The organism is Streptomyces sp. NPDC002787 (genome assembly GCF_053592095.1).
Genome location: NZ_JBSFVC010000002.1, coordinates 112,691 through 170,361 on the forward strand (window position 1 = coordinate 112,691; position 57,671 = coordinate 170,361).

A 57,671-nucleotide genomic window follows, 5' to 3' on the forward strand; every position below is an offset into this window, starting at 1 on the left:
CACACTGCGCTACCTGCCGACGCGGGTGGACGACGCGTCCAGCTACCTCACGACGGGCGCGTGGCGCCAGTCGACCCGTACGGGCGCGGTGACGCGGTACGCCGACGACCCGCAGCTCGCGGGCGCGGTGCGCGCGGAGGAACGGCTGCTCGCGTCGGCCCGCCGGGACGGGTTCCGGGTGCTGACCGTGCGGCAGCAGTTGGTGCGGGACGCGGTGCGGGAGCTGGGGGCCGAGCGGCTGGGCGCGGGCGCGGTGTCGGTGACGGAGCTGTTCCTGGAGGTCCTGCACGCGCAGGTCACGCCGGGTACGAAGCCGACCTGGGAGACCTTGCTCAAGGCGGACGCCGCCGAGCCGGGTTCGAAGGGTGCCGTGAAGTTCGCGGAGTACGTGCGGACGGCGTGGGGCGCGGTGGAGCCCCGGGTGGCGGAGCTGCTGGGCGACGGTGGCGGGGCCGATCCTGTTGGCCCTGCGGGTCCTGTGCTGCTGACGGAGGCCGGGGTGTTCGCGCGGTACGACGCGATGGGCGTCCTGGACCGGCTGGCGTCGGCGGCCCGGCGGGGCGGGCGGGGGCTGTGGCTCCTGGTCCCGCAGAGCGACCCGTCGCGTGAGCCCCGGCTCGGGCAGGTGGCCGTGCCGTACCAGGCCGGCCTGGGGGAGTGGATTCAGCTTCCGGACACATGGGTGGGCAACGCCCATCGCGGGTCCGGCGAGGGCGAGGGCATGGCGAGTGCCAATGCCAGTGGTGTCGAGGGAGACGTCAAGTGATCGACCGCAAGGCTCTGTTGAACGACCTGAAGCAGCAGGTCAAGGCGGTCGAGACCGACCTCGGGCGACAGGTGAAGGCGCTGGGGGATGTCGGTGCGCGGCTGAGGGCCGAGTACGACCAGGCGCGCAAGCTGGGGCGTACGGCGGCGACGTGGACCTCGTGGCTGGACGAGCGGGTCACGCAGGTCGCGGTGGCGTGGGTGCTGGGGACGGTCTTCGTGCGGTTCTGCGAGGACAACCGGCTGATCCCGGAGCCGTACCTGACGGGGCCGGACGGCGACCGGCGGGAGCTGGCGGAGTCTCGGTACGACGCGTACGTGGAGTCGGACGAGGACCCGACGTACCGGGGGTGGCTGGAGAAGGCGTTCGAGGAACTGGGGCAGGGGCAGGCGGGACGGCTCCTTTTCGACAAGCGGCACAACCCGCTGTACCAGGTTCCGCTTTCGCATGACGGTGCGCGGGAGCTGGTCGAGTTCTGGCGGGGGAGGGATGAGGCGGGCGTCCTCGTCCACGACTTCACCGACCCGCTGAACGAGGACGGTACGGAGGGGTGGGACACGCGGTTCCTGGGGGACCTGTATCAGGACCTGAGTGAGGCCGCGCGGAAGACGTATGCGCTGCTCCAGACGCCGGAGTTCGTGGAGGAGTTCATCCTCGACCGCACGATGAACCCTGCGGTGCGGGAGTTCGGGTACGAGGAACTGAAGATGATCGACCCTACGTGTGGGTCGGGGCACTTTGTGTTGGGGGCGTTTCGGCGGCTCGTTCGGTTGTGGGCTGAGGGGCAGCCCGGGCGTGATGTGCACGAGCGGGTGCGGGCTGCGCTGGACTCGGTGCACGGCGTGGACATCAATCCGTTTGCGGTGGCTGTTGCTCGATTCCGGTTGCTCGTTGCGGCTATGGCGGCGAGTGGGGTGCGGACGCTGGCGGAGGCGGCCAAGTATGAGTGGCCGGTTCATCTCGCGGTGGGGGACTCGCTGATCAAGGCCCGCCGATCTCAGCAGGGCAACCTGTTCGGCGGGGTGGACGAGGACTTCGCGGACGAACTGGCCGAGTTCAAATACGCCACGGAGGATGTGCACCAGTACCCGGAGATCCTGCGGCCGGGGCGGTATCACGTGGTGGTGGGGAACCCGCCTTACATCACGGTGGAGGACAGGAAACTTAACGAGCTGTACCGAGAGCTGTATTCGGCGTGCGCGGGTACATACGCGCTGTCAGTTCCGTTCGCCCAGCGGTTCTTCGAGCTGGCTAAGCGTGGGAACGCCGAGGGGGGCGGCTACGGCACGGTTGGGCAGATCACCGCCAACTCCTTCATGAAGCGGGAGTTCGGAGCGAAGCTCATCGAAGGATACTTTGGGCACGCGGTGGAGCTGACCGAGGTGATCGACACCTCAGGCGCCTATATTCCAGGCCACGGAACGCCGACCGTCATCTTGATTGGCAAGCAGCGGGGTGGGGACGGGCGGGCACCCGTGATCCGAACCGTCCGCAGCGTTCAGGGCGAGCCCGGTGCGCCAGAGGATGCCGAGGATGGCCTGGTCTGGCGGGCGATCGTTGAACAGATCGAAAGGCCGGGCTCCGTTAGTCAATGGGTATCCGTCGATGACCTGGACCGGAAGAGATACTTCGGGCAGCAGCCTTGGATTTTGGCCGATGGTGGATTGGAGATGGTAGGGCAACTGCAGCGCGTCTCCGATGTGTCTTTGGGGCAAGTGGTGGAGACGATTGGACGTACGACGAAGTCTGGTGCCGACGATATCTACTTCCTGCCTAACTCTGCGACGGCACGACGTCTGCGTTTGGACAATAATGTCCGCTCGCTAGTCGTGGGCGCGAGTGTTCGTGACTTTCAGATCGCCGACGCGATTACCCTCTGCGCTCCCTATCAAGACCGCGAGAACGAACAACCGATTGACGAGGCGAGCTATGTAGTCTCACGTTACTTGTGGGTAGCTCGTTCTCTTCTTCGCGGACGCATGCTTTTCGGTAAGACGATGGTCGAGCATGGGCGACCGTGGTACGCCCATTTGGAGAATTATTCGAAGAGGCTTCGGACCAGAAATGGCTTGACTTTTCCCTTCGTTGCAACGCACAACCACGTTGTGTTCGATCGTGACGGGGCTCTTTTTGGGAGCACTGCTCCGGTGATCAAGTTGCGGGAGGGGGCGAGTGATGAGGAGCACCTACGGCTGCTTGGGTTGCTCAACAGCTCTACGGCTGGGTTCTGGCTCAAGCAGGTGAGTCAGGGCAAGGGCGGCAGTGGCCTGGGGCGCGGAATTCAGAGCGAAGCGTGGGAAGAACGCTATGAGTTCACTGGCACCAACCTTGAAGAATTCCCCATTCCGCCCTCTTATCCCACCGCCCTTGCTGCTGCCCTTGACGCCCTCGCCCAGCAACTCGCCTCCACCAGCCCCGAAGCAGTGGCGGCCAAGTCCACTGCCACAGCCCTCCGTGAAGCCAAGGCTCGCTGGGAGTCCACTCGCTCTCGCATGATCGCCCTCCAAGAGGAACTGGATTGGCAGGTCTACTCCCTCTACAACCTTCACTCTGAAGACCTTCGCGTCTCTGAGGATCCCGACGACCCCAGCCTCCCCGAGCTCGCACACGGTGAGCGCGCCTTCGAAATCGTCCTGGCCCGTCGCGTCGCCGCAGGCGAGGCCAGCGACGAGTGGTTCAAGCGGCACAACTCCACACCCATCACGGAGATCCCCGCTCACTGGGCCGCCCCCTACCGCGAGATCGTCCAGAAGCGCATCGACGCCATCGAGTCGAACCGTGCCATCGGAATGGTCGAGCGCCCCGAGTACAAGCGTCGCTGGGCCACCGAAGGCTGGGACGCCCTCCAGGAGAAGGCCCTCCGCTCCTGGCTGCTCGACCGTATGGAGAACCGCGACCACTGGTTCGACGAAAACGATCAGCCCACCATCCTCACCCTGGCCCGCCTCACAGACGCCCTCTCCCGTGACGAGGACTTCGTTTCCGTCGCCAAGCTCTACGCGCCCCGCAAGGAACTCGCGAAGGTCGTCGCTGAGCTGATCACCGACGAGCACGTGCCGTTCCTCTCCGCCCTGCGTTACAAGCCCTCCGGGCTGAAGAAGCGCGCGGACTGGGAAGAGGTATGGGACCTCCAGCGCAAGGAGGACGCCGCGCCTGACGAGCCCGCCAAGCGGAAGATCCGGGACTCCATCCCCGTGCCGCCGAAGTACACCTCGGCCGACTTCCTCCGCCCGTCCTACTGGAGGGCGCGTGGCAAGCTCGACGTGCCCAAGGAGCGGTTCATCTCCTACGGGCAGACCAACGCCGCCACTCCCGAGTTGTACGGGTGGGCGGGCTGGGACCACCGGGAGCAGGCGCAGGCCCTCGCCACGTACTTCACCAACACCGCCCTGTCCACCGAGGAGATCACGCCGTTCCTCGCCGGCCTGCTCGAACTCCAGCCGTGGCTGTCCCAGTGGCACAACGAGTTCGACATGAACTACAGCGGCTCCCCGGCGGACTTCTTTGCTGGTTACCGCCAGCAGAAGCAGGGCGAGCACGGACTCACCGACGACGACCTCCGTGCCTGGCGTCCTCCGGCGACCCGAGGTCGTCGCGCAGCAGCGAAGCCGTAGTCAGGAGTAGTTCGACGTCCGTCGGTTCAGGGGTCACCCGGTGCGTGCGCGGGTGGCCCTGTTGCTGCACGCGCAGTTCCGCCCACACGGTTTTGCCCGGGGCGGCATGGCGAGGGGTGACGCCCCAGTCGTCCGAAAGGGCGGCGACGAGGAGCAGGCCCCGGCCCGACTCGGATAGCGAGTCGGTCACCGCAGGGCTGGACGGAGGCTGCTTCTCGGCGCGGGTGTCGGTCACCTCGACCCGGACGACGCCATCGCCCAGGACGAGATGAAGGTGGAAATCCCGGCCGGGGACATGCCCGTGGCGTACGGCGTTGGCGGCGAGTTCCGCCGTGATGAGGGTGAGCGTTTCGTTGACGTGGGTGGTGTAGGGGTTGCCCCAGTCGTCCAGGCGGTGCGAGACGAGCCGGCGGGCGAGACGGGCACCGCGCGGCGTTGAGGTGAAGCGCATGGTGAACTCGCGTTCGGGTGCGAGGCGTCGTGGCATATGCCCGTTCGGGGGAGTTGCTGACTTCATGGGGTAAACGGTCGCGGACTCTGCGTAGCTTTGACCAGGAGCGATGCGCTGACGAGTACGGGCTGTACACGCGGGCGGTGCGCTTGTACGTGGTGGTGGGCGTGACCGGTTCCCGGGCCCCGAGTTGGCCGACCGGGCGGTTGTACGAGGGGAGCTGTGGCGTGGACGACGAGGTTCAGCAGCCGGAGTACGAGGTCGGAACGGGCATGCTGTGCATGTTCGGGCGGCAGTTGAAGCTGTTCCGGGAGCGGGCGGGGATGGACCGCGCGGCGCTCGGGTCGCTGACCGGGTACTCGGCCTCGACGATCGCGTCGTTCGAGCAGGCGAGACGTATCCCGCCGCCGAAGTTCATCGACCGAGTTGATGAAGTGCTGGATGCGGGTGGGGTGTTGAGCGCTAGCAAAGAGGAGGTGGCTCGGGCTCAGTACCCGGCGTTCTTTCGGGACGCCGCCAAGTTGGAGGCCGAGGCGGTTGTGCTGCACGTGTACGCCACCCAGGCTGTGCCAGGGCTCTTGCAGACCGGGGAGTACGCGCGGGGGGTGTTCGCCATGTGGCGCCCGCAGTTGGACGAGGGAGTCATCGAACAGCGGCTGGCCGCCCGACTGGCGCGACAGGAAATCTTCGACCGGCGGCCCGCTCCACACCTGTGCTTTGTGGTCGAGGAGGCCGTAATCCTGCGTCCGCTTGGCGGTGAGGCGGTATGGCGAGGGCAGTTGGAGCAGCTCCTACTCATTGAGGAGAAGCGGAACGTGGAGATCCAGGTGATGCCGCTCTGCCGTCAGGAGCATGCGGGATTGGCTGGTCCGTTCACCTTGATGGAGATGAAGGATGGGCGCAGGATCGCCTATGCGGAGGTACAAGGAGACAGCCGGGTCCACACCGAGCGTCAGAAGATCCGAGAGCTTGAGCGTACGTACGGGTCCTTGCGCGCGCAGGCCCACACTCCGGCAGAATCGCGCTTGTTGATCGAGAAGCTGTTGGGAGAGAGATGAGCGGGGAAAAGGCCAGGCTCAGCCTGGACGGACTGGCCTGGTTCAAGAGCAGTTACAGCGCTGGTGACGGCGGCGAATGCGTCGAGGTCGCCGCCCTCCCCGGCACCGTCCACGTCCGCGACTCGAAGGACACAACCCGCGCCGCCCTGGCCGTAGACCCCACGGCATGGACCGCGTTCGTCGAGTTCGCGGCACTCTGACAGGCGCAGGGGCAGGGCCCCTCGGCGGACGGGACGGGCCCGCCTCTGTGTGGGGGCCGGACGGATAGGCCGACTTCACCCATGGCGTGAACGACGGGCGACCCCGCGAGCAGGTCCGTCACACGTCGGCGCCCTGCTCCAACTCCTGAGCTGGGCGCCAACAGGGAGCGGGTTCGTAAGGCCCTCGGGCCCGGCAGAGCACGTCGAGCCGTGAGCATGCGGCGTAGGCCGTAGGCGGGGTGCTCGACGCCCTTCAGTGCACCGAGGAACGACGCGAGGGAGCGCTGACGTGCGCATAAGTGCGCTGCCGGACTGGATCAAGGTGTCCTGGACGGGTCCGAAGGCGGGTAGTAAGCGGCCAGGTTTTCCGCTATGGAGCACAGGACGCGCAGGTCGTTGAGGAAGTGCCCCATGGCCGCCACGGCGTCCTGTGCGTCGAAGGCTTCCCGTCCCATCCAGGGGTTGCGCTTGTTCTCGCTCAAGAGCCGCCGTACTGCCTGTTCGGCTGCCGCAGCCGGAGACTTAGAAAGCCAGCGCAGGCCGCATTCGGTGACCTTGGGGCGTACCTCATCGCTCAGGACCCTCCACTGGGTCTCAACCCGGATATGCCACGTCTCGAGTCTCCTCCACTGCCAGCGGTCGGCAGCCAAAGCTTCCCAGCTGGTCGGTTGCCGGTACGACTGTGATGGCCCCCGGCCGAGGTCTAGCAGAGCGTTGAAGCCGCGGAGAAACTCCGTGGCTGCTGATCCGTCACTGTCTCTCAGTTGACGCAGACGGTGCAGGTCACTGAGCAAGGCCTGGGTCTCGGAGGCCAGGGCCGCAGGTGTGGTGACGCTGAAGATTCTGGTCAGGGCTATGTGGAACTCGTGGATCTCGGCCCGCGCGAAGTCCTTGGTCCGCTGGGTTCGGCGGGCATCTGCCTGGGCGTTCCCGAGGTGGCTGAGGATAAGCAGGGCGGTGGGAACGCCGAAGCACAGCGATGTGAGGCTTGAGACAAGGTTGACGAAGAAGCTATGCCCCTCCCACCAGTCTGTGTGGTCAAGCCAGAGACCTGTGCCAGCGAGAAAGGCACCGAGGGCAAGCAGCACGATGCTGATGCTCCGAATCAACGGTGGGGTGCTGCGCCACCATCGCCGTGCTCTGGCTATCCGCCCCTGCTGTGCCATGGTCTCCCTCTTCGGATTGGAGCAAGGACAGTAGCGCAGGCTCTCTACAACTCGACGCTCCGCCCGCGAATTGCGCGAACGCTCCGCTTGGGCAGGGGGGCCGCAGGAGGCTGCTGCCGTTGTAGTGGCGATTAGCCATCCGGGAGGCCAACGGGATTGGCCGCGACGGGCGCCGCATCCGTAGACCGGTATTCGTCAAGGTCCACATAGTTCAGAGAAGGAACAGGCCATCGAAGGGGTGACCGACACGGCGGACGACGACGCCTCTGCGATGCCTGGGCGCGGGCTTCGACGTCTTGCCTGTGCCGTTCCGGGAGGTCGTCGACGAGGTGCCCCCGGCAACCCATGGCCCGCGACCCGGCGATCAACCGCGAGAGGTCTACGCTTCGGAGTCGCGCGCACCATGACGTTCGTCAGCGCTGATTCAGAGCCCGGCGGGCCGAGTTGATGACGTGATGAGCCTCGGCCCCGTACACCGCCGATTCGCTGAGCGTGCTCCAGACCTTCTGGTACAGGGCGACGCTGTCGGCGTCGTCCAGCCACAGCTCCGCATGCCAGTCCTCGGCGATGACGAGCCTGTCGTCGAGGATCCAGAAGCCGTTGGCCGTCGGGATCTTGAGCGAGGCGCGGAGCGGAATGACCCCCAGTTCCACTGTGTCCATGCCGATGACGCCCGCGAGGCGGTCGAGCTGGCCGGCGAGGACGGACGGAGGACCGATCAGGGCGTGCAGGGCGGCCTCCCACACCAGGGCGTGGAACGTCCGGCCCGCTTCGTACAGCCAGTCCTGGCGCCGCATGCGTGCTCGGACCGCAGCGTCCGTGTCGCGGACCGAACCCTGAAGATCCGCGTACCGCAGGAAGATGTGCCGCGCGTAGTCGGCTGTCTGCAGCATGCCGGGAACGACGGCCTCCTCCCAGGCGTGGATGACCTGGGAACGTTCGACCTCAAGGTTCCACCTGTCCTGCACGGGCCGGTGCCCGGCGGCCAGTTGCCGACGCCAGGAGCGGATGTGGGACTCGAAGCCCTTGAGCCGGGCGTCCAGTTCGTCGAAGACGTCCGGCCGGCCGACACCTTGGGCCCAGGCGCGCAGGTCTTCGCCGGTGGCGGTCTGCCGGCCGTTCTCCAGCTTGTAGATCTTGGAGTGTGGCCAGCCGAGTCGCCGAGCGAGTTGCGTGCCGGTGAGCCGACCTCCAGGGGCTGACAGCCGGAGTTCCCTCAGCCGCAGCCCGAGGGCCTCCCTCGCCTGCTGGAAGTCTGTGCTCACTGGTTCCGCTCGCTAGTGGTCGGCACCGAGTCGCGCGGCGAACTCGTCGTACGGCGCGGACCCGTGCACGGCGGCGTCGCGGACCTGGCAGTACCGCAGGACCTCGGCGGGTTCCGTGATGACCTCGACGTCGTGGAAGGCGTCCTCGTCGTCGAAGCGCAACACGGCCACCAACCGGCTGTCGAAGATCCAGAAGTCCTCAGCGGGCAGCCCAAGCCGGTCGGCGTCCTCGCGCCACAGGTTTCGCACGTCCTCGCCCGTGGCCGCGTTGCACCTCGCATAGTCCAGCAGGAACAACTGTCCCTCGGTCGGCGGGTCGTCGACCACGCGCACCCGCCCCACGTACTTGCCGTCGGCCGTCTGACGGTGGATGTTCGTGCACCACTCGCTGTCGAGATCGCACGGAGCCGTGCCGGTTGCAAGGAACTCCGCGTACCCGGGGTCCTCCCGGTCCGACGCGTAGCCCCGCCGTGTCTCCAGATGCCAGGCCGAGTGCTCGAAAGTCTCGAAGAGCCGCCTGAACTCCTCCAGGCCGATCAGCTTGGGCACGCGGGTGACCTCCTTGGGCCCGTGATGGACGAGGAGTTCACGCGGCACGACCACTGCGGCATCTCCAGGGCCGAGGTGTTGAAGCTGGGCGACGTCCTCGGGGTCGGTGAGCGGTGTTCCCTGGACGATGATCTCACCGGAGTCGAGGTCCTCATGTACGGCGGGGCAGGCGCCGTTCTTGCTGTCGGTGCCGTTGAAACGCAGTCGTCGCGTCAAGGTCGCCTCCCATGGTGTAGGGCCTGTCGCCATCAGCATGACCAGCCTTGATGCGCCCGCACCACAGCGTCCACCCCCTCGTGTGAGACCACACGAGAACATTCAGCCATGTTCGAAGAACATCGGAGAACATCGCATCGCGGCCGGTGACTCCGTGTTCGTACCTTCCTGTCCATGGTCACAGCACGCGACGATGTTGATCCCTTCGCCATCGTGGAGTCCCTGAGGGCGGCCCTCGATCATGCACGCATCGTGCTTCCGTCGCCCGGAGCCGATGCCGACCGTCCGCTTTCGGGCCCGTGGAACCGGGGGTGCGTACGCCCCGACGTGGCCATGCGACAGGCGGAGGCGCTACGGAAAGGCGGCGGCGCATGAGCGTTGCCGACACAACCCACGAGGACGGGGACCTCCCGCCCCGGATGACGCTCAGGGTCTACACCGTGGACCGTACGGGCCGTGTCACGAGCGACTCGGGCACGCATGGCTTCGAGGGCGGCGAGGCCAGGGCGGTGATCGGTCTCGGGCAGGAGTTCCCCGCCTGCGCGTGCCCGCACCACCGGGTCGTGAGGGCAGCACGATGAGCGCCGCGAACGCCGAGAGCGCCTTCATGGGCCAGTAAAGGTCCGAGACCTGCCCAGGCGGGTCCTACCGCGTCACCAAGGAGAGAGACATGTTCGTCCATTCCGACCGTCTGCCCACGAGCACGGCGGTCCCGCAGGGAACCATCACCCCGACGCCGTGGGGAGTCGGCCGCATGGCGCCGTACCCCACCATGGCCCCCGAGTACGCCACCGCCCGGCTGGACCCGGCCTCCCAGACGGCCGTGTTCTTCGACGCGGCTGGCCAGGTCATGGAGATTCCGGGCCACGGCACCAGCACCGGCACCAGCCCCTCCACCGGCACCAGCCTCGACGGGCAGAACCAGGGCGCCGCGGACACCGACACAGGCAGTGACGGCGACCAGTGAACGACCCGCGTCCGGTGCTGGTCGTCACCAGCCTGCACGACCCCACCGCCGACGTGGTGATCCGCGAGCTGCACGACCGGGACATTCCGGTCGTGCGGTTCGACTCCGGGGACTTCCCCGCATCACTGACGGTGGAGGCGGAGATCACCCCGCACGGCATCCGGGGACGCCTCCTCACCCCGTCCCGCACCGTCGACCTGGCCGACGTCCGCGCCCTCTACTACCGGCGGCCGACCGGGTTCGCCTTCCCGCACCTCGACGAGCGGGACGCGCGGTTCGCCATCACCCAGGCCCGGTACGGGCTCGGCGGAGTGCTGGCGTCACTGCCAGGCTGCCTCTACGTCAACCACCCGCACCGCATCGGAGACGCGGAGTTCAAACCCTCCGGTCTGGCCGCAGCCGTGGAGGCAGGCTTCCTGGTGCCGCCCACTCTGATCACCTCCGACCCCGACGCCGCACGGGCCTTCGTCAAGCGGCACGGCTCGGTCATCTACAAGCCGCTGCACAACCCCGTCTACCGGGTCGACGGCGTCTCGAACGTCGTGAAGGTCGCCGAGGTCTCCGCAGTGGACATCGACGACGGCGTGGCGGGCACCGCCCACCTGTTCCAGCGGCGCATCCTCAAATCCGCCGACGTACGGGTGACCGTCATCGGCGACCAGGTGTACTGCGTCCGGATCGACTCCGACCTCCTGGACTGGCGCACCGACTACGACCGACTGACCTACACGCCTGTGGAGCCGCCGCCCGGCATCGTGCCGGCCCTCCGCCACTACATGGACCACTTCCGGCTTGTCTTCGGGGCTTTCGACTTCTGCGTGGCCGAAGACGGGCCATGGTGGTTCCTGGAGTGCAACCCCTCGGGCCAGTGGTACTGGCTGGAAACTGAGACGGGCCTGCCCCTGTGCGCGGCCCTGGCAGACCTCTTGGAGAGGAAGACCACGACGTGACAGACGACAAGGGCCTCCGTCTCGCCCTCGCCGAACGCCTGGCCGCCGACGGCCGGCTGCGCACCGAACCGTGGCGAGCCGCCGTCGAAGCCGTGCCCCGGCACGAGTTCCTGCGCGGCGGCTTCTTCGAACGGGCCGACAGCCCCGGACAGACCGCGTGGCAGCCCGTCCTTCCCGACGCCCCCCCATGGCTGGGCCGCTGCTACGACGACGACTCCCTCGTCACCCAGATCGCCGGAACGATCGCACCTCGCGACATCCGCGGCGAGATCCTGCGCGAGCCCACCTCATCCAGCACCCTGCCCGGCCTCGTCGTCCGGATGCTCGAAGACCTCCAGGTCGAAGACGGGCACCGTGTGCTGGAGATCGGCACCGGCACCGGCTACTCCACCGGCCTCCTCTGCCACCGGATCGGCGACGACTTCGTGACGTCCATGGAGATCGACCCGGAAGTCTCCACCCGTGCTCGTGCCGCACTCGGGCACGCCGGGTACGCGCCGCTCCTGGTCGTCGGTGACGGTCTCGCCGGTCACCCGGACGGCGCCCCGTACGACCGGCTGATCGCCACGTGCGGCGTCACCGAGCTGCCTCATGCGTGGGTGGAGCAGACCCGGCCCGGCGGGATCATCCTCGCCACCCTGTCCGGCTGGCTTCACTCCTCCGAACTCGCCCGCCTCACCGTGGGCGAGGACGGCACCGCCCGAGGCCGACTCCTCGACGGCCACATCTCCTTCATGATCGCCCGCCCCCAGCTCCCGCCCCCGCTCGGCCTGCTGCCCGATCCGGACGACAGCGACGACGAACGCGTCACCTCTCTCGCCGCCGACTCCCTCGACGACTGGAACACCCGCTTCGTCGCCCAGCTCGCGGCCCCCCACGCGCAGCGCCTCAGCATCAACCGGGACGGCCGAACCGAACACCTTCTGGTCGACGTCCACGCCGGCGCCTGGGCCGCCCTCGCCCAGGACGGCGACAGCTGGACCGTACGCCAGGGCGGCCCCGTGCGCCTGTGGGACGACATCGAGGAGAACGTGAACCGATGGCGTGCAGACGGCGCCCCCCGGCCCGACCGCTTCGAGGTGACCGTCACACCTGCCGGGCAGACCGTGACCTGGTCCAAGGTCTGACGGCAACGAGCACCAAGAGGACGTGAGATGGCAGAAGAGGAGCCCTTGCACGAGTGGGCCGCCCGACGCGACCGGCGACGGGCGGCGGAACGGGAGATGCTCGGCACACGCCGCGCCGTCCCCCTCGCCGACGGTGCCCGCGCCTCCCACGTGGCCCCCAACGCCCCGCGCTCTCTGCTGGCATGGGACGGGCACGCGTGGGTGCCCGTCGGGGTCGCCCCGAACGCGCATGCTGCCCGGGAGTTCCTCGGTCACGTACCTGCCCCCGAGCCCGAGAACGGGCCCGCCGACCGGCCCGCCCACCCCGGCCTAGGGCCCGGCCGAGGACGCACCGCAAGCCCTGACGGCGCACGCCTGGCGTGGCCTTGGAACGACCAGCCCCAGCACGGCGGTGAGTACATGCACCTGTCCGGGGGACGCCGAGACACCGGAAGAGCGCGAGCTGCGCGAGGAAGCCGGCGTCACCGCCCGGACCTGGCGGCCCCCTCATCGCGAGGGGAGTTGGCCACACGTCACTGTCACTCACACAGCGAGACCTCAACGGAGCCTGCAGAGTCTGGTCCTTGGGGCCCGGAGCTACGGTAAGTTCTTGCCATGAAGCAGGGTAAAGAGGTCGAGAACCCCGAGTCGCGCTTCTCCGCGGTGCTGCTGGCAGCAGCGAAGCTTCCGGGTGTGCGTATCAACAGGGAGACGTACCTCCGCAGTGCGCTGGCTCGCCACTGCTCCGAGGACGACATCCGAAGGGCGGTAGAAGAGTCTCCCGCTGCGGCGGGCATCGACGTCGAGGTTCTCGACAAAGTGGCCAACGACTCCATCCGCTTGGAAACCGCCAAGGTGAGCGCTCTCTCCGCGGCTGCCGGGATACCCGGCGTCCTCGCTCTTCCCGCCACCGTGCCCGCCGACCTGGCCCAGTACTTCGGCCACATGCTGCGTATCGCGCAGAAGCTCGCGTACCTCTACAGCTGGCCCGATCTGTTCTCCGACGACGGCGATGACGTCGATGACGCGACGATGGGCGTGCTCACGCTGTTCTTCGGCGTGATGGTCGGCACCCAGTCGGCGAACACCGCTGTGGGGAAGGTCGCGGCGATGATGTCGGAGCAGGCCGCCAAGAAGTTGCCCCAGAAGGCACTCACCAAGGGTCTCATCTATCCCATCGTCAAAAAAGTCGCAGCCTTCCTCGGCGTCAAGATGACAAAGGATTCCTTCGCGAAGAGTGTTTCGAAGGCTATCCCCGTCGTTGGGGCCGTTGTCTCCGGCGGGCTCACCCTTGCGACCTACCTGCCGATGGCCAAGAGGCTCAAGAATCACCTCGCCGGCCTGCCACTGGCGGAACCCTCGCCCCGGGTTATGGATGGGGAAGTCGTGGACGGCGAAGTCGTGGAAGACAAAGTGCCTTTCGCCACCCCACGTGCGGAACAGTCCGGCGTGGAGGCCACCGCCAGCAAGCTGGAGGAACCTCAGCCTTAATGCCGCAAGGGCACCCCTGACTGACTGCCGACGGGTGGCTGATGCCGCGGGTATTCTCGTCATCGCCGCCGGGGGCGGTGATCTGTGGGCGTGAGGGCTCGTTCGTCATCCTGCCTTGCTGATCACCGCGAACCGCGAGAACCCGCTGTGGCATCGGACACCTGGGGCGGGGCCAGGGAGACGATCTCCCGGGCGAAGAAATCGTGGATTCCCTCACCATGCATGCAGCGCATCGAATCCGGCGTTGGGTGGAGGAGGGAATTGCGCTGATGAACGACTCCTTCGACAGGCGCGAACGCGGGCTGGGTCTCGATCACCCATTCACCGAAGAGCACGGACGCCGCGAACCCGTCTGACCTGATTCGGCCGACTGCGTGAGCGTTGTGCCGTCAGGGTAGGACAGGCGCCAGCCCTTGGGCAGGGGAATCGCCTGCCCGCACAACACAACGATCGCTACCGAGAGGAAGTTGTGGCACACCCGTCCGTCGGGTGTCAGAGGTCGCGCCCTCTGGGCTTCGCCCAGGAGCTTGTGAGAAAGCAAACCCACCAGAGCGGGTTGATGTACAGGACTTCGAGCATGTGCAGCGTTTAGCTGATCTCCTCGATATTGTCCCAGACGGATGATGCATCGTACTGAGGTAGGTACTCGCTCAGATAGAGTTCGGTTTCCTCCTCCAGATCTTCTTCGTGCAGCCAAAGCGACTCGCATTCCGGGCACATGAAGAAGATGAATCTTAGGTCTTTTGTTCTGTATTTCCTGATCCAGTCCTGTCCGCAGTGAGGGCAAGGAATCTTTCTCATCTGGGCCAACTCCTCGGGAAAGCGGTGATTACTTCATTTCCGTGTTCGACTGTGATGGATATATATTCTTCCCCCGCATTGAAGCCTACTTGTCGTTCCATCGGAATGATGAATGTCGAGCGTGCTCCTTGTTGGTTCACCGATACGGCCAGGTCTCGCCTTCCCCAGGCTTCATCAACGGTTTCCAGGATGCCCTTGGACCCGGTATCGAACACTCCATGCATGGGCTTTGAGGGGTTCTCACGAGCATGTTCCATGACATGGAGGATGCGATGTCCCTCTGCGGACCCTGGGCCGTAATCCAAGCCTGCCGGTGATCGATACCAATCATTGCCTAGGTCTGTGAGGTCATAGTCTGGCGCAAGTCCGAGATGATCGGTCCAGGTGTGCGGGTTGGGGATATAGGTGGTGGGGTTGGGTGCGGGGGTGAGACCGAGCGGGTCGGGGGTCAGATAGCGGGCGGTTTCGGGGTCGTAGTGGCGGAAGTAGTTGTAGTGAAGGCCCGTTTCGGGGTCGTAGTACTGACCGGGGAACCGCAGAGGGGTGTAGGCGGTGCTGTCGGCCGCCCAGGCCGTTGTGCCCCACAGCGTGCTACGGGTCCGCCATGCGATCTCGCCCTCCTCGTCGATGAGTTCGCTTGGCGTGCCCACCAGGTCCGTGACGATGGCGAAGAAGCGGGAGTCGATCTCCTGCTGGGGAGCGTCTGCCGCCGTTATTCGTTCGGTCTGGGTGATGGGGCGCAGGCCCTGGTGGTCCCAGGTGAGGGTGACCGGGTTGGGCAGGGTCGGAGATGTGGTGGTCTGTTCGCAGAGGGTGGTGCCGTCCCAGGTGAAGCCGACGTGCTCGACCACCCTTTCGCCGTCGTCCGCCAAGCGGAGTTTCGCCGTACGGCGGCCCAGCGGGTCGTACGTGTACCGCCAGCGCGTGCCGTCCGGGGTCGTCACGGACGTCAGGCGGTCCTCGGCATCCCACTCGTACCGCCAGGTGTCCGGTTTGCGGGACAGGCGGGTCTTCTGGCGCAGGGTGATGCGGCCCAACGCGTCGTGTTCGTAGCGGACGCCTCCCGCGCGGGTGATGCGCGTGCCTGTGTAGGCGCGGGGACCGGTGGCCTCCTGACCGGGGTGGGCCGAGGGCCAGGACGCCGAAGTCTGGTTGCCCGCCTCGTCGTAGGCGTATCTCTCCGTCCAGTCGGCCGCGTGGACCGCCGTCACGCGGCCTGCCGCGTCGAGGTCGAAGCGGCGGGTGCCGGAGAGTCGGTCGGCGATGCCGGTGAGGTTGCCGTCGGCGCGGTAGGTGTACGCGCGGTGTTGGATCGGGCGGCCGGATGCGTCCGTTACCGACTGGGTGGTCAGGCGGCCCACGGGGTCGAATGTGTGCGCCAGGGTGACCGTCTCGCCGATGCGGCGGGTCAGTTCGCGGCCGGCCTCGTCGTAGGTGAAGTCGATGGTGTGTCCCGCGGCTGTCATCCCCATGCGGCGGCCCGCCGCGTCGTACGTCCAGGTCGTCGTCGCGCCGGTCGGGGTCGTGCGGCCGACGCGGCGGCCCAGATCGTCATACGCGTACGTCAGCCGGCGGCCGTCGACCGTCTCCGAGCGCACCCGGCCGAAGCGGTCGCGCAGGATCGTCAGCGTCGTGCCGTCCGGGCCGGTCGCCTGGGCGAGTTGGTCCGTCATGTCGTACGCGTATGTCGTGACGTCGCCCGCCGCGTTCTTGCGGAGTAGCTGGCCCAGGGCGTTGCGCTCGAACGACACCACCTGTCCGAGCGCGTTCGTGCGGGACGTCAGGCGGCCCGCCGCGTCGTGAGCGTAGGTGAGGGTGCGGTCGTCGAAGTCCGTCTCGGCGATCAGCGAGCCTGCCGGGTCGTACTCGTAACTCCAGACCAGTCCCTGCGGGTTGGTGACCTTCGTCAGCCGCAGCTCCAGGTCGTACGCGAACTCGTGGCGTACGCCGTCCGGGCCCGTGCGGGCCGTCAGCAGGTCGAAGTGGGTGTACTCGAAGCGGGAGACGCCGCCCATCGCGTCGGTGTGGGTGGTGCAGTTGCCCTCACCGTCGTACGTCCACGACTCCGTGGTGCCGTCGGCGGCCGTGCGGCGGGCGAGGCGGCCTTCCACCGTCCACTCCAGCCGGGTCACCGCATCCGTCGGGTCCGTGATGGTGACGGGCCTGCCGAAGGGGTCACGTTCGTAGCGGGTGACCGCGCCGAGCGGGTCGGTGATTTCCAGCGGGAGACCGGCGGGGTCGCAGCGGACCGTCGTCGTGTGGCCGACGGGGTCGGTGACGGCGGTCAGGCGGCCCGCGTCGTCGTAGGTGTAGTGGGTGGTGAGGCCGGTGGGGGCGGTCACCGATGTGCGGTTGCCGCGTTCGTCGTACGTCTGGCGGGTCACGGTGCCGTCCGGGTTCACCACCCGTGTCGGCAGGCCGAGTTCGTTGTACTCGGCTCTCGCCTCGCGGCCGTCCGGGCGTGTGACGACCGTCGGGTTGCCGGACTCGTCGTAGCGGAACGTGGTCGTGTGGCCCAGGGGGTCCGTCAGGGACAGCAGGCGGTTGTAGCGGTCCCGTTCGTAGCGGGTGACCGCGCCCAGGGGGTCGATGTCGGCGACCACCTGCCACGCGTCGTTGATGAGGAAGCGGCGGGTGTGGCCCTCGCCGGTCGTGGTGGTCGTGACGCGTAGGCCCGTGTCGGGGTCCGTGTCGTCGTACGAGACGCGCAGGGTCATGTGCCCGTCCGTGCCGCCCTCGGCGATACAGCGGTCCTGGTCGTCGTACTCGTACGAGTAGGCGCAGTCGTTGGTGTCCGTCCAGGAGGTGACGCGGCCGGCCTCGTCGTAGGTGAAGCGGAGGGGGAGGCCAGAGGAGTTGACGACCTCGGTGAGGTTGCCGTCCGTGTAGCCGTAGCGCTTCAGTTCCTGACCGGTCGTGGCCAGGTGGAGGGCTGTGATCCGGCCGGCCTCCGTGGTGACGCGTACCTCGTATCCGGCGCTGGAGACGATGCCGAGCGGGGTACCTTCGGTGTCGTACTCGAAGGTGAGCCAGTTGCCGTTGCGGTCGTCGATCTGTTCGAGGACGGCGAGATCGTCCCGGCGGTCGGTGAAGTGCCAGGTGCGGCGCGTAGCGGGGTCGGTGACCGTGTAGCCGCCGTCCTCGCGGTCCAGCGGCCAGCGGGGGCCGTGGCTCGGGAGGGTCGGGGCGCCCGGCGCGGGGTGGGGGTAGGCGAGGAGCAGGCCGTCCTCGGTGATGAAGATGACGCCCTCGGCGTCGATCTCCAGGCGTTGGTCGACGGTGGAGGACCAGGACGGGCCGAACCACTTGCCCAGGTGGTAGCCCGACTCGACGCGGCGTCTGAACACCAGAGGAAGGGCGCCGGGCAGGCTCAGGTCTGTTTGGGGAAGGTACATCCGGCCGGTGGCGAAGTCGATCGGGTCGGAGCCCTTCGACTCCACCGCGTCGGGCTGGCGCGAGTCCCGGCCGGGACCGTCGCTGACCCTCTCTCGCGCCGACATATCCGGTTTCTTGCCCGACTCGAGCACGTCCTCGACGGTGTGTCTGAGCGTGCCTTTGATCCCGCCCGTAGCCACGCCACGCGCCGCCCCCGCCCCCTTGGTCCCCAGGAGGTCGAGGATGACCCGGCCGGTGAACTCGGACGGGTCCTTCTTGACGGACTGCCAGGTGTCCTTCAGAGCCCGGTCCGGGTGTGCCGCCGTCGAGACCAACCCGGACAGGGTCATGTTGACGTTCTGGTAGTACTCGGCGGGGTGGGCGACGTTGTACGGGTCGAGGGCGTTCATGCTGCGGGCGAAGGTGATGATGCCCGCGCCGCCCTTGACGACGCCACCGGCGACATGGAGGAGTTCCGTCCCCTTCGACGCCCCGTAGTCGGTGATGTTGGCGGCGAGCTTGAGTGCGGGCGGTAGTTCCGCGGGGGCGTGCTCCAGGGCCGCCTTGACCGAGGTCGTGGCGGTGCGCGCGGCCTCGTTGCGCTGGCGGCGGGCCTCCTTGAGGAGTTCGTGGGCGCGGGCGATGTCCGCCTTGCCGGGGTCGCTGAACTCGGCCGGCCTGGGCCCGGGATCCTCGCCGGCCTTCACCTTGGCGTTGTACGCGTCGACCTTGGAGTTGTACGCCTTCACCGCCGCCTCCGAGGCCTTCACCCCGGCCTTGTATGCGTCGATGGCGTCCTGAGCCTGCCCCTGCGCCCACTTCACGGTGTCCGCGTACGAGTCGAGCGCTTTGGCGGCCTTGTCGCAGGCGTCCGCCGCACGCATCCACTTCTTCGGGTGCATGGCGAACTTCTCGCGGAAGGTATCGGCGGCCTGGCCCTTCCACCGGGAGGAATCCAACTTGCGCATGCCGTCGCCGACCTTGTCGAAGGCCGTGTGGAAGTCCCTGAGGTGCTTGGCGCTCTCCTGGATGCGGCCGACATTGCCGTGGATCAGTTCGTTGGCCTGCTCGGTCTGGCCGAGCTGCTGTTCGCCGGGGGTGGCCCCCAGGGCGGAGGCGGCACCGTCGCCCCAGTCCTCCACCTTGTCCGCCGCCTGGTGGAGACCCATCTCGTCCAGGCGCTTGCCGGCGTAGTCGGTGCCCTCGTCGATAGCCCTGCCGACGACCTCCTTACCGTCGTCGTAGACCTCTTCGGCCTTGCCGACGACGGTGTTGGCGGCACCCTTGAGCTTGTCTTCCACACCGTCCGGGATCCAGCCACCCATCAGCTGCCGCCCCCGCTCTGCTGCTGTCCGTCGGCCTGGGCCGCCTGCTCGCGTTCCTCGCGCGAGGGGCCGTACTGCTGGTCCAGCCATGCCTCGTACTGCTGGTCGGTCATGCCCATCGACTCCTGCGGGTCGGCCGGCCCGTTCTGGAGGACGGGGGAGGTCAGTACGTCGCGCTGAGTGTCGTTCCAGGTCTGGTCGACGTTCTGCTGCGCCCGTTCCCAGGACTCCCCGCTCCAGTCGGAGGTGGCGAACATGTGGTTGTCGCCGATCTCACCCCAGGACATCTGGGTGACCTGGTCCTCACTGAGGTGCGGGTTGCCGATGACGGAGTTCGCCGCGATCTTGAAGGTCCCGTCGATGTACTGCTCGGTCTCGTGGAACGTGCCGGCGGACAGGCCTACGGCCTCCGCGAAGGCACTGCCCTCCAGGATTAGCGCGCGCACGCCCCACTCCCAGCGCTCGCAGAACGAGTCGAGCGCCGACGTCAGACCGCCGTGCCCCAACTCCAGGCCCGACAGGGCCAGATCGGAGAACCCGCGGCCCACGCTCGTCTCGCCGAGCATGCCGAGTTCGCGGAGCTCGGACATGGCCAGGTTGATGCCCTCGGTGATCAGGGCCAGGCCCTCCACCTGGAGGTCCTTGCCCTCGCCTCCGCCGTCGCTCATCGACTCAACTCCTCCCCGTTCGGGGCACCCCGTTCATATCGTTGGTGCCTGCGTCCACGCCCGCGTCCAGCGCCGCCGCCTCCGGCACGGTCCCCATGACCGGCGGGAACAGTGCGCCCTGACCCTCGCTGCCGACGTCCAGCGCCACCCCGTACGGCACCGGCATCGCCGGGATCGCCGCATCCAGCAGTCGGGCGCCCAGGACACGGTCGTACGTCCACTCACGCGTTCCTTCGCCCCTTGCGATGGCGAATCGGGCCAGGGAGGGCTCGTCCGAGAAGGCGTAGATCCAGCGGATACCACCGAACTCCCCGGTGAGCGGGTCGCCGTCCACCGACAGGGGCACCAGGACCGCCGTACGCCGGAACTCACCGAGCAGAGCGGCGGCTTCGCGCCGCCGACGGCGGATGGCGGCCTGGTCCGTCACAGGCACCTCAGGAGCGACATCCGGAACGGGTTCAGGCGGGGGCGGGGGAGTGGCTTCGACCGGCTCCGCCGGGGCGGTCGGCTCCAGGTAGTCGTAGATCCTGGACCGGCGCTTTCCCTCCGCCGGTCCACCGCCTCCCCTGTGATCGGACATGCGCGCGATCATCGCATCGACGCACTACGAGCTGCAAACGCCAAACTCTATGCCGCAGGGATGCGTCACTGACGCCCGGCGCGGTCGGCACGCTGCACGTCTTGCTCAAGGGCAGCAGCTGGGCACCCGCCTGCCTAATCGTCGACGGTGCCGGACCTCGCACAGCGCCTCCTCGGCGCGGACCACCGTACGGTCCTCGCCGCCCGCTCCAGGTCGGGCGGGCACTGTTCCGGCTCGGGAGGTACGCCGAAGCCGAAGCGGCGCTCCCCGCGGTCAGTGCGTCCGGATCGCGCGGTTCTCTTCCCGCGTGATGCTCAGCGTGCGGACGTTCGTAGGATTGGCACGTCGCGTGTATCGCCGCCTACCCGTATTTCCGGATTCTCCCCTACGATCTGGACCGGTGACCGGCCTCGAACCGGGGTGGCATCGCACCACGTGGGCGAGTCGGTTTGCCCCAGCGGGCGTCAAGGGGAGCGCGGGCACAGCGAAGGAAGCGAAGCGCGAAGGGGGACGGGCCGTGTTCGGCTCAGAGCTTCACGACGACCACGCGGTCGGCGCACAGCTTGCGCATGTCGTCCTCGTCCGACGTGAACACGGTGACCGGGCCGGGCTGCCGCAGGGCGACGGCGGCGAGGGCCGCGTCGATGGCGTACTTGTGGCCGTGCAGGCCCGTTTCCTTGAGAAGGCCGGTGGCCTCCTTGGCGATCTCCTCAGTCACCGCTTCGACACGAATCTGCGAGAGCGCCCACTTCCAGGACGGGAGATAGCGCGTCGGGTCGTAGGCCTCGATCAGCGTCATCGACGTGGTCATGACGCGAGTGCCGACCTTGAGAGCGTCTTTGATGCGCATGCCCATCCGGCGTTCCCCCCGGACCCACTGGGACAGTCCCTCGCTGTCGAGCAGGTAGGCCATCGCGCCGCTCACGCGGCCTCCCGGGATGCTTCGTGCGCCGCAGACGCCTCAGCCCTCTGCGCTGGGGTGGATGGCTCCTGTGCCTCTTCGGCTACGCGTTGTGCACGCGCGAGGTCCGCATGCCTGCGCTCGATCTCACGGCGCTCGGCCTCTGCCTCGGCCATCTCTGCCTCAGTGATCTCTCCGTATTCCTTCTCCCACCAGTCGACCGCCTCGCTGAGGCGGTCGCGCTCCCGCTGGAGCTCTATGGCCTGCGTGACATAACGGCTGAAGCCGCCGGGGCCGACCTCGGCGCGGATGGCCTCGGCCAGTTCCTCGGGGAGCGTCACGGTGTACTTCTTTGTTGCCATACCGTCGACCATACCGAGGGTCCGGCAGGGCAGCCAATCGGTAGTAAACACCTCACACGATCGAGTACGAGCGGCGACGGAAGCCGCCAGATGGAGAGCGTGACCGTTAATGGCCCAGCAGCCGCCCCTCCTCCGTGATGTCATCACCATCAAGGAGTCCATCTCCACCTCGGACTTCGTGCTGTCCCTCGCCGAGGCGACGACACCCGAGGGCGCCCAGCACGCGCTCAAGGACTACGTCGTCACCGAGCGGCTGCTGGAGAACTTCGACGAGGCGCTGGCCCTCATCAAGTCCGCGCTGGACGGGCACCGCTCCAAGGCGGCGTATCTGCACGGCTCGTTCGGTTCCGGTAAGTCGCACTTCATGGCCGTGCTGTACGCGCTGCTCAGCGGCGACCCGGCCGCCCGCTCCCGCACCGAGTTCGACCCGGTGCTGACCAAGCACGAGTGGCTGAGCACGGACGGCAAGAGGTTCCTGCTCGTGCCGTACCACATGCTCGGCGCGAAGGCCCTGGAGCAGCGCGTCCTCGGCGGGTACGTGCACCACGTCAAGAAACTGCACCCGGAGGCGCCGACCCCGCAGGTCTACCGGACCGACTCCCTCTTCGCCGACATTCGCGCCATGCGCGCCAACATGGGCGACGAGGCCGTCATCCGAGGGCTCGGCACCGGCATGGACGACGATGACGAGGACGAGTGGGGCGAGGGCTTCGCCTGGACCCCACAGCTCCTGGACACCGCGCTCGCCGCCGAGGAGAACCACGAGGCGGGCACCGCGCTCAACCTCACCAACCCCTCCACCCCGGCCGAGCTGCGGGCCAAGCTTGTCAACGACGCCGGCACCACCCTCCTCCCCGGCTTCGCCAGGAACGCCGCCGAGGACGAGCACGGCTTCATCTCCCTGGACGCCGGTCTGTCCGTCATCGCCGAGCACGCCAAGTCGCTCGGCTACGACGGGCTGATCCTGTTCATGGACGAGCTGATCCTCTGGCTGGCCACCCTCATCCACGACCAGAAGTTCGTGGCGCGTGAGGCCAGCAAGATCACCAACTTCGTGGAGGGCGGCGACGCCCGCCGCGCCATCCCCGTCGTGTCGTTCATCGCCCGGCAGCGCGACCTGCGCGAGCTGGTCGGCGAGGAGGTGTCCGGCGCGGCGGAGTCGTCCATCCAGGACACCCTGAACCTGGCCTCCGGCCGGTTCGACAAGATCACCCTGGAGGACCGCAACCTCCCGCAGATCGCCCACGCCCGCCTCCTCAAGCCCAGGAACGACGAGGCGGCCCAGCAGGTCGACGCCGCCTTCGAGCAGACCAAGCGGGTCGGACCGCAGGTCTGGGACACCCTGCTCGGCTCGGAGAAGGGCACCACCGGCGCGGACGCGGAGTCGTTCCGGCTGACGTACCCGTTCTCGCCGGCGTTCATGGACACCCTCGTCCACATCTCGTCCGCGCTGCAGCGCTCCCGCACCGGTCTGAAGCTGATGGGCCAGCTGCTCGCCGACCACCGCGACGAGATCCGCCTCGGACAGCTCGTCCCGGTCGGCGACCTCTACCCGGTGATCGCGGAGGGCGGCGACAAGCCGTTCACCGACAGCCTGAAGGTCGTCTTCGAGGCCGCCGACAAGCTCTACAAGACGAAGCTGCGGCCCTACCTGCTCAGCTCGTACGACATCACCGAGGACGACGTCGAGCAGTACCGCAACCGGCCCGAGTCCCTCACCGACCCGAAGCGGCTGGGCGGCTGCCGGATGTTCGTCGGCGACAACCGGCTCGTGTGCACACTGCTGCTGTCGGCGCTCGCGCCCAGCGTGCCCGCCCTCTCCGAGCTGACCATCCGGCGGCTCGGCGCGCTCAACCACGGGTCGGTCCTCGCGCCGATCCCGGGCGCCGAGGTCGGCATCATCAAGAACAAGGTCGCCGAGTGGGCGGCCCGGTTCCCCGAGATCAAGGAGACCGGCACCGACGCCAACCCCGGCGTACGGCTGGAGCTGTCCGGCGTCGATGTGGACTCCGTCATCGCCAACGCGCAGGTCAACGACAACCCCGGCAACCGGGTCGCGCTCGCCCGCCGTCTGCTGTCCGAGGAACTGGGTGTCGAGCACGGCCAGTTGAGCGACCAGCTCAGCTTTACCTGGCGCGGGACCGCCCGCGCCACCGAGATCGTCTTCGGGAACGTCGCCGACGAGGACGAGCTGCCCGACCACGACCTGATGCCGCAGGAGGAGGGCCGCTGGCGCATCGCCATAGACCTTCCCTTCGACGAGGGCGAGTGGGGCCCGGTCGAGGACGTCAACCGGATCCGGCGGCTGCGTGAGCGGCAGCAGGGCGAGCGGTCCCGCATCGTCGCCTGGCTGCCCGCGCACCTGTCCGCGCAGCGCTTCGCCGACTTCCGGCGTCTCGTCGTCATCGACAAGGCCCTCGCCGACGAGCACCGCTTCGACACCCAGTACGCAGGTCACCTCAACGCCGACAACCGCAGCCGCGCCAAGGGCCTCCTGGAGACCCAGCGCGAGGCTCTGCTCAAGCAGGTCAAGGGCGCCTTCAAGCAGGCGTACGGACTCGCACAGAAGCAGGCCGCCGACGTCGTCCCCGACTTCGACGACCACCTCGTCGCGCTGCCCGACGTCGACGGCCTCACCCTGTCCTTCGGGCAGAGCCTGCACGACGGCATCCGGCACGTCGCGGGCAAGCTGCTCGCCCACCAGTACCCGGCCCATCCCGACCTCGATCCCGACGCCACCGGCACCGCCGTCAAGCCCGTCGACACCAAGAAGGTCTTCGCCCACGTCCGGGCCGCCGCCGAGGCGCGCGACGGGCGGGTGGAGGTCCCGGCCGCCGACCGCAGGCTCATGCAGCGGATCGCCGGGCCCCTGCGTCTCGGGCAGCAGAAGGAGGCGTACTTCGAGCTGTCCCGCTACTGGGCCGACCACTTCCGGCAGCTCGCCAGCTCCCAGGGCGTCACCGGAGACCTGTCCCTGATCACCCTGACCGACTGGACCGACAAGCCCGACCCGCGCGGCCTGCCCGACTTCCTCGCCCGGCTCGTCGTCGCCGCCTTCGCCGAGATGGACGACCGGGTGTGGGTGCGCGTCGGCACCGTCCTCGACCCCGCGCCCGAGCTGTCGGCGATCAAGGACCATGACGCGCTGCGCAGCCAGCCGCTGCCCGCCGAGCCGGACTGGGACACGGCGCGGCAGCGCTTCGAGACGATCTTCGGGCAGAAGGCTCCCGCCCTGCGGCGCGGCCGGATGGTCAACCAGTTCGCCCGCCAGATCATCGAGGCAGCCCGCGCCCACCGGGACCACACGGCCGACCTGGTGCACCAGCTGGAGACCCACGCCACCTTCCTCGGCCTCGACCAGACCGCCGACACCGGGCGGCTCCCGCTCGCCCGCCGCTCCCTGGAACTGCTGGACGCCCTCACGGCGGAGGCCGGCAAGGGCGCCGCCGGGGCGAAGAAGACCGTGGAGGCCCTCGCCACCTTCGACCTGGGCGAGACCAGCGCCGATCGCTACGGCACCTCCATCAAGCAGGCCCGCAGCGTCGCGGAGGCCGTCGCCTCAGCGCCCTGGAGCACCCTCGAACTCGCCGCCGGACTCGGCCCCGAGGGCGCGGCCCTGCTCGACTCGCTGCGCAACGTGGCCCGCGACGACCAGCGCACCGCTGACCTGCGTGACGCCCTGGCCCGTACGCAGCGCGAGGTCGTCGCCCTGGTGAAGCGCACCCAGGCCGCGGCCCAGCCGCCCGCACCGGTCGTGCAGCCCCAGCCCACGGCGGGCGACCTGTCCCTGGACACGCCGACCAGCGACCCGCGCATCCCGTACGCCCCGCAGGGGAACCCCACACCGGCCTCCTCCGGCAGCGGTACCGCGCGCACGTCCGGTGGCCGCCGTACGACCGCGGCGCGGGCCGCAGCCGACCTCCAGGCGGAGTTGTCCGAGCTGGCCGTGCGCCACCCCGACGCGACCATCGAGATCACCTGGAAGGTCGTCGAATGACGGACACCGCCGCCGTTGCCCCGGGCGCCGTCCGGCTGAACACCGCGACCATCACCCAGTACCTGTCCTCGCAGTCCTCCCTCGCCGCCTCCCTGACACGAGACGGCGGGGGCAGGCGCCGGGTCGTGCTGCTGCGGTCCGCGCCCCAGTGGGACGGTCCCGCGGAACCGGCCTGGGCGGAGGGGCGGACGGCCGGTGTCGCGGTGGCGCCCTCACCGCTCGCCGTCCACGAACTCGTCCTCGACCACCTCGCGGGCCGCCGGCCCGGCCCCGCCGTGCTGGTCGTCCTCACCGACCACGAGCAGCACGAACTCGACCCGGCCATCCTCGCCCGCGTCCACAAACTGCGCATCGACACCGTCGACAGCTGGGACGTCGTCCGCGAGGCGTTCGGCGCCCGGCAGATCGACCCGCGCCTCAAGGACGTCAACTGGGCCGCCGAAGCCCTGCTCGACGCCACGCCGCCCGGCGGCTGGCCACCCGTACCCGGTGGCTGGCTGTCCCGCCAGTACGCCCTCACCGCGCTCACCCAGCGCCGCCTGCGCCTCGGCCGCTACGACACCGAGGGCGGAACCCGACGCCCCGGTGACGACCGGCTCGACGCCCAGACCCTGCTGCACTGGTCGACCCGCCCCGGTGCTCCGGAGCGGCTCCTCGGGCTGCGAGGACCGGAGCGCGCAGGGCTGACCGCCTTCCTCGGCGAGGAGGACCAGGCCGGCCTCGCCGGACGCGCCCTGCTCCCCCTCGTCGACGCCGAACGCGGTGCGGACGCCGCCGCCTTCGGCCTCGTCTGCGCGGCACTGTGGCAGCACGCGGAGCCCGCGCCCGAGACGTACCAGGCCCGGGGCCGCGCCGAACGCTACTTCGGTGACCAGGCCCCGGCGGTCGGCGAACAGCTCGACGCCCTGGTGACCGTCTTCGGCAGGGCGGCAGAGGAGTACGTCACGACGCTGTTGGCCGCCGGACACCGTACGGGCGGAGGTGACGCGGACCAGGCCCGCGAGGCACGCCGCACCTCCGGCACCGTGCTCGACCGGGCGGCCGCGCTGGCGCGCCAGTTCGGCGCGGAGCAGGCCGTCGCGGCGAGCCCCGTCCTGCGCGGCGGACTGGAGGCCCGGTTCACGGCCGTCGGACGGGCGCTCGCAGCGGCAGACAGGGCCGTGGTGGCGGACGCCGTCCGGCGCCTGGCGGACCACCGGCTCGCTGCCGAACCGGAGGAGTCCGCCCGCATCGAACGCGCCCGCATGGGGCAGCGCCTCGCCCGCTGGCTGCTCACCGACACGCCTGCCGAGAGCCCCACGGTGGCCGACGCCATACAGCGGCACGTCGCCGAGACCGGCTGGGTCGACCTCGCCCTGGAGCACATCGAAGCCGGCGGCGACCCGGACCCCGTCCTCAAGGCCGCCTACGACACCCTCGGCACCCGCGTCCGGGACCGGCGGCGGCAGATCGACGCGTTCTTCGCGCGCTCTCTGGCCGCCTGGACGCAGGCCGGCACCCAGCCCGGCAGCATGCTCACCGTCGAGACCTTCCTCGACCGCGTGGTCGGACCGGTCGTGCGGCGCGGGGAGGAGCGGCGGGTAGTGCTGCTCGTACTCGACGGCATGAGTGCGGCCATAGCGAACGAACTCGGCGAGGAACTGCGCGCTTCTTGGGCGGAGTTCGACCCGCTGCCCGAGGGCACTCCACAGCGTCGGGCGATGGCCGCCGCACTTCCCACCCTGACGGCCGTGTCCCGCACCTCGTTGTTCGCGGGCACGCTGATGAAAGGCACCCAGGCCGACGAGGAGCGGCTCTTCCCCACGCTGAAGCTGTGGGGCGGCGCCCCGGCCGGCGTCTTCCACAAGGACGACCTGCGCGGCGAGACCGCGGGCGACACCTTCGGCCCGGCGCTCACGGAGGCGCTCGCCGACGGCCGGACGCATGTCGCCGTCGTCCTCAACGCCATCGACGACCGCCTCGCCAAGGAACAGAAGCTCGGCGACGGGGCCTGGCGAGTCGATGACCTGCCCGGCCTGCGGGACCTGCTGCGGGTGGCGGCGGCTCAGGGCATGGCCGTCATCCTCACAAGCGACCACGGCCACGTCGTCGACCGGCACGGGAGGAAGGTCGACGCCGCTGTCGAGCCCGCGTCCGCCCGCCACCGCCTGCCCGCCGACGGTCCCCTCGCCGACCGGGAGATCGCCCTTTCCGGACGGCGTGTGGTGTGGCCCGAGCCCGGCGCGTCCATCGTGGCGCTGTGGGACGCCGACTCCCGCTACACCGCCCTCAAGGCCGGCTACCACGGCGGGGCCTCGCTCGCCGAGTTCACCATCCCCGTACTCGCCTTCCTGCCGTTCGGGGCGGAACCGCCGAAGGAGTGGCGGGAGTTGGGGGATCAGCGGCCCCTCTGGTGGGCTCCGGAGGAGGTGGGGAAGGCACCGCTGCCGAGCGAGGCCACCACTCAGCTGCTCGTCGGGGCGACTCCCTCTGTGCCGAAGAAGCCGACAGGCAAGTCCCAGAAGAAGCAGGCGGAGCTCGCGCGCACACACGAGGCGCTCTTCGACGTGGAGCTGACCACTGGGGGAGACGACTCCCTTCTCACCCCGACCCTCGTATCCCGGACAGAGGCGCTCGTGACGACGCTGCTCGACTCGGAGACGTACCAGGGACAGCTCGGCGGTCTGGCCCGCAAGCCGCAGCAGGAGCAGGTCCACAAGGCGATCGCCGCCCTGCTCGACGCGGGCGGCACCCTGCCCGTGACCGCGCTCGCCCAGCGCGCCGGCATGCCCGTCACCCGCGGCGACGGTTTCGCCGCCGTCCTGCGGCAACTCCTCAACTACGACGGCGTACAGGTTCTGGAGACCCTGCCGGACGGCCGTACCCTGCGGCTCCACGAGGCACTGCTGCGCGAGCAGTTCGCCCTCGGAGCGGGGTGAGGACATGGCGCGGGGTGCCTCGGACCTTGGGCCTGAGGCACCCTGAGCGGTCCACCCGCGTTGAGGGCACCGCTCCCGCCTTGCTACCTCACGACGCGAACGCCCGCAGCACCTTCGCGAAGGTCGTCAGCTCGTCGATCATTTGCGGCGGAAGCGGCTTCTCGTCGAAGTGGGCGATCCGGTTGCGGATGTCCTTCACCCGCTTCAGCAGGCCGATGAACTGCTCCCGGGGCATGTTGGGCCACTTCAGGGCCTCCCAGTTGCGGTCGGCCTGCTCGGCGAAGGACTGCTTCGTCTGGTCGCCGTCCAGGAGTCTCAGGTAGTCGCCGAACATCAGGTCCGACACCTGGCCGGTGCGGTGCTCCGGCTTCTTGTTCGTCTGGACCGCCTTGACGGTCTCCGTGTCCAGTGCCGCGCCCAGGCAGCGGCGCAGCAGCGACTCGATCTCGCCCACGATGAAGAAGGGGCGCGCCGCCCCCTCGAAGCGTTCCGTGACGTCGGCGGCGGTGACGATGCCCGAGAGGCAGCCGTCGTCGCCGCGGACGAGCAGGTAACCGTGCTCGCGGATGACCGGGAGGGCGGCGAAGAACTCCTGTCGGGCGTCGGCGACGGGCAGTGAGTCCTTCTCCATCGCGTTGTCGAGCGTGGCCTCCTTCCCCGCTTCGTACATCTTGGCCACGGATCCCCAGGTGACGACTCCGTGGACCTGCGCCATCCCGGTGGTCACCGGAATCTGGGTGAGGCCCTTCGTACGCATCAGAAAGGTCGTCTGGGACAGGGGCGTGCCGGGGCCCACGGACACCACGCCGCGCCGCGCTGACGGGATGTCGCCGAGCAGCAGCCGCTGGGGCAGGGCGTGCGAGGGTAGGGCCTCGTCCGTCGCGTCGGCCTCGTCGTCCGTGTCAGCCGGCATGCGCTGTGCGGGGACGGCCGCCAGCGGCACGACGTCGACGGTGGTGCGCAGACCGCAGACGGCGAAGTCCGGCAGCGTGGTCAGCCCGGCGTCCGTCAGGGCCTGCGAGATCCGGTGCACCGTCCGGTGGTTGCGGACCCTGACCTGGAACAGGTCGAGGATCTCCTGCACGGACACGGTCCTGCCCTTGAGCGAGGCGAGGTCCCGCTCCTGAGGCCTGGTCGTCATCGGGCGTCGTCCTCCGGCAGGTCGCGGAGCATCGTCTTCTTGCCCATGGCGGAGTGCACCAGGTCCTGCAACTGCTTGGAGCGGTCTCGGTAGAAGCGCTCGTAGTCGTTCTCCCGCAAGGCGTCCGGATCGATCAGGTGGGTGGACAGGACGTCGTCGAACCACTCGGGACGCATGTCGGACGCGGCGATCATCGTGGACAGGTACGACGACGGCGCCCCCGTCATATCCATGGCCGCGCGGTACGACAGGGGGGTCTTGTTCACGATCGAACTGGTGGGCAGACCCTGGCTGTTGCCTCGCCGGAACCACGTCTTCGGGAAGATCTGCCGGATGTCCACGCCGTACTCGTCCAGCCTGCCGGCGCTGAGCGGGGCGTCCGTGTGGTGCCAGTCCACCGCCCCCTGCTTGATCAGCAGGGCGTAGATCCCCTTGTAGGCGGCGCTGTTGCGGGTGGTGAGGGTGTCGAGGCGGTCGGCGAAGAAGAACGCCTCCGTGACCGTCTCGGGTGCCCTATCGTCCTGCGCGATCCAGGGGACGAGTTGCTCGACGTCCTTGGTGAAGCGCGTCTCCGTGGAGCCGCCGTACATCTCACCGAGGACCCCGCACCAGTACCACTGCTCGGTCTTCTCCTCCGCCCCCAGTCCGTCCATCGCCGTGTCGAGGATGGCGCGGACGGCCGCGAGCGGGACGAGCTGCGTCTTGTACGGCAGGTCGGCCGGGCGGACGATGCACTGCCGTTCCAGGAAGTCGCCCACCCACGCGAAGGCGTCGGCGAGATTGGGCGCCAGGCGGACGAAGTCGGCCAGGGGGAGGTCCAGCAGGTCGCGGCGCTTGCAGGACACCGTGGCCCCGAGGCCCGCCTGCTTGCGCTCCCAGGTGCGTACCAGTGCGATGGCCTGCAGGAAGTCGATGCTGCTCAGCCCGTTCTCCAGACCGCTCTCGATGCGGCCGAAGACGGGGTACTTGCTCGCCAGTGCCTGCTTGATCTCACGCCACACCTCGGGGAGCTGGTAGTAGTCCCCGGTCTGTTCCACATAGTCGCGGTCCCCGGCGTATGTCGCGGTGAGCAGTTCGAAGACGTTCAGGGGCACGCCGCCCGTGTTGACCCGCTCGAACACCGCGCAGACGGCGTCCATGGAGGTGGAGGCGCCCAGCCGGATCATCGGGACCTGGAAGGCGCGGACCTGCTGGAGGACCGCTTCGTCGAACTGGCCCCACAGGTCCCAGTTCCGGTCCTCGTCGGCCTTGATGTACGCCTTCTTCCACTCGTTCACGCGCTGGGCGTCGAAGACGAAGTGGAGAGGGAAGAGGCCGACCGCGCACTCGGCCTCGGTGCTGCTCAGATCCAGCACCACGGTGCGGTTGAAGTCCGTCCTGAGTACCTTGTCGGCCGGGACGGACACGATGGCCTCGTCGCGGTCCCCGGACGGTCCGACGGCCTTCGCGATGTCGACGTAGTACCACCGCTGGATGGGCTTGCCCCGGGAGTCCGCTGTCTCCACCGGGGCGTCCAGCCACAGGGCCTGGAAGAGGGATGTGAGGCGCTGCTGTCCGTCCAGCAGCAGGAGGTCGGCCGCCGGGTCCCCGTCCGGCCGTGCACCGGTGAGGGTCCGGGAACGGAACCGGGTGGCGCCGCCGGTCTGCAGCGTCATCACGACGCCGAGCGGGTAGTCAAGGGTGACCGTCGCGATGATCGCCCGGATCCGGTCGTCGTCCCACTTCCAGTTCCGCTGGAAGTCGGGCAGTTGTAAGGAGCCCGAGGCGACATCCGCCAGAACGTCCTTCAGCTTCACGTTGTCGAGGGCCGCCATGTGACTCCACTTCCCACCCTGATGTCTGTACGGAGAGTGATTTCATCAGCGCTTTCCGGTGACGGTCAACTGGTTCACCGAACAACGAGGTAACCGAAGCACCGCCCGGATCAGGTCGCAGGGCCGTGGCTTCTAGGAGAGGGGCGGCGGGCCTCACATGGTCCGGACCGGGCATCGGGACGCTTCCTCGAGGCCATGTCGCACAGGGAGATGGAACACTGGTCTCCGTGAGCACCACCGGATCCAAGCGCCCCGTCCAGGTGAGCGCAGCCCGCCGCCGTACCGTCATCGACGCGCTGCGGCGTGGCGCCGTGCCCGAGAGCGGACTCGATCTGCTGGCCGCCGGCCTCGACCGGTTCGAGACGGCCCTGGACGCCGAGCTGGACGCCGTGGCGTCCGGGGGGTCCGTGTTCAAGGCCGTACGGGGTGAATACGGCTCAGGCAAGACGTTCTTCACACGCTGGCTGGGGGAGCGGGCCAAGCGTCGCAACTTCGCCGTGGCCGAGATCCAGATCTCGGAGAACGAGACACCGCTGCACAAGCTGGAGACGGTCTATCGGCGGCTCACCGAAAGGCTCACCACGTCCAGCTTCCCACCCAGTGCCCTACGGCCCGTGGTCGACGCCTGGTTCTACGCCCTGGAGGAGGACGCCCTCGCGGTCGGCGTGACCGAGGAGGAACTGCCTGTGGAGGTGGGGAAGCTGCTCGTGGCGCGACTCGCCGAGGTGTCCCGGCACGCTCCGTCCTTCGCCACCGCGCTGCGCGGTTACCGGGCCGCCCTCGCGGACGGGGACGAGGCGACCGCCTCGGCCGTCCTGGCGTGGCTCGGCGGCCAGCCGCATGTAGCGGCCTCCGCTCGGAGGTCCGCCGGGGTGCGCGGAAACCTGGACCACTTCGGTGCCCTCGGTTTCCTGCAGGGGCTCCTCACCGTGCTGCGCGACTCCGGGCACACCGGACTCTTCGTCGTGCTCGACGAGGTGGAGACGCTCCAGCGGGTCCGGTCGGACGCCCGGGACAAGGCGCTCAACTCACTGCGGCAGCTCATCGACGAGGTGCACTCCGGCCGCTTCCCCGGCCTGTACCTCGTCGTCACCGGCACACCCGCCTTCTACGACGGGCAGCAAGGGGTGCAGCGCCTGGCACCGCTCGCCCAGAGGCTCGCCACCGACTTCACCACCGACCCGCGCTTCGACAACCCCCGGGCCGTACAGATCAGGCTTCCCGGTTTCAACCAGGAGTCTCTGATCGGCCTCGGTGCCACCATCCGGGATCTGTACGCCGAGGCCGCCGCGTCGCCCGCGCGTGTGCGTACGGTCGTCGACGACTCCTACGTCGCGGACCTCGCGCGGGCCGTCGGCGGGGCGCTGGGCGGGAAGGTCGGGGTGGCTCCCCGCCTCTTTCTGAAGAAGCTGGTCGGGGACGTGCTCGACCGCGTGGACCAGTTCGACGACTTCGATCCCCGGCAGCACTACCGGCTGACGGTCGCCGATGGCGAACTCACCGACGTGGAGCGAAACCTGGCCACCACGGTCGCCGGCGGCTCCGCGTCGGCCGACGACATCGACCTGGAGCTGTGATGGCGTTGGACACGGGGAGCCCCGCCGGTACGGGCCCGGGTGGGGACGGAGTCGACGTACTCGACCGGTTGGACCCCGTCGTCCTGCACCACATCGTCAACACCCTCGGCTGGCCCGATCTGCGCCCCCTTCAGCGGGCGGCGATCACACCACTCATGGACGGGCAGGACGCCGTGCTGCTGGCGCCCACTGCGGGCGGCAAGACCGAGGCGGCCTGCTTTCCGCTGCTGTCGGCGATGGCCGAACAGAAGTGGACCGGCACATCCGTCCTGTACCTGTGCCCGCTCAAGGCGCTCCTCAACAACCTGGTCGGCCGCGTCGACTCCTACGCCCAGTGGCTCGGGCGGCGCGCGGCGCTCTGGCACGGCGACACCAAGGAGTCGCAGCGGCAGCGCATCCGTACCGAGGCGCCGGACGTCCTGCTCACCACGCCTGAGTCACTCGAAGCGATGCTGATCGGCGTCAAGACCGACCATGCGCGGCTGCTGGGAAGCGTGCGGGCCGTGGTCGTCGACGAGGTGCACGCCTTCGCCGGCGATGACCGGGGGTGGCACCTGCTCGCCGTGCTCGAACGGCTGGAGAGGGTCACCGGGCGGCCCATCCAGCGCGTCGGGCTTTCAGCGACCGTCGGGAACCCCGCCCAACTGCTGCGCTGGTTGCAGGGCGCCGGCGCCGGTAGCCGTACGGGGCAGGTCGTCGCCCCGGGGGCGGAGCCGCCGCTCGACCCCGGCGGGGCAGGGACGCCCGACGAGGCGGACGGCGACCGCCCCGGGCCCGCGGGCGAGGTGGAACTCGACTACGTGGGCTCCCTGGACAACGCCGCCAAACTCATCGCGGCCCTGCACAGGGGAGAGAAAAGGCTCGTCTTCTGCGACTCCCGCCGACAGGTCGAGGAGTTGGGCGCTGCGCTGAGGGCCCGGGAGGTGACCGTCTTCCTGTCGCACGCCTCCCTCTCCGTCGACGAACGCGCCCGTTCTGAACGGGCCTTCGCCGAGGCACGCGACTGCGTCATCGTCTCCACCTCGACCCTGGAACTGGGCATCGACGTGGGCGACCTGGACCGCGTCCTCCAGATCGATTCGCCGGCCTCCGTCGCCTCGTTCCTGCAGCGCATCGGTCGCACGGGCAGACGCCCCGGTACCGTGCGCAACTGCCTGTTCCTCACCACCCGCAAGGACACGCTGCTGCAGGCGGCCGGCCTGCTGCTGCTGTGGTCGCGGGGCTGGGTGGAACCGGTCGTCCCCCCGCCCGAGCCGCGCCACCTGGTAGCCCAGCAACTGCTGGCCGTCACCCTGCAACAGCACAAGCTGGGCGATCAGTTGTGGGACCGGCAGTGGAACGGACTCGCCCCCTTTGACCGGTCCGCCGCCCCGATCCTCCGCTTCCTCACCGAGGAGGGCTACCTCGACAGCGACGGCGGCATGATGTTCGTCGGGCCCCAGGCTGAACGCCGTTTCGGCAAGCGGCACTTCATCGAACTAACCGCGTCCTTCACCGCGCCACCGCAGTTCACCGTCCTGTCCGGGCGCACCGAGATCGGCCGTACCGATCCGAGTGTGCTCACCGAGGAACGCCCTGGTCCGCGGCGGCTGCTGCTCGGCGGGCGTAGCTGGCAGGTCACGTACATTGACTGGCTGCGCAAGCGGGTCTTCGTCGAGCCCGCCGACGGCGGCGGCATCGCCAAGTGGATGAACGGCGGTGTCGCCGGGCTGTCCTTCGCCCTGGCGCGCGCCATGCGCGAAGTGCTGCTGGGCACGGACCCGCCTGTCACCCTCACCCGGCGTGCGGAGACCTGCCTGGCCGAACAGCGTGAGACGGACGCACCCGACATCGTGCACCCGGGCGGCACGCTGATCACGCGCGTCGGCTCCGACGTCCGCTGGTGGACCTGGGCGGGCTACCGCGCCAATGCCACCCTGGCAGCCACCCTGCAGTCGGTGACCGACCCTCTGCAACGGCCCACCGACAGCTGGTTGCGCCTGCGTGACAACCTCACCCCGGCCGAATGGCGCATGGCCCGTGAGAACGTCGGCGAGAGTCTCGTCCTGCCTGACGTGGACCGCCGGGCCGTACGCGGCCTCAAGTTCGCCGCCGCCCTTCCGGAACGCCTTGCCGTGGCGACGGTGGCGGCCCGGTTGGCCGACTTCGAGAGCGCCCGCTTGGTGCTCGGCGAGCCGACGCGCTTTCAGTAGAGGCTGCGTCGTCGGCAAGGTGGCCGCGCAAGCGCACTCTCTACCGCTCTGCCGCGTGCTCCTGACGGAGCGTGAGCGACTGTTGCCGTGAGCACCGACGGAGGCGTCAAGGGCCCGTTGCAAGTGGATTAGTGGCCAATTGTGGCGTGTTCATTATCACTTCATCATTGCAAAACCGCGTAAGCCTATTGTGCGCACTCTGTGGACATGTCTATAAAGCCTCCTACTTTTGATCATTGATGTGGGGGGTCCCGTGCGTCCGGCACGTCCGCTTGTCGTTTCTGTCGCTCTCCTGATGGCTGTGCTGACGGGAACGGAGCACGCCGTCGCGGCAACCGGCCGTTCCGGGAACGACCGGTCCGGGAGCACCTCCACGGGAAGTGCCCCTGACCAGAAGTGGGGCAGCGCTGACGGGCGCAGCCACAAGGCCTCCGCCGAAGCCACGGACGCGGCCGCCAAGGGCGGCAACGACGGGCCGCTCAAGGGCCGCGGCGAGCTTCCGGTTGAGGGCGACGCGGGGACGACCGAGCTGGGTGGTACGCCGAAGCCGCCGGAGCCGGGGTCCGTGAAGCAGGTGGCGGCGCCCGACGCGCCCGCCACCGACGGCTTCGACGCCAAGCGCAGCGAGGAGGTCAAGGGCAGGCGCAAGGAGCGGGAGCGCACCTTCCGTAACGAGGACGGCACCTACACCACGCGCTTCTACAGCGAGCCCGTCAACTTCCGTGCGAAGGACGGAAGCTGGAAGGACATCGACACGACGCTGGTGCCCAAGGCGGAGTCCGGCCCGACGACGATGAGCGCCGAGGAGGGGGACTGGGAGACTCGCTCCACCGAGACGCCGATCGACTTCGCCGGCTCGGCGGACGCCGATCCCCTGGTGCGTATGCAGGTCGGTGACGGTCTGTCCATCGGGTACGCCGTCGAGGGTGCGAGCGCTGCCGTCGGACAGGCCGACGGCAGTGTCATCACCTACCCGGACGTACGCCGCGACGCCGACCTGGAGCTCATCTCCGGTAGCGACTCGGTGAAGGAGACTCTGGTCCTCAAGAGCAAAGACGGGCCCACCACTTGGCGCTTCCCACTGGAACTCCAGGGGCTGACCGCGAGGATCGACGAGCACGGGAGCGTGGTGTTCGCCGATGCCAACGGCAACCAGCGCGCCTGGATGCCCGCCGGGTGGATGCAGGACTCGAACCTTGCCGAGGACGCCAACGAGGGCGCCATATCCTCGGGCGTCACCTACGGCCTGGACGAGGTGAATGGCCGTCAGGTCCTGGTCATGAAGCTGGACGAGGAGTGGCTGTCGGCTCCGGAGCGGGTCTTCCCCGTGCGTGTCGACCCGTCGGTCAAGTCGTTCGACTCCACTTCGGGGACCTATGTGCAGTCCCCGTACAACCAGAACTTCTCCAGCGACACCGTGCTCAAGGTGGGCACGTATGACGGCGGCAGCCACAAGGCCGCCGCGTTTCTGCGGTTCGCCGGTGTGGAGAGCACGCTGAAGAACGCGTGGGTGCTCAACACCAACCTCGCGCTCTACAACACATGGTCGCAGTCGTGCACCGCGCGCCCGGTGACGGTCCACCCCATCACCTCGAACTGGTCGGAGTCCACGACCACCAAGTACCCGGGCCCGTCGACCGGTTCGTCGCTGGCCTCGAAGAGCTTCGCGCACGGCTGGCGTCCGTCGGGCACGGAGACGTGGTCGTGCGGTCCGGCCTGGGAGAGCATCAAGCTCGGTTCGGCCGGCCGCAAGCTGGTCAACGACTGGACCCACGCCCGGAAGAAGAACTACGGCCTCGCCGTCAAGGCGTCCACCAGCGACTCCAAGGGCTGGAAGCAGTTCGGCTCCGACGACTACCCGAACGGCAAGCCCAGCCTGGACGTGACCTGGACGAAGTACGGCGCCACCTACACGATGGGTGACTTCACCGCTCCGGTGACCGCCACCTCCCAGGGCGTGCAGAAGCTCACCATCAGGAACCAGGGCCAGGAGACATGGCCCGCGGGCGGCGACTACAAGCTGCGTTACAACCTGTACGACTCCAAGGGCGTCGAGATCGACGACAGCGGCAAGATCGCGTACACGGAGATGCCGGAGGCGGTCTCGCCCGGCGAGAGCGTGACCGTGGACGCGAAGATCGCGCCTCTGGCGCCCGCCACGTACACCTTGCAGTGGACGATGACCGACTACGGCGTCAGCCGGTTCACCACAGCCGGCGTACCCGGACCCGCCATCAAGTTCTCCGCGGTGAACATCCCTCCCCAACTGACCGCCGAGTCCCCGGGCAGCGGGGCCGTCGTGGACACGCTGACCCCGACCCTGTGGGCCAAGGGCAAGGACATCGACGGTTACCCCAAGGCCACACTCCAGTACACCTTCGAGGTATGCGAGGTCGAGGGCAGTGACGTCCGCAAGAACTGCAAGAAGGGCACGCGCAGCGACGAGACCCAGTGGACGGTACCGTCGGGCTGGCTGTCCTGGGGTAAGACCTATGCGTGGTACGCCTACGCGTACGACGGTGACGAGACCTCCGCGCGGCCGGGCGCTGCGCTGATCAGCACCGAGGTGCCGCAGCCGACGGTGACCAGCCATCTGGGCGGAGCCGACAGCGGCAAGGAGATCGGTACCCGGGCGGGCAACTACGTCACGGCCGCCACGGACGCCGCGCTCACCACCGTGGGCCCGGAACTGGCCGTCACCCGCACCTACAACTCCCTCGACCCCCGCGCTGACGGAGCGTTCGGCTCCGGCTGGTCCACCCGCTGGGACATGCGGCTGCGCCAGGAGGCCGAGACCGGCATGGTCCTGGTGACCCTCGCCGACGGCTCCCAGGTGCGCTTCGGCAAGAACGCCGACGGCACCTACGCCAGCCCGGCTGGCGGTTCGCTCACCCTCCAGAACCAGAGCGGGGCGTGGCAGCTGCGTGAACGGTCCGGCAGCGTCCACCACTTCATGGCCAGCGGCGTACTCTCCCGGATCGTCGACTCCGCCGGGCGCGGCCAGAAGGTTCAGCACCAGACCGAGACCGGCGGTCCCGTCACCAAGGTCACCGACGAACTCTCAGGTCGTTCACTGAACTTCACCTGGTCCGGCAGCCACGTCGCCACGGTGACCACGAGCGCGGTCGGCCCCGACGCCTCCGGCCTGACCTGGTCGTACTCCTACGACGGCGACCGTCTGACCAAGGTGTGCCCGCCCTCCTCGACCACCAAGTGCACGCAGTACGCGTACGACACCGGCTCGGTCTACCGCAGCGGTGTTCTGGACGCCTCACCGACCTCCTACTGGCGGCTCGGCGAGAGCGAGGGCGCCACGGCGGCAAGCGACGCCCCCTCGCGCACCGGCCTGAACGACGCCGCCTACCGGGACGTGACACTGGGCGGCACCTCGGCCGTCGCCGGCACCACCGACACGTCGGGCGGCTTCGACGGAGTCGACTCGGTGGTCGAGTTGCCTTCGGACACGCTCCAGTCGACGGCCTACCCGACGATCGAGCTCTGGTTCAAGACGACCAAGGCCACCGCCGTACTGGCCGGCTTCCAGAACGAGGAACTCGGCGACAAGCCCACCTCGTACCGTCCGGTCCTCAACATCGACGCGGCCGGAAAGCTGCGCGGCGAGTTCCGCCGGGTCGGCGTCACCGGCGCGACCGGACCGATCACCACCACCACGGCCGTCACGGACGGCGCCTGGCACCACGCCGTGCTCACCGCTTCCGCGACCGGGCAGACGCTGTACCTCGACGGCAAGAAGGTCGGCTCGATCGCGGGCGCGGTGGCCGATCAGTCCCGAGAGTACGCCTTCCTGGGCGCCGGATACGCCAGCGACAGCTGGATGGGCGTGGCCACCGGCGAGTACCGTTTCGCCGGGCAGATGGACGAAGTCGCCGTCTACGCACACCCGTTGAACGCCGCGACGGTCGCCGAGCACTACGCGGCCCGCGCCGCTGTCGGCCAGGTCAGCAAGGTCACGCTGCCGTCGGGCCGGGTCCACGCCACGGCCGTCTACGACTCCGGCTCCGGACGGCTGAAGGAGCACACGGACGCCAATGGCGGTACGTGGACGGTCTCGGCCCCCTCGTACTCCAACGCCTCGTCCTCCTACGCGCGGACGATCCAGAGCGGTGGAGCCACCGGCTACTGGCGGCTCGGTGAGCGCAGCGGAGCCGAGGCGGTCAGCCCGCTGGGCGAGGAGCTGAACGGCAGCTATCTGGACGGCGCACGCCCCGGCAGCCCGGGCATCTTCTCCAGTGGTGACGACACCTCCGCCGAGTTCGACGGCAGCGGAGCCGTGGAGGTGCCCACCGAGACGCTCGGCACCGCGACCGCGATGTCGGTCGAGCTGTGGTTCCAGACCACGGAACCCGGTGTCCTCGCCACCATGCAGAACACCGAGTTCGGCGACACCCCGACCGGCTGGCGGCCCATGCTGGTGATCGACGCTGACGGCAAACTGCGTGGCAAGTTCTCACCGGACGCGACCAGCATCCTGTCCCGGTCGGCTGTCACCGACGGCAAGTGGCACCACGTCGTTCTCACCGGCAACTCCGGTGCCCAGGCCCTCTACGTGGACGGCGTCACCCAGGGCTACAACCAGACGGGTGTCCCCACGGTCCGCCACCCCCATGTCCTCATCGGCGGTGGCTACGCCTCGAGCGGTTGGGACGGCCAGGCAGGTGGGTACCGCAACTTCACCGGGCAGATCGACGAGGTCGCCTTCTACGACAAGGCGATCGTCCCGTTCACACAGGCCGGTTCTGTCTGGCTCCCCGTATCGGGGCGGTCGAGCACGCCTGCCACACATTTCCAGGCCCGTAAGGACCTGACCAGTGGCAGCGACGCGCAGTACCGGAACGTGGCCGTCGCGGACACCCCGGCCGCCTACTGGCGGCTCGGCGAGGAGTCCGGTACCGCTCTGCGGAGCGAACTCGGCGGCTCGGACGCGACCGCGACCTTCCGCCCGGACAGCGACGCGGCGGACACCGGGCTGGACGCGGACGGAATCTTCGGCCCGTCCGGCGACACCGCGCTGGGCGCGGGCGGCACCACCTACACCGAACTGCCCGGATCGCTGCTCGCGGGTTCCACCGAACTCGCCGTGGAGCTGTGGTTCAACACCTCCATGCCCACCGGTGTCCTGCTCGGATTCCAGGACGCGCCGATCGACCAGGTCCCCGGCTCGTTCCGTCCGGTCCTCAACATCGACGAGGCCGGCAAGCTGCGCGGTGAGTTCCGCCGGGCCGGCGTCACCGGCGCCACCGGTCCCATCACCACTGCCCAGGCCGTGACCGACGGCGCATGGCACCATGTGGTGCTCAGTGCCGACGCCACCGCCCAGACCATGTACCTGGACGGCGTCAAGGTCGGCTCGATCACCGGCGCCGTCTCCGACCAGTCCCGTCCGTACGCCTACCTGGGCGCCGGATACGCCAGCGAGAGCTGGATGGGCGTGGACCCGGACCCGTACTACTACCAGGGCACCCTCGACGAGGCCGCCCTGTACCGCCACCCCCTCACCGCCGAGCAGGTCTCCGCCCACTACCGGGCGCAGGCCGAGCCGGCCGACTCCACGCTGACCACCACGGTGAAGGTGACCGACCCGAAGCAGAAGACCGGCTCGGCGACCTATGACGCGCTGCGCGGCCAGCGGGTGCTGTCCCGGACCGACGCGGCAGGCGCGGTCACCGGCTACGCCTACGACACCGGCGGCAACCTGCACACCGTCACCGACCCCAACGGTCACGCCACGATCACCGGACACGACAAGCGCGGGAACACCGTGTCGACCACCACGTGCCGGGACGCCGACTCCTGCTGGACGTCGTTCAGCTCGTACCACGTCGACGAGGCCAACCCGCTCGACCTGCGCAACGACAAGCCGCTGACCGTCCGCGACCAGCGCTCCAAGGACCACAAGGACGACCGCTACCGCACCTCGTTCACCTACAACTCCCTGGGCCTGACCACCAGCACGGTCCGCGCCGACGGCAGCGCTTCGTCGACGACGTACACGGCGGGCACCGAGACCGCGGTCGGAGGCGGCATCGTCCCGGCGGGTCTCGTGGACAAGGAGACCACTCCCGGCGGCGCCGTCACCGCTTACCGCTACTACGCCAACGGCGACCTGGCGGAGGTGACCTCCCCCTCCGGGCTCGTCACCAAGTACACGTACGACGGGCTGGGCCGGAAGATCTCCGAGACCCAGGTCTCCGACACCTACCCGAGCGGCGTGGCCACGACCTACGCCTATGACACGGCCTCCCACGTCGTCACCGAGACCGGCGCCGGGGTGAAGAACGAGCTCACCGGCACCACCCACACCGCGCAGATCAAACGCGCGTACGACGAGGACGGCAAACTGCTGTCCGAGACCGTCAAGGACACTACCGGCGGCGACACCGAGCGCGTGACGGCGTACCACTACGACGAGCACGGCCTGAACGACAGCGTCACCGACGCCGAGCTGAACACGACCCGGTTCGAACACGACGAGCTGGGCCGCGTCGACGGCATGACCGACCCGGCCGACACGCACTACACGTACACCTACACCGCGAACGGCCTGCACGCCGAGACGGTGCTCGACGACTGGCGGGGCGACCCCTCCGGCACGCTCCGCGACCTCGTCGTGGTCTCCAACGCATACGATCCGGCCGGCCGTCTCGCCTCCACCACGGACGCGATGGGCGCGACCACCGCGCACACCTACTTCGACGACGGCCTGGCGGCCACGACCACCGCCAAGCAGGTCACCCAGTCCGACGGCAGCAGACGCGACATCGTGCTGGAGAGCAACACCTACGACCCCGCGGGTCACCTGACCAAGCAGGTCACCGGCGGCGGGAAGACCACACGGACGTTCACCGTCGACGCGCTGGGCCGCACCGAGCGCAGCGTGCTGGATCCCGGCGGCCTGGACCGCGTCACGACCCTCGCCTACGACGGAGACGACCGGGTCAAGCAACAGGCGCAGACCATCACCGGCGACAAGAAGCTCACCACGACGTCCGAGTACGACCCTGCGGGCAACGTGAAGAAGCGGACCGTCACCGACGGCACCAGCACCCACACCACCACCCACACCTACGACAGGCGCGGTCTGCCGCTGACCTCGGTCAGCCCGCGCGGCAACGAACCGGGGGCGACCGCAACCGCGTTCACCACGACCTACCGGTACGACGAGCTGGGCCGCCTGGTCCAGGAGACCGCGCCGCAGGTCCAGGCCGAGGAGAACGGCGGCTCCGCCACGGCGGTGCAGCCGGTGACCCGCACGGGTTACAACACCTTCGGCGAACCCACCGAGGTCAAGGAACCCCGGGGGCAGATCACCCGCTCCGAGGTCGACCGGCTCGGCCGTACGACCGCGGTGACGCTGCCCGGCTACACCCCGCCGGGCGGCAGCGAGCTCACCGCGACCACCCGCACCACGTACAACGCGCTCGGCCTCCAGGAGTCGGTCACCGACCCGCTGGGCCGGGTCACCAGCTACGACTACGACCAGTTCGGCCGGCTGATCAGCAAGATCGACCCACCGGCCAACGCCATCGCCGCGCTGCTGGAGGGCGGCGGCAGCTCCGAGATCCAGGTCGGCCCGACGACCGCCCACAACGGCGGCGGGATCACCGTCTACACCTGGACGCCCACCGGCCTCCAACTGTCGGCGACCGACCCGACCGGCGCCCGCACCGAGGCCACGTACGACGAACTCGGGCGGCAGCTGACCGCGACGACCGTCGAGCGCTACCCGACCACCCAGAACCTGACCACCCGCTACACGTGGGACGACGCGGGCAACCAGACGGTGTCGAGGACACCCGCCGAGCGGATCACGTCGGCCACCTACAACCCGGCGGCGGAGGTCACGTCGGTGAGCGACGCGGCCGGCACCACGCGCTTCGGGTACGACGGTCTGGGCCGCCAGATCGAACTCGTGGACGCCACCGCCCGCAAGACCATCACCACGTACAACGCCCTTGGCGCCGTCACCGCCAGCACCGACTACGGCACGGGCAGTACGGCCCTGCGCACGGCCGGCCAGGAGTACGACGCCGACGGCAACCGCACCGCCGTGGTCTCCGCCGAGAAGAAGACGCGCACGACATACACGTACGACGCGCTCGGCCGGATGGCCAAGCAGGTGGAGCCGGTCACGTCCACCAAGTCGATCACTACGACCTTCGGCTACGACGCGGCGGGCAACCGCACCCGTCTCACCGACGGCCGCACCAACGCGACGATCTACACCTTCAACAACTGGGGCCTGCCCGAGTCCACGATCGAACCCGCCACGGCGGCCACCCCGAACGCGGCGGACCGCACCTGGACCACGGTCTACGACAAGGCCGGACAGCCCGTCAGTGAACTGCTGCCGGGTGGCGTCAAGCGCGAGCGCACCTATGACGGCCTGGGCCGACTGACAGCGGAGACCGGCTCCGGCGCGGAGGCGGCCACCACCGCCCGCACCCTGGAGTACGACCTGGCCGGCCGCCTCACCGTCGTCGGCGTGGCAGGCGGCGCCACCCAGAACACCTACACCTACAACGACCGTGGTCAACTGCTGACCGCGGCGGGTGCCGGCGGCGGCGCCGACTACACCTACGACGCCGATGGCAACATGACGTACCGCGAGACCGAGGCCGGCAACACCGACTACGGCTACGACAGCGCCGGACGCCTCGACCGGGCCGGGGACTCCCTCACGGGCAATGACGTCTGGTACGACTTCGACGCCGCCGGACGCCCGAAGCTGGAGCGCTACGCGGTCAAGCCGTCCGGCTCCACGACCTGGACGGAGTCGACCCGTCGCACCTACGACTACGACGACCTCGGCCGCCTCAAGAGCGACAAGGTCACCCTGCCGGACGGCACGGGCACCATCGCCTCGACCGACTACACCTACGACCTCGACAACCGTCTGAAGAGCAAGAAGACCACCGGCACGGCGGGTGCCGCGGACAACTCCTACGGCTACGACGACGCGGGCCGCCTGACGTCCTGGGTGAACGGCACCATCACGACGTCGTACGAGTGGGACGACTCCGGCAACCGCACCAGGGCCGGCTCGGTCTCCGCGACCTTCGACGCCCGCAACCGCCAACTGACGGACGGCGCGAGGACGTTCACCTACACGCCGCGCGGCACCCTTGCCTCCGTGAACAACGGCAGCGGTACGACGCGGACCCTGACCTCCGACGCCTTCGAACGGAAGATCACCGACAGCGGCGTCACCTACTCCTACGACTCCCTCGACCGCGTCCAGACCCGAGGCTCGACGACCTTCGCCTACGACGGAGGCTCCAACAACCTCGCCACCGACGGGACCAGCCAGTACAACCGCACCCCTGCGGGCTCCCTCCTCTCCACCTCCACCGGCACCACCAAACGGTGGGCCCTGACCGACCAGCACACCGACCTCGTCGCCGGCCTCACCCCCGACGGCACCGCGGTCAACGGCTCCACCGCCTACGACCCCTTCGGCACCGAGACCGCCACCAACGGCACCACTCCCGCCGTCGGCTACCAGTCCGGCTACACCGACCCCGCCTCCGCCGACGTCAACATGGCGGCCCGCTGGTACCAGCCGGGCACGGGCTCCTTCGGGTCCCGCGACACCTGGCAGCTTGACCCGATGCCGTCGGTGCAGGGGAACCGGTACGCGTACGCCAACGCCACACCGCTGAACGCCACCGACCCCACAGGACACTTCCCGCTGTGCTGGACGATCACGGGCGCGGTGGCGTGCGGGACGATCCTCGGTATCAACGCCGCGGTCGGCTACGCGCTCACCAACTGGCTGAGTTCGTCGGGCGGCGGTTCGTGGGGAGGGCTGCGCCACGACTACTCCGGCAGCCTCGCGGACTCACTCAGGAACCAGTCCCGCAGATTCTCCGGACAACAGCCGGCCGCACGGACCGCACTCGTCTACACGGGATACGGCTCCGGAGGCACCACCGGACCTGCCACCCGCAACGTCTGCAACGGGTCCTGCACGACGCAACCGACGAAGCCGCCCAAGCCGCCGATCGACCAGAACCCCAACAACGGCAGCAACCCGGTCACCGCGCCCACCCGCCCGCCAGTGGCACCGATCTGGTTCTCCGGCGCCTGGTCCGTCGCCTCGGGGGCGGGCGTGGCCGCCACGATCACGGCTCAGGCCATGGTCGACCTCGCGGCGATCGCGCTCTTCACTCCGGACGACCTGCCCGACCCCTTCCTCGACGAGGCCCGGAACCCTGGCGGTGATTCCAGGAGCCCGGAGAACTGCGATGATCAGGCAGGTGAGAACGCGGTTGGCAACATTCAGTACCTTCCGCGCGAACGGTTTCGTGAGGGGCCGGACGGTTGCCGCGCGACCGGTATCGTCGCCGACTTCGGCGGGGCCGATGACATGGCCGACGGCACGAAGACCGCGTGGAAGGCGGACTGCGAGAGCGGTATGGTGACGCCCCCTGACTACTGGAAGCTTCCTCCAGGCCGCAATCGTGCGCGAGGTCACCTCGCAGGTTGCCAGTTCGGGGGTTCGGGAACCGATCTGCGGAACCTGGTGCCCTTGCACCGAGCCGCGAACAGCCCAGCCATGAGCACCATTGAAAACCGCATAGCGAACGAAGTCCGTGATGACCAGGCCGTGCACTACGAAGTCACACCGGTCTATGGGAATCCCAAGTCGGGAATCCCCTCTCTCGTTCATATCGAGGCGCGTGGAAACAAGGGTATGGATGTCGACTGCTATGTGATCAATAGTGCGGCGGGAGATAGCCCTGTCTGTTCTTCGGAAATCTATAGAAAGTGAGTGGAATGTCTGACTCTCTGGAGTCGTTGCTGGGGGAAAAAGAGCGATTTTGGCCGGCCCCCCCGGACTCGTGGCGCATCGTCGAGGACTGGATCGGACAGGAACTTCCAGTCGACTACAAGGCGCTCGTGGACGGCTACGGAGACGGAATTCTGTGGAAGCACCTCTTCGTTCCGCATCCTGTGGGGACGGATTCGCTGCTGAACTTCATGCAGGAGGAGCGAAGGGATTTTCACGCAGCGTACGAACATGTCCGCAATATTCCGGAGGAAATCCGGGAATCCTGGGACCGTGTTGTTCCATGGGCGTATCATGATTGGAACGGGGATGTCTGTCTGCTCATTCCAGGGGCGGGACCAGATCAGTGGAACGTTGCCGTAGCGTTTCGCCAATGCCCCGAATTCATGTGGATTGAAGGTGGCGTTACGAGCCTTCTCCGGTTGATTGTGGAAGAGAATCGATTTCCCCGCGGGTGGCCGGTGACGGACCTTCAGTGGCAGTCCATGCCGGACAGCCCCCTTGTGTGACAGTTTGCAAGACCGGAAGGGGGGTGGATGTTACGTCGGTGTCCACCCCTTTGAGGATGACTATGCCGCGTGATCTCACCGACTCCCTGACCGGAATGCTGGGGCCGGCGAGGAGCGCGGTCCCCAAGACGGGGCCTCCGAAGAATGGAGGATTTTGACTTGCGGTGGAGATCCATGTGAATGAGGTCGTGGAGCAATGGCCGTGGCATCCTGCAAGGCTGGTGAAACGCGGAGCCCCGGATTGCAAGGAATCCATCGGATACGTGGCGGCATTGGCGCGGGGCGATCGGTCAACCTCGCTTCTTCCGGGGCTGGCGATGGCTCGGCGATCGGCTGTTTGCCTGATATGTCCCGTGCTGTGTCGGACTGGCCGTCGCGTGACTCTGCGGGGGCGTCGGCTTCCTTATCCGGCGGGGGTAACGTCAGGGGCCCGGCCCTCGACGGTGACGGCGTCTCCGTAACGCTGTTCGAGTAGGGGACGGGCCTGGGCCGGGTCGTCGGTGTTGACGACCACGACACCGCGCACCATGTCCGGCCCCACGGCGCTGACGCGCACGCCCTCGCTCCGCAGCCGCTCGTTGTCGCCGACGATACGGCGGGTCAGGGCGTCGAGTTCCTTGGCGCTGCGCGGGGCGTCCGCGAACCGCACGGGTTCGCCGGGAAAGCGCCGTGACACGGCCGCGTCCAGTGCGGAGTCGTCGCTCGGGACCCGGTGGACGACGGTGGTGGCGCCGTCGACGGCCACGCCCGCGAAGTGTTCGGGGAACCGCTCCCCCGCAAACTCCGCGACGGCGTCGGCCGTGGAGGAAGCATCCTCCGTGCCGGTGCCGGTGCCGGTGCCGGTGCCGGGGTTCGAGGTCAGCGACTTGCCGGGGGACGGGCTCGCCACCTGGGGGGAGGACGTCCGCGCGTCGGCCGCCTCGCCGGCGCAGGCCGTGGCGCCGAGCGCCAGCAGGAGCAGGGCTGCGGCCTGGGCGGTCATCTGCCGTGGTGCACGGGGCCAGTTCATGGTTTCAGGCTAGCTCTCGGGCGGCGCCCAGGGAGGGCGCGGGATGCGGGGAAAGGGTCGGTGTGCGGACGCCGCGGGCGGTGTCCGCACACCGACCCGGCTCAGCCGGTCTTGACCGTTACACCGAGTCCGCTGGTGATGGACCCGATGTTGACGTGGAAGGACCGGATGGAGCACTGCCGTCCGTCGGAGTCGAGGCCGGTGCAGGGGCCCAGGTTGCTTCCCGTCGCGATGTGCGAGATCAGGCCGCGTGCGGTGATGCGCTCGGGGTTGGTGTGGGTTCCGGCGACCGGGCCGCCGCTGTCACCCTCGCCGACCGTGGCGTCGCCCTCCTCGTTGAGGGCCCAGAAGCCGGGACCGACGAGGACACCCTCCGCGTTGGTCAGGTACTGGTTGGTGCTCTCCACCCGCAGCACCGAGGCGCCGGACCACGAGCCGGAGGCGAAGACATAGGAGTTGACCCCTGGGTTGGCGGCGGCGCCGACATAGGTGCCCTGGTTGGAGTCGGTCGGGCCGATGTAGATGGCCGTGCCGTACGTGGCGCCGGTCAGCACCATCGCGTCCAGCGGCTTGCTGCCCGCGTCGCTGTTGCCGACGAGGAGGTCTCCCTGCGGGGTCCGCCATTCCTTGTTCGCGCCGCAGTGCTCGGCGGTGAGGATGCCCTCGGTTCCGTTGCTCCTGCGGACGGGGAACGCCGTCGTGCAGTAGCTGTAGGTCCGGAAGATGGGGTCGACCAGCCGGTCGATGGCGTTGCCACCCCAGAAAGGCTCGGTGTCGTTCCACCGGCTCACGGACTCGGACCGGGCCTCGGTGGTGTAGCGGATGGGTATGCCGTCCGCCGTCTCCGTGGGGAGCGCGGAGCGTGCGGCCAGTGTGGCCACGGACGTGTCCGTGGCCAGTTCGATGGCGGTGAAGTCCGCCGTCGGACCCACCCTCGTCACCTTGCCCGCGAGCCCGGACGGTGGGGTGGTGCCGAGGGCACGGGAGGCGGAGTCGAGTTCCGCGAGCGAGAACTCGGCCTTCTCGACGGTGACCGGGACGGCCGCGTCGTCGACGATGGACCGAAGCTGTGCGGGAACGTTTCCCTTCCAATGGAGTGTCACCTGGTCCGGCTCCACGGTGAGGCCCGTGAAGCCCTTCAGACCCTTCTCCCGGACCGCGATGTCGATCGCGTCGGCGGTGTCCTGGGCTTGGCGCTGACCGGCCATCCGCGCGTCGGAGAGGATCTCCGCCCGGCCGAGGCCGCGTTCGGCCGAGTCGGGCTCCGGGCCGACTTCGCCGCTCGCTGTCATTCCCGCCGCGACGACACCGGTGGCGGTCTCCGAGCCGGCGATCGGTTCCGCCGCCGGCCAGGCCGCGGCGGTCATCGCGAGAGCGACCACCGTGGTGACCGCGAGGCGTCTCGTTCTGCTGTGCACATGTCCCCCTGCAAATCTTGCTTGACGACAGACGTACGTGGTGTGACCCACGTGCCGCCGATCAACTTGACATAACGAAGCCTCTGTTGGCCATAAATTGGTCAAGTTTCGTTCCTGTGAAAGCAAAAAACGCTGGCAAAATGAAGAGATTTGTCATGGTGTTTCCGGTTCGATCCCGTGTCGGCGTCCGAGGGGTGAGGCAAGGTAACGGCCGCTCGCTGTACGGGTGCTGACGGTCCGTCGAACGTGACGATGTCTGTCCTTACGTCACTCGGGCAACGGGTAGAGCCTCGCCGCGAACGCTTCGAGGAAGTCGGGGAAGGGGTGTGCGCGACGCGGTTGCCGGTGGCAACGCGACAGCGGTGACGTGCCGGGACGCGTGGTGCAGGGCGGTGGTCCCCGCCGCGCCGACCGTGCACGCGCCTTCGACCTGTTCGAGGTGGACGTCCGGTACAACACCAACGACTACGACGTCACCAACAACGTGACCAGCAGCTGCTCGGGCAAGTGCGACCTCCAAAACGTCGGCACTACGAGGCCGGGCACGTCTTCGGATTGGATCCTGTCGAAGGCTCCAGCCGCAGCAACCTCGCCATGTACCCAAACTCGGCGAGTGCGCGGAGAAGTGGTGCACGCTCGGCTACCGGTTACGGCGCTCGGCGTTCCCTGGACGCGTGACCTCCAGGGGCCCCGGGCAACCTCTCAGCCGAGGATCAGCGGCAACTTCCTTGCCAGATCGCCGAGTTGAGCTTTCCCATCGTCCGTCGGTGCTCGACGGCCCGTGCCGATCAGGAGGGCGTCCTCGTCGGTGAACGACATGGGGAACGCGGCTCCGGCGATCCGTTCCAGCGCCGCGCGGGAGTGGGCCAGGCTCTCCGGGGTCGGGCCCGAGGCGGACGGGAGGTGGGCGGTCAGGTCGAGGTGGTGGAGGGCCCATTCCAGGACGTACGCGGTGAGGTAGTCGGCGACCGTGAGGACCTGGTCCTGGGTGCTCACCCGGGTTGTGGGGTCGGCGAGTTGGGCCGCGCGGCCGGCGGCGGAGCCCACGTCGTCCAGGTGAAACTTGAGGAGGGCCGGGTCCTCGTACGCGGCGGCCAGGCGGACCGTCAGGGCGTCGAGGGGGTCGTCGCCGCTCGGGGGCTCGTTCGTGACCTGCCAGTACGTCGTCGCGTCGACCGTGGGGGCCGTATCGGCGGGGGTGGCCAGGGTGATCAGGACGTCCTGTGCGTCGATGACCAGGTGGCAGACGAGGTCCCTCACCAGCCAGCCGGCGCAGCCCGAGGGCCGCTCGAAGTCCTTGTCCGCCAGGTCGGCGACCGCCGTGCGCAGCGCTGCCCAGGAGTGTGAGAAGAGGTCCACCTCCGCAAAGTACTGCAGAGGTGATTCAGGTGGTTCGATGCATTGACCCTTTGTCGGTGGGCGCGCTTTCATCGCCTGCAACCTCGTGAGTCCTCTGCGACGTGCCGGGGGCGACGGGGGCGGGGCGACTGGGGTCGTCCCCGGGTGAAGGGGGAGCCAGTTGACAAGACCTTCCTTACATGTGCTCGCGAACGCCCTCGTCGTGGGGGCCGTCGTCGTGGGTTCCGCCTGGCCCGCGCAGGCGGCGGTCGGCGACGACGAGGTGCCGGGTGTCGTGCCGCGCACCGAGCGGATCAGCGTCGCGGCCGACGGCAGCGGCGGCAACGGCCACTCCGTCGACCCCGTCGTCAGCGCGGACGGGCGCGTCGTGGCCTTCATGTCGTCGGCGACCAACCTGGGGCCGGAGACCGACGTCCGCAACAGCATCTACTACCGGACGGGTCCCGGTGAGCCGTTGCAGCGGGTGGTGGTGCCGGGGGAGACGACTTCCACGCCTCAACTGTCCGAGTCCGGGCGGTACTTGACCTTCGGGTCGTTCTCGGCCGCGACCGGGGCGTCCTCCGTGCACCTCATGGATCTGAGCACCGGGAGCGTGGAGCGCCTGGCAGCGGAGACGGATGACGGGTACCAGGTGTCGTACGGCATCGCGCCGGTCAGTGCGAACGGGCGGTACGTCGCCTTCGTCGCCCGGTCCACCGTCGATCCGAACGGGGCGTCCGCCTGCCGGGTCATGCTGCTGGACCGCAAGACCCGGGAGGTGCGGCGAGTCAGCCGGGAATCGGACGGCTCGAAGACCTACTACCGGTGCGAGCAGGTCGCGATGAGCGCGGACGGGCGCAAGGTCGCCTACCTGGAGGGTTACACCGGACCTGGCACCGGCGATCAGGGCGACATCCTGGTGTACGACCGGAAGAGCGGGCGTACCGTGCACGCCGACGCCACCCACGATGGGGCGCCGGCCGGCACTTCGTCCTTCGCCCCCGTGCTGAGCGCCGACGGCTCCAAGGTCGGCTTCAACTCGGCGGCCACCAACCTGGTCGCGGAGACCGACACCAACAACGGCGTGAACGCCTTCGTCCGCGATCTGCGTACCGGTGAGCTCCAGCGGTACGACGGCCACGCCCCCACCGACCTCACGCTGCTGTCCGACCTGTCCGCCAACGGCTCGAAGCTGCTGCTCAACACGGCGGACGCGAACCGTACGTCGCTCGGGCTGATCCTGCGCGATCTGTGCACCGGACAGGAGGAACCGCTGTCACCGGGGCAGGACGGCAAACCCGTCACCGTGGGGGATGCCGCGCTGAGCGGGGACGAGTCGACGGTCGTCTTCGAGTCCTACTACCCGGGTCTCGTCCCCGAGGACACGAACCTCATCGGGGACGTGTTCGTACGCACCTTGCGCTGAGCCACCAGGCGTAGGGCCATAGGGCGGGGGCGGTGCGTGGCGCCGCCCTCGCCGCGTGCCCATGCGCGCCGCCCCGCCCCCAAGGCCCACCCCAGGGTCCACCCTCAGCCGGTCACCCCCACCACCTCCGCCAACCGCCTCCACTCCGCCCGTGGCAGCGCGTCCCCCTCCCGCCCGTCGACCACCTGCAACGCCACGTGATCAGCCCCCGCCGCGTGGAACTCGTCCACCCGCGCCCGGATCCGATCATCGTCACCCCACGCGTACACCGCGTCGATCAGCCGGTCGCTGCCCCCGTCCGCGAGGTCGGAGTCGGTGAAACCGAGGCGGAGGAAGGTGTTCGTGTAGTTCGGCAGCCCGAGATAGAAGGCGAGGTGGGCGCGGGCGACGGACCGGGCGCGGCCGGGGTCGGTCTCCAGGACCACCTTCAGCTCGGGGGCCAGCAGAGGGCCCTCGCCCAGGGCCGCGCGGGCCTCGGCGGTGTGTTCCGGGGTCACCAGGTACGGGTGTGAGCCGGCCGCCCGGTCGCGGGAGAGGCGGAGCATCTTCGGGCCGAGCGCGGCCAGGACCCGGCGGTCGGCGGGCACCCCGGCCCCGTCCAGGGCGTCCAGGTAGTCGACCATGGCGGCGTACGGGCGCCGGTACCCCTCCGTGAGCTTCGCGTGGCTCACGCCGAGGCCGAGGAGGAAGCGGCCGGGGTGGGCGGCCTCCAGTTCGGCGAAGTGTACGGCCGTGTCGGCGGCCTCGTGCTGCCAGATGCTCTGGATGCCGGTGGCGACGGTGATGTGTGACGTCGCCTCGACCAGGGGGACGGCGTGCCGGACCGTCGTGCTGCCGCCGAGCCAGACCGCGCCGTACCCGAGATCCTCCAACTCCGCTGCCGCGTCGGCGAGTTCGCCGTTGCGGGCCGGGTCCTCGGCCCGCAGGCCGATGCTCCAGACGCCGTACCGTCCCACGCTGTTCTCTTTGGTCATGCAAACGCCAACCCGGCCGCCTTCGTGATCTATTCCGGTGGGCCGCGGAAACGAATCATGTCGCAGCCATTGACGTCCCTCCTGCCTCAGCTTTACCTTCTGGCCGAAGTTACGCACAACGTTCGCAATATCGAACAATCGCTCCCGTCCAGTCCCGTGCAGCCCCCCATCCCCTCCCACCCCCCCTCTAGAGCCGCTCCCCGAAGGGACTTGCCGTGTTCCGCATTCAAGTCCGTCACTGGGTGACGTTGGGGGCCGCCCTGCTGGCCCTCTTCGCGTCGCTCCTCGCCGTCCAGCCCGCGTCGCCCGCCGCCGCTGCCGACGGCAAGCCGTTCACCAACCCGGTCAAGTCCCAGAAGGGCGCCGACCCGTGGCTGGAGTACTACAACGGCAACTACTACCTGGTGACGACCTCGTTCACCGGTGAGCTGACCATGCGCAAGTCGCCCACGCTGGCCGGGCTGAGCACCGCGCCCAGCGTGCAGGTGTGGTCGGACAGTACCTCCACCCGTAACTGGAACATGTGGGCCCCGGAGATCCACTTCTTCGACGGCAAGTGGTACCTCTACTACTCCGCCGGGCCGCGCGGCTCCGCCTGCTGCGACGACCAGCGCACGTATGTACTGGAGAGCGCCGGTTCCGACCCGATGGGGCCGTACACCTTCAAGAACCAGCTCGCCGGATCCAACCTCAACCCGGGCGGCTGGCTGATCGACGCCAGCGTGCTCAAGCACAACAACAAGCTGTACCTGCTCGGCAGCGGTTCGGCCGGCGGCAGCAAGCAGAGCCTCGTCATCGCGCCGCTGACCAACCCGTACACCCTCGCCTCCACCACCTTCACCGTGATCTCCAGCCCGACGCTGAGCTGGGAGACCCAGAGCGGTGAGGTCAACGAAGGTCCCGAGCCGCTCTACCGCGACGGCCGCACCTTCCTGATCTACTCCGCCAGCGCCTGCTGGGGCCCCGACTACAAGCTCGGCCAGCTGGAGCTGACCGGCTCCGACCCGCTGCTCGCCTCCTCCTGGACGAAGAAGCAGACGCCGGTCTTCCAGCGCAGCGACGTCAACAGCGTGTACGCGCCTGGTCACAACGGGTTCTTCACCTCGCCCGACGGCACGGAGAACTGGATCGTCTACCACGCCAACGACGCGGCGAGCGACGGCTGCGACAACGGCCGTACGACCCGCGCGCAGAAGTTCACGTGGAACGCGGACGGCACCCCGAACTTCGGTACCCCGGTCGCGCTCGGTACGACGCTCGCGGGCCCCTCCGGTGAGACGGCGACGACGCCCACCGCGTACACGATCGTCAACCGCAACAGCGGCAAGTGCCTGGACGTCACCGGCGGCGGCACGGCCGACGGCACCAACATCGCCCAGTGGACCTGCAACGGCGGCGCCAACCAGAAGTGGCGGATCGAGGACCGCGCCGACGACACCAGCCGCCTCGTGAACGTCGCCACCGGCAAGGTCGCCGACGTCTCCGAGTGCGCGAGCGCCGACGGCACCGACATCCGCCAGTGGTCCTGGCTGAACAACAACTGCCAGAAGTTCCGCATGGTCTACCTCGGCGGCGACTACGTCCGTATCGTCAACGCCTCCACCGGCAAGGTCATGGACGTCGCCGACTGCGGCACGGCCAACGGCACCGATGTCCGCCAGTGGTCCTGGCTCAACAACAACTGCCAGCAGTGGCGACTCGTCCCCACCACCGCCTGATCCCGAAGGGCCGCAGAAGAACATGAGACATCTCGCCAGACGGGTCCTGGTGGCCGCGGCGGCCGCGTTCGCCGTGCTCACCACCGTGACGACCCCCGCCCAGGCTGCCGCCCCGGCGTCCCCGGCCGTCACCTTCACCAACCCGATAGCCGAGCAGCGGGCCGACCCGCACATCTACAAGCACACCGACGGCTACTACTACTTCACGGCCACGGTCCCCGCGTACGACAAGATCGTCATGCGCCGGGCCACCACCCTCCAGGGCCTCGCCACGGCCACGGAGACCACTGTCTGGACCAAGCACGCCACCGGTGAGATGGGCGCCCACATCTGGGCCCCGGAGATCCACTTCATCGACGGCAAGTGGTACATCTACTTCACCGCCGGCTGGTCCAACGACATCTGGAAGATCCGCCCGTACGTCCTGGAGACCAGCGCGGCCAACCCGATCACCGGCACCTGGACCGAGAAGGGCCGCATAGCGCTGCCGCTCGACACCTTCTCGCTGGACGCCACCACCTTCACCCACAACGGCACCCGCTATCTCAGCTGGGCGCAGAACGACCCGGCGGTCGGCAGCGGCACCAACCTGTACCTGGCGAAGATGTCCAATCCCTGGACCATCAGCGGCAGCCCGGTGATGATCTCCAAGCCCGAGTACTCCTGGGAGACGGTCGGCCACCGCGTCAACGAGGGCCCGGCCGTCATCCAGAGGAACGGCAAGGTCTTCATGTCCTACTCGGCCAGCGCCACCGACGCCAACTACTGCCTCGGCCTGCTGACCGCCTCCGCGACCGCCGACCTCATGAACCCGGCCTCCTGGGCGAAGACCTCGACCCCGGTCTTCAAGAGCAACACCAACACCGGCCAGTACGGCCCCGGCCACAACACCTTCACGGTCTCCGAGGACGGAAAGTCGGACATCCTCGTCTACCACGACCGCAACTACAAGGACATCAGCGGCGACCCGCTCAACGACCCCAACCGCCGCACCCGCTACCAGAAGCTGTACTGGAACGCCGACGGCACCCCCAACTTCGGCATCCCGGTCGCCGACGGCGTGACCCCGGTCCGCCTCTCCTCGTACAACTTCCCGGACAAGTTCCTGCGTCACTGGGAGTACCGCGCGAAGCTGGAGGCCAACGTCACCAACCTCGCCGACTCGCAGTTCCGGATCGTCACCGGTCTCGCCGGCAGCGGCACCGTCTCGCTGGAGTCGGCCAACTTCCCCGGCTACTACCTGCGCCACAAGAACAACGAGATGTGGGTGGAGAAGGACGACGGCACGGCCCTGTTCGACGCGGACGCCTCCTTCCACGAGCGGGCGGGCCTCGCCGACAGCGCCGCCGGCGTCTCGTACGAGTCGTTCAACTTCCCCGGCCGCTACATCCGGCACTTCAACAACCTGTTCTACACCCAGCCGGTCAGCACGACCCTCGACCGGCAGGACGCCACCTTCTACAAGGAGTAGAGCCGCCAGGTCCCGAAGGAGTAGATCCGGGCTCCGGAAGGAGTGGGCCGGGTCCCTGAAGGAATAGATCCGGGTCCCTGAAGGGGTAGATCCAGCCGCGCCTGTTCACCAGGCCACCCGCGCGCCGCCCACACGGGCGGCGCGTCGGCGTTTCAGGCCGACGGTGGCACCTGGACCAGACCCGACTGGTACGCCATCACCACCAGCTGGGCCCTGTCCCGGGCGCCCAGCTTGGTCATCGCGCGGTGGATGTGGGTGCGTACGGTCAGGGGGCTGACGTAGAGCTTCTCGGCGATCTCGTCGTTGGAGTGGCCCTCGGCGGCCAGGGACATGACCTCGCGTTCCCGGGTGGTGAGGGTGGTCAGCCGGTCGGGGGAGGCGAGGCGGTTGCCGGGGGTGGGGGTGGCCAGGAAGCGGGTGATGAGGGTGCGGGTGGCGGCGGGGGAGAGGAGGGTGTCGCCGGCGGCCACCGTGCGGATGCCGTCGAGGAGCGCGTCGGCGGTGACGTCCTTGCCGAGGAAGCCGCTGGCGCCGGCGCGCAGCGCCTGGGCCACGTACTCGTCGATCTCGAAGGTCGTGAGGATCAGTACGCGGGTGTCGGCCATCTCCTCGTCGGCGCAGATCACGGCGGTGGCGGTGAGACCGTCGGTGCCGGGCATGCGGATGTCCATGAGGACCACGTCGGGGTGGTGGACACGGACGAGGTCGACCGCCTCGCGGCCGTCGGTGGCCTCGGCGACCACCTCCATGTCCTCGCAGGAGTCGACGAGGATCCGGAAGGTGGCCCGCAGCAGGGCCTGGTCGTCGGCGAGCAGGACACGAATGGTCATGGGGTCTGGTCCGTTTCGGGTGCGGGGGCCAGAGGCCGGGGGCGCAGCGGGAGATCGGTGGTGACCTCGAAGCCGCCTTCGGGACGGTGACCGGCGCTCAGGCAGCCGCCGACGGAGTGGGCGCGCTCACGCATGCCGATGAGGCCGAAGCCGCGGCCGGTTTCCGGGGTGCCGCGGGGGCGGGGTGTGCCGTCGTCGGTGACCGTGATGGTCAGGTGGCTCTCCTCGTACGCGAGGCGGATGTGCGCGGCGTCCACGGCGGCGTGCTTGCGGACGTTGGTGAGGGCTTCCTGCACGATCCGGTACGCGGTCAGATCCACGCCGGGGTCGAGCTGCCCGGGGTCGCCCTCCGTGGTGACGGTGACGGTGAGGCCGGCGGACTCGCACGCGGTCATCAGCTCCGGCAGTTGCGCGAGCCCCGGGGTGGGGGCCAGCGGTGCCTCGGGGTCGTCGGGCTGGCGCAGCACGCCGACGGTGGCCTTCAGCTCGCGCAGTGCCGACGACGTGGTGCCGGTCAGGTCGGTGAGGATCCGGTGGGCCTGCTCGGGATCGGTGCGGGTGAGGTGCGCGGCGGTGCCCGCCTGGGCGTTGGCGAGGGCCAGGTGGTGGGCGACCACGTCGTGCAGATCGCGGGCGATACGCATCCGTTCCTCGGTGACCCGGAGGCGGGCCTCCTCCTCCCGGGTGCGCTCGGCGTGCTCGGCGCGGGCCTGCACCG

Annotated in this window: 37 protein-coding genes (2 of these 37 running past the window's edge); 19 read left to right on the forward strand and 18 right to left on the reverse strand. The window is 68.8% G+C overall.

Annotated elements, in window-relative coordinates:
• A protein-coding gene (pglW, locus tag ACWD26_RS02720; RefSeq protein ID WP_451265479.1) for a BREX system serine/threonine kinase PglW crosses the window boundary here: on the forward strand, window positions 1-766 show its 3' portion. Its footprint begins 3,962 nt before the window's first position; only the last 766 of its 4,728 coding nucleotides appear in the window; its start codon lies beyond the left edge, outside the window; its stop codon occupies window positions 764-766.
• Entirely contained in the window at window positions 763-4,380 is a 3,618-nt protein-coding gene (pglX, locus tag ACWD26_RS02725; protein WP_451265481.1) for a BREX-2 system adenine-specific DNA-methyltransferase PglX, read from the forward strand. Before pglW ends, pglX begins: the two co-directional genes overlap by 4 nt.
• Here the strand turns inward: pglX and ACWD26_RS02730 are convergent.
• Window positions 4,310-4,897 carry an ATP-binding protein gene (locus ACWD26_RS02730; protein WP_451265483.1) on the reverse strand — a complete coding sequence of 196 codons (588 nt, stop codon included), beginning with the start codon at window positions 4,895-4,897 and terminating at the stop codon, window positions 4,310-4,312. The two genes, pglX and ACWD26_RS02730, sit on opposite strands and share 71 nt — an antisense overlap.
• A 161-nt stretch (window positions 4,898-5,058) precedes the next feature.
• Here ACWD26_RS02730 and ACWD26_RS02735 point away from each other — a divergent pair, with 161 nt between their 5' ends.
• Together ACWD26_RS02735 and ACWD26_RS02740 are read left to right on the forward strand one after the other, a co-directional pair.
• Complete coding sequence (locus tag ACWD26_RS02735; RefSeq protein ID WP_451265485.1) at window positions 5,059-5,889, forward strand: helix-turn-helix domain-containing protein; 831 nt, start codon at window positions 5,059-5,061, stop codon at window positions 5,887-5,889.
• Entirely contained in the window at window positions 5,886-6,089 is a 204-nt protein-coding gene (locus tag ACWD26_RS02740; protein WP_451265487.1) for a DUF397 domain-containing protein, read from the forward strand. The genes ACWD26_RS02735 and ACWD26_RS02740 overlap by 4 nt, the downstream gene beginning before the upstream one ends.
• A 317-nt stretch (window positions 6,090-6,406) precedes the next feature.
• On the opposite strand, the gene ACWD26_RS02745 is transcribed toward ACWD26_RS02740, so the two are convergent.
• The 3 genes from ACWD26_RS02745 to ACWD26_RS02755 all read right to left on the reverse strand — a co-directional run bounded on the left by ACWD26_RS02745 (window position 6,407) and on the right by ACWD26_RS02755 (window position 9,285).
• Window positions 6,407-7,177, reverse strand: coding sequence for a hypothetical protein (locus tag ACWD26_RS02745; RefSeq protein ID WP_451265489.1), 771 nt, complete (start codon window positions 7,175-7,177; stop codon window positions 6,407-6,409).
• A gap of 491 nt (window positions 7,178-7,668) precedes the next feature.
• Entirely contained in the window at window positions 7,669-8,520 is an 852-nt protein-coding gene (locus tag ACWD26_RS02750; RefSeq protein WP_451265491.1) for a helix-turn-helix domain-containing protein, read from the reverse strand.
• Window positions 8,521-8,532: 12 nt separating this feature from the next.
• Window positions 8,533-9,285: a DUF6879 family protein gene (locus tag ACWD26_RS02755; protein WP_451265493.1), complete on the reverse strand. Its 753-nt coding sequence runs from the start codon at window positions 9,283-9,285 to the stop codon at window positions 8,533-8,535.
• Window positions 9,286-9,656: 371 nt separating this feature from the next.
• Here ACWD26_RS02755 and ACWD26_RS02760 point away from each other — a divergent pair, with 371 nt between their 5' ends.
• The 6 genes from ACWD26_RS02760 (at window position 9,657) to ACWD26_RS02785 (ending at window position 13,799) form a co-directional block, all read left to right on the forward strand.
• Window positions 9,657-9,866 carry a hypothetical protein gene (locus ACWD26_RS02760; RefSeq protein WP_451265495.1) on the forward strand — a complete coding sequence of 70 codons (210 nt, stop codon included), beginning with the start codon at window positions 9,657-9,659 and terminating at the stop codon, window positions 9,864-9,866.
• Between the two features lie 89 nt (window positions 9,867-9,955).
• Window positions 9,956-10,252 (forward strand): putative ATP-grasp-modified RiPP, encoded by a 297-nt coding sequence (gene tgmA, locus ACWD26_RS02765; RefSeq protein WP_451265497.1) that lies wholly within the window; start codon window positions 9,956-9,958, stop codon window positions 10,250-10,252.
• Window positions 10,249-11,202, forward strand: coding sequence for an ATP-grasp ribosomal peptide maturase (gene tgmB / locus ACWD26_RS02770; protein WP_451265499.1), 954 nt, complete (start codon window positions 10,249-10,251; stop codon window positions 11,200-11,202). Before tgmA ends, tgmB begins: the two co-directional genes overlap by 4 nt.
• Window positions 11,199-12,329, forward strand: coding sequence for an ATP-grasp peptide maturase system methyltransferase (gene tgmC, locus ACWD26_RS02775; protein ID WP_451265501.1), 1,131 nt, complete (start codon window positions 11,199-11,201; stop codon window positions 12,327-12,329). The genes tgmB and tgmC overlap by 4 nt, the downstream gene beginning before the upstream one ends.
• A gap of 27 nt (window positions 12,330-12,356) precedes the next feature.
• Window positions 12,357-12,914, forward strand: a complete 558-nt coding sequence (locus ACWD26_RS02780) for a DUF6087 family protein (protein ID WP_451265503.1) — start codon at window positions 12,357-12,359, stop codon at window positions 12,912-12,914.
• A 9-nt stretch (window positions 12,915-12,923) separates the two neighbouring features.
• Window positions 12,924-13,799 (forward strand): hypothetical protein, encoded by an 876-nt coding sequence (locus tag ACWD26_RS02785; protein ID WP_451265505.1) that lies wholly within the window; start codon window positions 12,924-12,926, stop codon window positions 13,797-13,799.
• A gap of 588 nt (window positions 13,800-14,387) precedes the next feature.
• Here ACWD26_RS02785 and ACWD26_RS02790 read toward each other — a convergent pair.
• The 6 genes from ACWD26_RS02790 to ACWD26_RS02815 all read right to left on the reverse strand — a co-directional run bounded on the left by ACWD26_RS02790 (window position 14,388) and on the right by ACWD26_RS02815 (window position 21,811).
• A complete protein-coding gene (locus ACWD26_RS02790; RefSeq protein ID WP_451265507.1) occupies window positions 14,388-14,600 on the reverse strand; it encodes a hypothetical protein in 213 nt (70 codons plus the stop codon).
• Window positions 14,597-19,300 carry a putative T7SS-secreted protein gene (locus tag ACWD26_RS02795; protein ID WP_451265509.1) on the reverse strand — a complete coding sequence of 1,568 codons (4,704 nt, stop codon included), beginning with the start codon at window positions 19,298-19,300 and terminating at the stop codon, window positions 14,597-14,599. The genes ACWD26_RS02790 and ACWD26_RS02795 overlap by 4 nt, the downstream gene beginning before the upstream one ends.
• Window positions 19,300-19,968: a hypothetical protein gene (locus tag ACWD26_RS02800; protein WP_451265511.1), complete on the reverse strand. Its 669-nt coding sequence runs from the start codon at window positions 19,966-19,968 to the stop codon at window positions 19,300-19,302. The genes ACWD26_RS02795 and ACWD26_RS02800 overlap by 1 nt, the downstream gene beginning before the upstream one ends.
• 4 nt (window positions 19,969-19,972) lie before the next feature.
• Window positions 19,973-20,548 (reverse strand): hypothetical protein, encoded by a 576-nt coding sequence (locus ACWD26_RS02805; protein ID WP_451265513.1) that lies wholly within the window; start codon window positions 20,546-20,548, stop codon window positions 19,973-19,975.
• A gap of 526 nt (window positions 20,549-21,074) precedes the next feature.
• Window positions 21,075-21,461 carry a hypothetical protein gene (locus tag ACWD26_RS02810; protein ID WP_451265976.1) on the reverse strand — a complete coding sequence of 129 codons (387 nt, stop codon included), beginning with the start codon at window positions 21,459-21,461 and terminating at the stop codon, window positions 21,075-21,077.
• Window positions 21,462-21,469: 8 nt separating this feature from the next.
• Window positions 21,470-21,811: a hypothetical protein gene (locus tag ACWD26_RS02815; RefSeq protein ID WP_451265515.1), complete on the reverse strand. Its 342-nt coding sequence runs from the start codon at window positions 21,809-21,811 to the stop codon at window positions 21,470-21,472.
• A 109-nt stretch (window positions 21,812-21,920) separates the two neighbouring features.
• Here ACWD26_RS02815 and pglY point away from each other — a divergent pair, with 109 nt between their 5' ends.
• Together pglY and pglZ are read left to right on the forward strand one after the other, a co-directional pair.
• A complete protein-coding gene (gene pglY / locus ACWD26_RS02820) occupies window positions 21,921-25,808 on the forward strand; it encodes a BREX-2 system ATPase PglY (RefSeq protein ID WP_451265517.1) in 3,888 nt (1,295 codons plus the stop codon).
• The gene (gene pglZ / locus ACWD26_RS02825; protein ID WP_451265519.1) at window positions 25,805-28,726 is read left to right on the forward strand and encodes a BREX-2 system phosphatase PglZ; all 2,922 of its coding nucleotides are present in this window, start codon (window positions 25,805-25,807) and stop codon (window positions 28,724-28,726) included. The genes pglY and pglZ overlap by 4 nt, the downstream gene beginning before the upstream one ends.
• An 88-nt stretch (window positions 28,727-28,814) precedes the next feature.
• Here the strand turns inward: pglZ and ACWD26_RS02830 are convergent, their stop codons facing one another.
• Together ACWD26_RS02830 and ACWD26_RS02835 are read right to left on the reverse strand one after the other, a co-directional pair.
• Entirely contained in the window at window positions 28,815-29,867 is a 1,053-nt protein-coding gene (locus ACWD26_RS02830; protein ID WP_451265521.1) for a CBS domain-containing protein, read from the reverse strand.
• The gene (locus ACWD26_RS02835) at window positions 29,864-31,681 is read right to left on the reverse strand and encodes a GmrSD restriction endonuclease domain-containing protein (protein ID WP_451265523.1); all 1,818 of its coding nucleotides are present in this window, start codon (window positions 31,679-31,681) and stop codon (window positions 29,864-29,866) included. Before ACWD26_RS02835 ends, ACWD26_RS02830 begins: the two co-directional genes overlap by 4 nt.
• Before the next feature lie 227 nt (window positions 31,682-31,908).
• Between ACWD26_RS02835 and brxD the strand changes: the two genes are divergently transcribed.
• From brxD to ACWD26_RS02855, 4 genes are all read left to right on the forward strand, one after another.
• On the forward strand, window positions 31,909-33,258 hold the full coding sequence (gene brxD, locus ACWD26_RS02840) for a BREX system ATP-binding protein BrxD (RefSeq protein ID WP_451265525.1): 1,350 nt from the start codon (window positions 31,909-31,911) through the stop codon (window positions 33,256-33,258).
• Entirely contained in the window at window positions 33,258-35,450 is a 2,193-nt protein-coding gene (locus ACWD26_RS02845) for a DEAD/DEAH box helicase (protein ID WP_451265527.1), read from the forward strand. Before brxD ends, ACWD26_RS02845 begins: the two co-directional genes overlap by 1 nt.
• A 295-nt stretch (window positions 35,451-35,745) precedes the next feature.
• Window positions 35,746-46,242 carry a LamG-like jellyroll fold domain-containing protein gene (locus tag ACWD26_RS02850; RefSeq protein ID WP_451265529.1) on the forward strand — a complete coding sequence of 3,499 codons (10,497 nt, stop codon included), beginning with the start codon at window positions 35,746-35,748 and terminating at the stop codon, window positions 46,240-46,242.
• A 5-nt stretch (window positions 46,243-46,247) separates the two neighbouring features.
• Window positions 46,248-46,769, forward strand: coding sequence for a hypothetical protein (locus ACWD26_RS02855; RefSeq protein WP_451265531.1), 522 nt, complete (start codon window positions 46,248-46,250; stop codon window positions 46,767-46,769).
• A 403-nt stretch (window positions 46,770-47,172) separates the two neighbouring features.
• Here ACWD26_RS02855 and ACWD26_RS02860 read toward each other — a convergent pair whose 3' ends face one another.
• The 3 genes from ACWD26_RS02860 to ACWD26_RS02870 form a co-directional block, all read right to left on the reverse strand.
• On the reverse strand, window positions 47,173-47,778 hold the full coding sequence (locus ACWD26_RS02860) for a hypothetical protein (RefSeq protein WP_451265533.1): 606 nt from the start codon (window positions 47,776-47,778) through the stop codon (window positions 47,173-47,175).
• A 101-nt stretch (window positions 47,779-47,879) separates the two neighbouring features.
• Window positions 47,880-49,196 (reverse strand): hypothetical protein, encoded by a 1,317-nt coding sequence (locus ACWD26_RS02865; RefSeq protein WP_451265535.1) that lies wholly within the window; start codon window positions 49,194-49,196, stop codon window positions 47,880-47,882.
• Window positions 49,197-49,898: 702 nt separating this feature from the next.
• Window positions 49,899-50,555: a maleylpyruvate isomerase N-terminal domain-containing protein gene (locus ACWD26_RS02870; protein ID WP_451265537.1), complete on the reverse strand. Its 657-nt coding sequence runs from the start codon at window positions 50,553-50,555 to the stop codon at window positions 49,899-49,901.
• Between the two features lie 181 nt (window positions 50,556-50,736).
• On the opposite strand from ACWD26_RS02870, the gene ACWD26_RS02875 reads away from it, so the two are divergent.
• A complete protein-coding gene (locus ACWD26_RS02875; protein ID WP_451265539.1) occupies window positions 50,737-51,960 on the forward strand; it encodes a hypothetical protein in 1,224 nt (407 codons plus the stop codon).
• Between the two features lie 104 nt (window positions 51,961-52,064).
• On the opposite strand, the gene ACWD26_RS02880 is transcribed toward ACWD26_RS02875, so the two are convergent.
• Window positions 52,065-52,934, reverse strand: coding sequence for an LLM class F420-dependent oxidoreductase (locus ACWD26_RS02880; protein WP_451265541.1), 870 nt, complete (start codon window positions 52,932-52,934; stop codon window positions 52,065-52,067).
• 215 nt (window positions 52,935-53,149) lie between these two features.
• Between ACWD26_RS02880 and ACWD26_RS02885 the strand changes: the two genes are divergently transcribed.
• Together ACWD26_RS02885 and ACWD26_RS02890 are read left to right on the forward strand one after the other, a co-directional pair.
• Window positions 53,150-54,652 carry a family 43 glycosylhydrolase gene (locus ACWD26_RS02885; protein WP_451265543.1) on the forward strand — a complete coding sequence of 501 codons (1,503 nt, stop codon included), beginning with the start codon at window positions 53,150-53,152 and terminating at the stop codon, window positions 54,650-54,652.
• A 22-nt stretch (window positions 54,653-54,674) separates the two neighbouring features.
• The gene (locus ACWD26_RS02890) at window positions 54,675-56,123 is read left to right on the forward strand and encodes a family 43 glycosylhydrolase (protein WP_451265545.1); all 1,449 of its coding nucleotides are present in this window, start codon (window positions 54,675-54,677) and stop codon (window positions 56,121-56,123) included.
• A gap of 152 nt (window positions 56,124-56,275) precedes the next feature.
• Here the strand turns inward: ACWD26_RS02890 and ACWD26_RS02895 are convergent, their stop codons facing one another.
• Together ACWD26_RS02895 and ACWD26_RS02900 are read right to left on the reverse strand one after the other, a co-directional pair.
• Window positions 56,276-56,953 (reverse strand): response regulator transcription factor, encoded by a 678-nt coding sequence (locus ACWD26_RS02895; RefSeq protein ID WP_451265547.1) that lies wholly within the window; start codon window positions 56,951-56,953, stop codon window positions 56,276-56,278.
• Window positions 56,950-57,671 carry the 3' portion of a sensor histidine kinase gene (locus tag ACWD26_RS02900; protein ID WP_451265549.1) on the reverse strand. Its footprint extends 532 nt past the window's final position, so the window shows 722 of its 1,254 coding nt (coding positions 533-1,254); its start codon lies off the right edge, out of view — the gene reads right to left on this strand; the stop codon is at window positions 56,950-56,952. Before ACWD26_RS02900 ends, ACWD26_RS02895 begins: the two co-directional genes overlap by 4 nt.

What these genes read in the sequence shown, in the direction of transcription:
- ACWD26_RS02845 (WP_451265527.1), top strand. Translation starts at nt 33,258, where the DNA reads ATGGCGTTGGACACGGGGAGCCCCGCCGGTACGGGCCCGGGTGGGGAC.
- ACWD26_RS02835 (WP_451265523.1), bottom strand. Translation starts at nt 31,681, where the DNA reads ATGGCGGCCCTCGACAACGTGAAGCTGAAGGACGTTCTGGCGGATGTC.
- ACWD26_RS02810 (WP_451265976.1), bottom strand. Translation starts at nt 21,461, where the DNA reads ATGGCCTACCTGCTCGACAGCGAGGGACTGTCCCAGTGGGTCCGGGGG.
- ACWD26_RS02860 (WP_451265533.1), bottom strand. Translation starts at nt 47,778, where the DNA reads ATGAACTGGCCCCGTGCACCACGGCAGATGACCGCCCAGGCCGCAGCC.
- ACWD26_RS02780 (WP_451265503.1), top strand. Translation starts at nt 12,357, where the DNA reads ATGGCAGAAGAGGAGCCCTTGCACGAGTGGGCCGCCCGACGCGACCGG.
- pglY (WP_451265517.1), top strand. Translation starts at nt 21,921, where the DNA reads ATGGCCCAGCAGCCGCCCCTCCTCCGTGATGTCATCACCATCAAGGAG.
- ACWD26_RS02800 (WP_451265511.1), bottom strand. Translation starts at nt 19,968, where the DNA reads ATGAGCGACGGCGGAGGCGAGGGCAAGGACCTCCAGGTGGAGGGCCTG.
- ACWD26_RS02795 (WP_451265509.1), bottom strand. Translation starts at nt 19,300, where the DNA reads ATGGGTGGCTGGATCCCGGACGGTGTGGAAGACAAGCTCAAGGGTGCC.
- ACWD26_RS02760 (WP_451265495.1), top strand. Translation starts at nt 9,657, where the DNA reads ATGAGCGTTGCCGACACAACCCACGAGGACGGGGACCTCCCGCCCCGG.
- tgmA (WP_451265497.1), top strand. Translation starts at nt 9,956, where the DNA reads ATGTTCGTCCATTCCGACCGTCTGCCCACGAGCACGGCGGTCCCGCAG.
- ACWD26_RS02740 (WP_451265487.1), top strand. Translation starts at nt 5,886, where the DNA reads ATGAGCGGGGAAAAGGCCAGGCTCAGCCTGGACGGACTGGCCTGGTTC.
- ACWD26_RS02785 (WP_451265505.1), top strand. Translation starts at nt 12,924, where the DNA reads ATGAAGCAGGGTAAAGAGGTCGAGAACCCCGAGTCGCGCTTCTCCGCG.
- ACWD26_RS02855 (WP_451265531.1), top strand. Translation starts at nt 46,248, where the DNA reads ATGTCTGACTCTCTGGAGTCGTTGCTGGGGGAAAAAGAGCGATTTTGG.
- pglZ (WP_451265519.1), top strand. Translation starts at nt 25,805, where the DNA reads ATGACGGACACCGCCGCCGTTGCCCCGGGCGCCGTCCGGCTGAACACC.
- ACWD26_RS02880 (WP_451265541.1), bottom strand. Translation starts at nt 52,934, where the DNA reads ATGACCAAAGAGAACAGCGTGGGACGGTACGGCGTCTGGAGCATCGGC.
- ACWD26_RS02805 (WP_451265513.1), bottom strand. Translation starts at nt 20,548, where the DNA reads ATGTCCGATCACAGGGGAGGCGGTGGACCGGCGGAGGGAAAGCGCCGG.
- ACWD26_RS02815 (WP_451265515.1), bottom strand. Translation starts at nt 21,811, where the DNA reads ATGGCAACAAAGAAGTACACCGTGACGCTCCCCGAGGAACTGGCCGAG.
- ACWD26_RS02895 (WP_451265547.1), bottom strand. Translation starts at nt 56,953, where the DNA reads ATGACCATTCGTGTCCTGCTCGCCGACGACCAGGCCCTGCTGCGGGCC.
- ACWD26_RS02790 (WP_451265507.1), bottom strand. Translation starts at nt 14,600, where the DNA reads ATGAGAAAGATTCCTTGCCCTCACTGCGGACAGGACTGGATCAGGAAA.
- ACWD26_RS02830 (WP_451265521.1), bottom strand. Translation starts at nt 29,867, where the DNA reads ATGACGACCAGGCCTCAGGAGCGGGACCTCGCCTCGCTCAAGGGCAGG.
- ACWD26_RS02890 (WP_451265545.1), top strand. Translation starts at nt 54,675, where the DNA reads ATGAGACATCTCGCCAGACGGGTCCTGGTGGCCGCGGCGGCCGCGTTC.
- ACWD26_RS02850 (WP_451265529.1), top strand. Translation starts at nt 35,746, where the DNA reads ATGGCTGTGCTGACGGGAACGGAGCACGCCGTCGCGGCAACCGGCCGT.
- ACWD26_RS02730 (WP_451265483.1), bottom strand. Translation starts at nt 4,897, where the DNA reads ATGAAGTCAGCAACTCCCCCGAACGGGCATATGCCACGACGCCTCGCA.